The 57,671-nt window shown below is 32.2% G+C and carries 53 protein-coding genes and 2 tRNA genes (2 of these 55 cut by a window edge); 32 read left to right on the forward strand and 23 right to left on the reverse strand.

What is annotated here, in order from left to right; genetic code table 11:
- Positions 1–1,144, forward strand: the 3' portion of a protein-coding gene (locus tag ASC44_RS06295) for an ATP-binding protein (protein ID WP_055446768.1). The gene continues 1,049 nt to the left of window position 1, outside the view; only the last 1,144 of its 2,193 coding nucleotides appear in the window; its start codon lies beyond the left edge, outside the window; it ends in the stop codon at positions 1,142–1,144.
- Here ASC44_RS06295 and lpxK read toward each other — a convergent pair.
- Positions 1,141–2,145, reverse strand: coding sequence for a tetraacyldisaccharide 4'-kinase (gene lpxK / locus ASC44_RS06300; RefSeq protein ID WP_055446769.1), 1,005 nt, complete (start codon positions 2,143–2,145; stop codon positions 1,141–1,143). The two genes, ASC44_RS06295 and lpxK, sit on opposite strands and share 4 nt — an antisense overlap.
- Positions 2,146–2,224: 79 nt before the next feature.
- Here lpxK and ASC44_RS06305 point away from each other — a divergent pair, with 79 nt between their 5' ends.
- From ASC44_RS06305 to ASC44_RS06320, 4 genes are all read left to right on the forward strand, one after another.
- Positions 2,225–3,319, forward strand: a complete 1,095-nt coding sequence (locus ASC44_RS06305; RefSeq protein WP_055446770.1) for a Nif3-like dinuclear metal center hexameric protein — start codon at positions 2,225–2,227, stop codon at positions 3,317–3,319.
- 3 nt (positions 3,320–3,322) lie between these two features.
- Complete coding sequence (locus tag ASC44_RS06310) at positions 3,323–4,102, forward strand: zinc ribbon domain-containing protein (protein WP_055446771.1); 780 nt, start codon at positions 3,323–3,325, stop codon at positions 4,100–4,102.
- A gap of 123 nt (positions 4,103–4,225) precedes the next feature.
- On the forward strand, positions 4,226–4,891 hold the full coding sequence (msrA, locus tag ASC44_RS06315) for a peptide-methionine (S)-S-oxide reductase MsrA (protein WP_055446772.1): 666 nt from the start codon (positions 4,226–4,228) through the stop codon (positions 4,889–4,891).
- A gap of 125 nt (positions 4,892–5,016) precedes the next feature.
- Complete coding sequence (locus ASC44_RS06320; RefSeq protein ID WP_055446773.1) at positions 5,017–6,945, forward strand: T9SS type A sorting domain-containing protein; 1,929 nt, start codon at positions 5,017–5,019, stop codon at positions 6,943–6,945.
- On the opposite strand, the gene ASC44_RS06325 is transcribed toward ASC44_RS06320, so the two are convergent.
- On the reverse strand, positions 6,942–7,742 hold the full coding sequence (locus ASC44_RS06325; RefSeq protein ID WP_055446774.1) for a class I SAM-dependent methyltransferase: 801 nt from the start codon (positions 7,740–7,742) through the stop codon (positions 6,942–6,944). The two genes, ASC44_RS06320 and ASC44_RS06325, sit on opposite strands and share 4 nt — an antisense overlap.
- 147 nt (positions 7,743–7,889) lie before the next feature.
- Between ASC44_RS06325 and ASC44_RS06330 the strand changes: the two genes are divergently transcribed.
- From ASC44_RS06330 to ASC44_RS06390, 13 genes are all read left to right on the forward strand, one after another.
- Positions 7,890–8,540, forward strand: coding sequence for a hypothetical protein (locus tag ASC44_RS06330; protein ID WP_055446775.1), 651 nt, complete (start codon positions 7,890–7,892; stop codon positions 8,538–8,540).
- 17 nt (positions 8,541–8,557) lie between these two features.
- On the forward strand, positions 8,558–9,829 hold the full coding sequence (gene kynU / locus ASC44_RS06335) for a kynureninase (protein ID WP_055446776.1): 1,272 nt from the start codon (positions 8,558–8,560) through the stop codon (positions 9,827–9,829).
- Entirely contained in the window at positions 9,822–11,219 is a 1,398-nt protein-coding gene (locus tag ASC44_RS06340; RefSeq protein WP_055446777.1) for an FAD-dependent oxidoreductase, read from the forward strand. The genes kynU and ASC44_RS06340 overlap by 8 nt, the downstream gene beginning before the upstream one ends.
- Before the next feature lie 392 nt (positions 11,220–11,611).
- Positions 11,612–12,016, forward strand: a complete 405-nt coding sequence (locus tag ASC44_RS06345) for a RidA family protein (protein ID WP_055446832.1) — start codon at positions 11,612–11,614, stop codon at positions 12,014–12,016.
- A 53-nt stretch (positions 12,017–12,069) separates the two neighbouring features.
- The gene (locus ASC44_RS06350) at positions 12,070–12,711 is read left to right on the forward strand and encodes a hypothetical protein (protein ID WP_152973285.1); all 642 of its coding nucleotides are present in this window, start codon (positions 12,070–12,072) and stop codon (positions 12,709–12,711) included.
- A 10-nt stretch (positions 12,712–12,721) separates the two neighbouring features.
- Positions 12,722–14,158, forward strand: a complete 1,437-nt coding sequence (locus ASC44_RS06355) for an aldehyde dehydrogenase (protein WP_055446833.1) — start codon at positions 12,722–12,724, stop codon at positions 14,156–14,158.
- A gap of 10 nt (positions 14,159–14,168) precedes the next feature.
- Positions 14,169–15,500 (forward strand): hypothetical protein, encoded by a 1,332-nt coding sequence (locus ASC44_RS06360; protein WP_055446779.1) that lies wholly within the window; start codon positions 14,169–14,171, stop codon positions 15,498–15,500.
- Positions 15,501–15,566: 66 nt separating this feature from the next.
- Complete coding sequence (locus tag ASC44_RS06365; protein ID WP_055446780.1) at positions 15,567–16,349, forward strand: SDR family oxidoreductase; 783 nt, start codon at positions 15,567–15,569, stop codon at positions 16,347–16,349.
- 185 nt (positions 16,350–16,534) lie between these two features.
- Positions 16,535–17,065: a 3-hydroxyanthranilate 3,4-dioxygenase gene (locus ASC44_RS06370; protein WP_055446781.1), complete on the forward strand. Its 531-nt coding sequence runs from the start codon at positions 16,535–16,537 to the stop codon at positions 17,063–17,065.
- Positions 17,066–17,113: 48 nt separating this feature from the next.
- Entirely contained in the window at positions 17,114–18,196 is a 1,083-nt protein-coding gene (locus tag ASC44_RS06375; RefSeq protein ID WP_193787262.1) for an amidohydrolase family protein, read from the forward strand.
- Positions 18,197–18,251: 55 nt separating this feature from the next.
- Positions 18,252–18,893: an O-methyltransferase gene (locus ASC44_RS06380; protein ID WP_055446783.1), complete on the forward strand. Its 642-nt coding sequence runs from the start codon at positions 18,252–18,254 to the stop codon at positions 18,891–18,893.
- Between the two features lie 8 nt (positions 18,894–18,901).
- Entirely contained in the window at positions 18,902–19,681 is a 780-nt protein-coding gene (locus ASC44_RS06385) for a HipA family kinase (protein ID WP_055435656.1), read from the forward strand.
- Positions 19,671–20,054 (forward strand): DUF3037 domain-containing protein, encoded by a 384-nt coding sequence (locus ASC44_RS06390; RefSeq protein ID WP_055446784.1) that lies wholly within the window; start codon positions 19,671–19,673, stop codon positions 20,052–20,054. Before ASC44_RS06385 ends, ASC44_RS06390 begins: the two co-directional genes overlap by 11 nt.
- An 85-nt stretch (positions 20,055–20,139) precedes the next feature.
- On the opposite strand, the gene ASC44_RS06395 is transcribed toward ASC44_RS06390, so the two are convergent.
- The 4 genes from ASC44_RS06395 to rsmG form a co-directional block, all read right to left on the reverse strand.
- Entirely contained in the window at positions 20,140–21,651 is a 1,512-nt protein-coding gene (locus ASC44_RS06395; RefSeq protein WP_055446785.1) for a S8 family peptidase, read from the reverse strand.
- Between the two features lie 103 nt (positions 21,652–21,754).
- Positions 21,755–22,042, reverse strand: a complete 288-nt coding sequence (locus ASC44_RS06400) for a twin-arginine translocase TatA/TatE family subunit (protein WP_241491414.1) — start codon at positions 22,040–22,042, stop codon at positions 21,755–21,757.
- A gap of 96 nt (positions 22,043–22,138) precedes the next feature.
- Positions 22,139–22,666 (reverse strand): inorganic diphosphatase, encoded by a 528-nt coding sequence (locus ASC44_RS06405; RefSeq protein ID WP_055446786.1) that lies wholly within the window; start codon positions 22,664–22,666, stop codon positions 22,139–22,141.
- Between the two features lie 193 nt (positions 22,667–22,859).
- Positions 22,860–23,489, reverse strand: a complete 630-nt coding sequence (gene rsmG, locus ASC44_RS06410) for a 16S rRNA (guanine(527)-N(7))-methyltransferase RsmG (RefSeq protein WP_055446787.1) — start codon at positions 23,487–23,489, stop codon at positions 22,860–22,862.
- A gap of 146 nt (positions 23,490–23,635) precedes the next feature.
- Between rsmG and ASC44_RS06415 the strand changes: the two genes are divergently transcribed.
- Both ASC44_RS06415 and ASC44_RS06420 read left to right on the forward strand, forming a co-directional pair.
- Complete coding sequence (locus ASC44_RS06415) at positions 23,636–24,730, forward strand: fatty acid desaturase family protein (protein WP_055446835.1); 1,095 nt, start codon at positions 23,636–23,638, stop codon at positions 24,728–24,730.
- Between the two features lie 32 nt (positions 24,731–24,762).
- A complete protein-coding gene (locus ASC44_RS06420; RefSeq protein WP_055446788.1) occupies positions 24,763–25,950 on the forward strand; it encodes a pyridoxal phosphate-dependent aminotransferase in 1,188 nt (395 codons plus the stop codon).
- Between the two features lie 55 nt (positions 25,951–26,005).
- Here ASC44_RS06420 and ASC44_RS06425 read toward each other — a convergent pair whose 3' ends face one another.
- The 3 genes from ASC44_RS06425 to trkA all read right to left on the reverse strand — a co-directional run bounded on the left by ASC44_RS06425 (position 26,006) and on the right by trkA (position 29,361).
- Positions 26,006–26,272 (reverse strand): hypothetical protein, encoded by a 267-nt coding sequence (locus ASC44_RS06425; RefSeq protein WP_055446789.1) that lies wholly within the window; start codon positions 26,270–26,272, stop codon positions 26,006–26,008.
- Positions 26,273–26,503: 231 nt separating this feature from the next.
- On the reverse strand, positions 26,504–28,009 hold the full coding sequence (locus ASC44_RS06430) for a TrkH family potassium uptake protein (protein ID WP_055446790.1): 1,506 nt from the start codon (positions 28,007–28,009) through the stop codon (positions 26,504–26,506).
- A gap of 2 nt (positions 28,010–28,011) precedes the next feature.
- On the reverse strand, positions 28,012–29,361 hold the full coding sequence (gene trkA / locus ASC44_RS06435) for a Trk system potassium transporter TrkA (protein ID WP_055446791.1): 1,350 nt from the start codon (positions 29,359–29,361) through the stop codon (positions 28,012–28,014).
- Between the two features lie 97 nt (positions 29,362–29,458).
- On the opposite strand from trkA, the gene ubiE reads away from it, so the two are divergent.
- Together ubiE and porT are read left to right on the forward strand one after the other, a co-directional pair.
- Positions 29,459–30,187, forward strand: coding sequence for a bifunctional demethylmenaquinone methyltransferase/2-methoxy-6-polyprenyl-1,4-benzoquinol methylase UbiE (ubiE, locus tag ASC44_RS06440; RefSeq protein WP_055446792.1), 729 nt, complete (start codon positions 29,459–29,461; stop codon positions 30,185–30,187).
- A 1-nt stretch (position 30,188) separates the two neighbouring features.
- On the forward strand, positions 30,189–30,911 hold the full coding sequence (porT, locus tag ASC44_RS06445; protein ID WP_055446793.1) for a type IX secretion/gliding motility protein PorT/SprT: 723 nt from the start codon (positions 30,189–30,191) through the stop codon (positions 30,909–30,911).
- Positions 30,912–30,945: 34 nt separating this feature from the next.
- Here the strand turns inward: porT and ASC44_RS06450 are convergent, their stop codons facing one another.
- Complete coding sequence (locus ASC44_RS06450) at positions 30,946–31,665, reverse strand: RNA methyltransferase (protein WP_055446794.1); 720 nt, start codon at positions 31,663–31,665, stop codon at positions 30,946–30,948.
- Positions 31,666–31,745: 80 nt separating this feature from the next.
- On the opposite strand from ASC44_RS06450, the gene tamL reads away from it, so the two are divergent.
- The 3 genes from tamL to accD all read left to right on the forward strand — a co-directional run bounded on the left by tamL (position 31,746) and on the right by accD (position 36,602).
- Positions 31,746–34,274: a translocation and assembly module lipoprotein TamL gene (gene tamL / locus ASC44_RS06455; RefSeq protein ID WP_055446795.1), complete on the forward strand. Its 2,529-nt coding sequence runs from the start codon at positions 31,746–31,748 to the stop codon at positions 34,272–34,274.
- Positions 34,275–34,458: 184 nt separating this feature from the next.
- Positions 34,459–35,526, forward strand: coding sequence for a class II fructose-bisphosphate aldolase (gene fbaA, locus ASC44_RS06460; protein WP_055446796.1), 1,068 nt, complete (start codon positions 34,459–34,461; stop codon positions 35,524–35,526).
- Positions 35,527–35,744: 218 nt separating this feature from the next.
- On the forward strand, positions 35,745–36,602 hold the full coding sequence (accD, locus tag ASC44_RS06465) for an acetyl-CoA carboxylase, carboxyltransferase subunit beta (protein ID WP_055446797.1): 858 nt from the start codon (positions 35,745–35,747) through the stop codon (positions 36,600–36,602).
- 59 nt (positions 36,603–36,661) lie between these two features.
- Here accD and ASC44_RS06470 read toward each other — a convergent pair whose 3' ends face one another.
- On the reverse strand, positions 36,662–37,762 hold the full coding sequence (locus ASC44_RS06470; protein WP_055446798.1) for a sensor histidine kinase: 1,101 nt from the start codon (positions 37,760–37,762) through the stop codon (positions 36,662–36,664).
- A 198-nt stretch (positions 37,763–37,960) separates the two neighbouring features.
- Between ASC44_RS06470 and rpsO the strand changes: the two genes are divergently transcribed.
- A complete protein-coding gene (rpsO, locus tag ASC44_RS06475) occupies positions 37,961–38,230 on the forward strand; it encodes a 30S ribosomal protein S15 (protein ID WP_055446799.1) in 270 nt (89 codons plus the stop codon).
- Positions 38,231–38,427: 197 nt separating this feature from the next.
- Positions 38,428–40,671 (forward strand): polyribonucleotide nucleotidyltransferase, encoded by a 2,244-nt coding sequence (locus ASC44_RS06480; protein WP_055446800.1) that lies wholly within the window; start codon positions 38,428–38,430, stop codon positions 40,669–40,671.
- A 270-nt stretch (positions 40,672–40,941) separates the two neighbouring features.
- Here the strand turns inward: ASC44_RS06480 and ASC44_RS17875 are convergent, their stop codons facing one another.
- The gene (locus tag ASC44_RS17875) at positions 40,942–41,151 is read right to left on the reverse strand and encodes a hypothetical protein (RefSeq protein WP_152973286.1); all 210 of its coding nucleotides are present in this window, start codon (positions 41,149–41,151) and stop codon (positions 40,942–40,944) included.
- Positions 41,152–41,467: 316 nt separating this feature from the next.
- On the opposite strand from ASC44_RS17875, the gene ASC44_RS06485 reads away from it, so the two are divergent.
- Positions 41,468–42,886 carry a glycosyltransferase family 2 protein gene (locus ASC44_RS06485; protein WP_055446801.1) on the forward strand — a complete coding sequence of 473 codons (1,419 nt, stop codon included), beginning with the start codon at positions 41,468–41,470 and terminating at the stop codon, positions 42,884–42,886.
- Positions 42,887–42,981: 95 nt separating this feature from the next.
- Here the strand turns inward: ASC44_RS06485 and ASC44_RS06490 are convergent, their stop codons facing one another.
- Complete coding sequence (locus tag ASC44_RS06490) at positions 42,982–43,644, reverse strand: hypothetical protein (protein WP_055446802.1); 663 nt, start codon at positions 43,642–43,644, stop codon at positions 42,982–42,984.
- A gap of 117 nt (positions 43,645–43,761) precedes the next feature.
- On the opposite strand from ASC44_RS06490, the gene ASC44_RS06495 reads away from it, so the two are divergent.
- From ASC44_RS06495 to rpe, 4 genes are all read left to right on the forward strand, one after another.
- Positions 43,762–44,730 carry a hypothetical protein gene (locus tag ASC44_RS06495; protein ID WP_055446803.1) on the forward strand — a complete coding sequence of 323 codons (969 nt, stop codon included), beginning with the start codon at positions 43,762–43,764 and terminating at the stop codon, positions 44,728–44,730.
- 232 nt (positions 44,731–44,962) lie between these two features.
- Positions 44,963–45,826: a sigma-70 family RNA polymerase sigma factor gene (locus tag ASC44_RS06500; RefSeq protein WP_055446804.1), complete on the forward strand. Its 864-nt coding sequence runs from the start codon at positions 44,963–44,965 to the stop codon at positions 45,824–45,826.
- A 258-nt stretch (positions 45,827–46,084) separates the two neighbouring features.
- Entirely contained in the window at positions 46,085–46,492 is a 408-nt protein-coding gene (locus tag ASC44_RS06505; protein WP_055446805.1) for a BLUF domain-containing protein, read from the forward strand.
- A gap of 41 nt (positions 46,493–46,533) precedes the next feature.
- A complete protein-coding gene (gene rpe / locus ASC44_RS06510) occupies positions 46,534–47,196 on the forward strand; it encodes a ribulose-phosphate 3-epimerase (RefSeq protein ID WP_055446806.1) in 663 nt (220 codons plus the stop codon).
- 53 nt (positions 47,197–47,249) lie between these two features.
- Here the strand turns inward: rpe and ASC44_RS06515 are convergent, their stop codons facing one another.
- From ASC44_RS06515 to murG, 10 genes are all read right to left on the reverse strand, one after another.
- Positions 47,250–48,140, reverse strand: a complete 891-nt coding sequence (locus ASC44_RS06515) for a zinc-dependent peptidase (RefSeq protein ID WP_055446807.1) — start codon at positions 48,138–48,140, stop codon at positions 47,250–47,252.
- 180 nt (positions 48,141–48,320) lie between these two features.
- Positions 48,321–48,394 (reverse strand) — tRNA-Arg (locus tag ASC44_RS06520).
- Positions 48,395–48,408: 14 nt separating this feature from the next.
- The gene (locus tag ASC44_RS06525) at positions 48,409–50,811 is read right to left on the reverse strand and encodes an O-antigen ligase family protein (protein ID WP_055446808.1); all 2,403 of its coding nucleotides are present in this window, start codon (positions 50,809–50,811) and stop codon (positions 48,409–48,411) included.
- Between the two features lie 58 nt (positions 50,812–50,869).
- Positions 50,870–50,943: transfer RNA gene (locus ASC44_RS06530), tRNA-Arg, on the reverse strand.
- A gap of 13 nt (positions 50,944–50,956) precedes the next feature.
- Positions 50,957–51,406, reverse strand: coding sequence for a GatB/YqeY domain-containing protein (locus tag ASC44_RS06535; protein ID WP_055446809.1), 450 nt, complete (start codon positions 51,404–51,406; stop codon positions 50,957–50,959).
- Positions 51,407–51,650: 244 nt separating this feature from the next.
- Positions 51,651–53,612, reverse strand: coding sequence for a cell division protein FtsZ (gene ftsZ, locus ASC44_RS06540; protein ID WP_055446810.1), 1,962 nt, complete (start codon positions 53,610–53,612; stop codon positions 51,651–51,653).
- Between the two features lie 49 nt (positions 53,613–53,661).
- Positions 53,662–54,996, reverse strand: a complete 1,335-nt coding sequence (ftsA, locus tag ASC44_RS06545; RefSeq protein WP_055446811.1) for a cell division protein FtsA — start codon at positions 54,994–54,996, stop codon at positions 53,662–53,664.
- A gap of 3 nt (positions 54,997–54,999) precedes the next feature.
- Complete coding sequence (locus tag ASC44_RS06550; protein WP_055446812.1) at positions 55,000–55,719, reverse strand: cell division protein FtsQ/DivIB; 720 nt, start codon at positions 55,717–55,719, stop codon at positions 55,000–55,002.
- Complete coding sequence (gene murC / locus ASC44_RS06555) at positions 55,709–57,061, reverse strand: UDP-N-acetylmuramate--L-alanine ligase (RefSeq protein ID WP_055446813.1); 1,353 nt, start codon at positions 57,059–57,061, stop codon at positions 55,709–55,711. Before murC ends, ASC44_RS06550 begins: the two co-directional genes overlap by 11 nt.
- A 1-nt stretch (position 57,062) precedes the next feature.
- Positions 57,063–57,671, reverse strand: the 3' portion of a protein-coding gene (murG, locus tag ASC44_RS06560; protein ID WP_055446814.1) for an undecaprenyldiphospho-muramoylpentapeptide beta-N-acetylglucosaminyltransferase. The gene runs 486 nt beyond the window's last position; only the last 609 of its 1,095 coding nucleotides appear in the window; its start codon lies off the right edge, out of view — the gene reads right to left on this strand; its stop codon occupies positions 57,063–57,065.

Below are 57,671 nucleotides of genomic sequence, written 5' to 3' on the forward strand. Positions count from 1 at the left end.
AGCCGAATTAGCTTCTAAAACAAAAGCCAACTTTTTATCTACTGTAACTCACGAATTACGAACACCTTTGTATGCTGTTACAGGATTAACAAACATGCTTTTAGACGAAAACCCAAAACCAGAACAAATACCGCATTTAAAGTCGTTAAAATTTTCTGGAGATTATTTATTAACTTTTATTAATGACATCCTTCAAATTAATAAAATTGAAGCAAATAAAGTAGAAGTTGAAAGTGAAGTTTTCAATTTAAAAAAGAAAATAGCTAATGTTATTTCTGCCTTAAACAACTCTGCTGTTGGAAATAATGTAAAAATGCATTTTGAATTTGATGAAAGTCTACCACACAATTACAATGCAGATCAACTTAAAATATCTCAAATATTAATTAACCTTATTGGTAATTCTATTAAATTTACCAAAAACGGAGATATTTGGGTTCGTGCTGTAAAAATTAATGAAAAGAACGGGCTTTATAATATTCGTTTCGAAGTTCAAGATAATGGGATTGGTATTAGCACAGAAAAACAAGAACATATGTTCGAAAGTTTTTCTCAAGGCTCAATTCAAATAAATAGAAAATATGGCGGTACCGGTTTAGGACTTTCAATAGTTAAAGGATTAATAGATATTTTAAAAGGTAAAATATATCTTAAAAGTATGCTAGGACAAGGCTCAACTTTCTTCTTTGAGCTACCTCTTGAATTTGCAGAAGAAGCGATAGAAAAAGAACAAATCAGTTATTTTAAAGATATAAGCGAAGTGGAATTAAGCGATATTAAGATTCTTATAGTAGAAGACAATAAGATCAACCAAATGATTACAAAAAAGATTCTAACCAAGATGAAACTTAACTGTGAAGTTGTAGAAAATGGAGAGGACGCTGTAGAAAAAGTAAAAGCCAACAAATACGATGTTGTCTTAATGGACATACATATGCCTGGAATTAGTGGTATTGAAGCCACTAAAATTATTAGAACTTTTAATAAGGATTTAACAATTTTTGCGCTTACAGCCGTAACCATAGAAGACAAAATGGTAGAGTTTGATGAAGCCGGTTTTACGGATATTATTAGTAAACCTTTTAAACAGGAAGATTTCGAGAAGAAATTATTCGATGCTTTAATACTTAAAGAAAAAAGTTAGTATTCAATTCTATTTTGCACTAAATCATTAAAAGCGTCTGGATTATCTATAGCTATCTCTATTGGTAAATAATATAGCTTAGAAGTTAAGTCATCCTCTGAAATTAATCTAACATAATCCTTTTCGGTAGTAATAACTAAATCACTTTTAGATATTGTTTCAATCTCCTTTTTAGTAAATTCGTGATGATCACTATACTCTAGATGATTAAAAGTTAATCCTTCATTTCTTAAAAATTCAACTAGTGGTTTCGCATTTGCAATTCCTGTAACAAGAGTAAATGCTTTTAAACTTTTTAAAGCAATAGTTTTATTCTTACCAATAACCTCACTTGCATAACTAATACTGCTAAAAAAAACACTTTGATATTCTTGCAGCTTTAAATTAGATTCAATGCTATTCTTTTTATCTCTAGATAGATTATTCGGGCATTTGGTAACTACAATAATTTGTGCTCGCTTTGCTCCCGCTCTAGGCTCACGCAAATTACCAGTTGGCAAAACAATATCCTTGTAATAGAGATTTGAGTACGTAGTCAATAAAATATTAAGTTTAGCTTTTACTTTTCTATGCTGAAAAGCATCATCCAAAATAATTAGATTAGGTTGGTTACTAAGTTTTCTTAAACTGGAAATTCCGTTTTGCCTATCCTCATCAACAGAAACTTGAATACGCTCTTTAAATTTATTATAAAATTGAAAAGGCTCATCACCTAGTGTTTCGGCAGAAGACGTTTTAGAAGCCAATACAAAACTTTTGGTCTTTCTGCCATAACCTCTACTCAGGGTTGCTAAATTATAGTCGTCTGTCAATAATCGAATTAAATATTCCACCATTGGTGTTTTTCCTGTGCCTCCTGCGCTTAGATTCCCAACGCAAATTGTAGGAAAGTCATAAGTTTTAGAAGTTTTTACGCCTAAGTCGTATAATGTATTGCGGCACCAAGTCACCATGTAATAAATGGGTACAATTGGAAATAATAAGAGTCTAATAAATTTCATTAATGTTGTTTCAATATAACGAAAGTAAAATTTTTATATTTGTTAAAGTATAATTCAAATAATCAATTACTGAAAACATATGATAATTCAAGATGTTATTAATCATTTAGAAGACTTTGCGCCTTTGGCTTATGCCGAAGATTTCGATAATGTAGGTTTGCTTGTAGGTGATAAAAACGCAAAGCTAACAGGTGTATTAGTAACTCTAGACACTTTGGAAGCCGTTGTAGACGAGGCGATAACTAATAACTGTAACCTTATTGTAAGTTTTCATCCTATAATTTTTAAAGGTTTAAAAAAGTTAACAGGTAAAACATATGTTGAGCGCACAGTTCAAAAAGCAATAAAAAATGACATTGCTATTTATGCTATTCATACAGCATTAGACAATCATGTAAATGGAGTAAATGATATGATTTGCGATCAATTAGGTCTTTTAAATCGTAAAATATTAATTCCTCAATCTGAAACTATAAAAAAACTAACCACTTACGTTCCAAAAGTTGAAGCTGAAAACTTAAGACAAGCTATTTTTAATATTGGTGCTGGAACCATTGGTAATTATAGCAATTGCAGTTTTAATATTGAAGGCGTTGGGACTTATATGGGTAACCAAAACTCTAATCCAACAAAAGGAATTAAAGGAAAAACTCATTTTGAAGAAGAAACACAGATTAGCGTTACTTTTACCAAACATTTAGAAGCGAGAGTTCTAGCCGCACTATTTGAAAATCATTCTTACGAAGAAGTTGCTTACGAAATAACAACCTTAGAAAATAACAACCAAAATATTGGAATGGGAATGGTTGGTGTTTTAGAAAAACCAATGTCTGAAACAGATTTTTTTAACTTCTTAAAAACTAAAATGAATACCGAATGCATTCGTCATTCTAAATTTATTAATAAACCCATTCAAAAAATTGCAGTTTTAGGTGGGTCTGGTAGTTTTGCTATTCAAGCTGCAAAGTCAGCAAATGCGGATGTTTATGTGACATCAGATTTAAAATATCATGACTTCTTTTCTGCAGAAAACAGTATTGTTCTGGCAGACATTGGACATTATGAAAGCGAACAATACACAAAAAACGGTTTAGTAGCACATCTTACAAAAAAAATTAGTAATTTTGCAATCGTTTTATCGACGACAAACACCAATCCAGTTAAGTATTTTTAAAATATGGCAAAGAGTAAAGAAATAAGTGTAGAACAACGTTTAAGAGCTTTATACGATTTACAACTAATCGATTCTAGAATAGATGAAATAAGAAGTGTTCGTGGAGAACTACCTTTAGAAGTTAGCGATCTAGAAGATGAAGTTACTGGGTTAAAAACTAGATTAGCGAAACTTGAAGACAATTTAGCGTCTACAGATTCTCAGATTAGTGATAAAAAGAACCTAATTGAAGAAGCAAAAACTTTAATAAAAAAGTATAGCGAGCAACAAAAAAATGTTAGAAATAACAGAGAATTTAACTCGATAACTAAAGAAGTAGAATTTCAAGAACTTGAAATAGAACTTGCTGAAAAACACATTAGAGAGTTTAAAGCGCAAATTGAGCAGAAAAAAGTAGTTGTTGACAAAACAAAAGCGCATGCTAAGGAACGTGAAACACACCTAAAGCATAAAAAGAATGAGTTAGATGCTATTTTAGCAGAAACTGAAAAAGAAGAAGAAGCGTTACTTAAAAAATCTGAAGATTACAAGAAAAAAATCGAAGAGCGTTTGGTAAAAGCTTACCACAGAATCCGTACTAATGTAAAGAATGGCTTAGCTGTTGTGCCAATTGAAAGAGGTGCTGCTGGAGGTTCTTACTTTACAATTCCACCACAGGTACAAATGGAAATTGCTGCACGTAAAAAAATTATTACAGATGAGCATTCAGGACGTATTTTAGTTGATGAAGTTTTAGCTGATGAACAAAAAGCAAAAATGGAAAAAATGTTTAAAAAACTATAATTCCATTCTGAATATTATAATTAGGCCTTCATATTTTTATGAAGGCTTTTTTTATTTAACAAAACTTTAGATTTTCCGTTGTAAAACCCTTTAACTTCTACCGACTAAAATTAAAACATCCTTATGAAAAAGATAATATTATTAGTTGCAATAGGTTTATTATTCAGTTGTAAAAATACTGCGCAGAATACAGAAAATAAAAAATCTAATGATTCTGTAAAAACAGGAGAGCCTAAAGAAGTAGCATTAGAAAACGGAATGGCAAAAGCATATTTTGCTAGCGGTTGCTTTTGGTGTGTAGAAGCTGTTTACGAAAGTGTAAATGGTGTTATAGAATCCATAAGCGGTTATGCTGGAGGTCATACTAAAAACCCAACCTACGCGGCTAGTAATACTGGCAGAACTGGACATGCTGAAGCTGTCGAAATTATTTACAACCCAGAAGTTGTGAGTTTCGAAACACTTGTAGATGTTTATTTTGCATCACAAAATCCAACACAAGTTAATGGTCAAGGTCCTGATAGAGGTTCTCAGTATCGTTCTATTATTTTCTATCAAAATGATATCCAGAAAAAAATTATTGAAACGAAAAAAAATACATTGGCTAAACAGTTAGGTAAAACAATTGCAGCAGAAGTGTATCCTTTTAAAAAGTTTTGGGTTGGTGAAGATTATCACCAAAATTACGAAAGATTGCATCCTGACAATTCTTACATTAGAAATGTTTCAATACCTAGATTGGAGAGTTTTCAAAGAAAAATGCCTGATGTCTTAAAAGAAAAACATTAATATTTTGCATTTTATCGGTTAAATGTGTTATTTTGTCGACGAAAATAATCTTGATTTGAACAAATAATCGTTTCGTTCTTACTAGATGTATTTTTGCTCCACTACGCATTTAAACCCAAATTAAAATGAGAAAAATATTACTATTAATCATTGCCTTAACTCTTAATTCTATTGTGTTTTCACAAAATGCAAACGTAATTATTACCGTAGAATGGCCGCAATGGTCTACAGAAAATAAGGTTGAACTATACAGTCCAGACAATACATTATTACAAACAATAGACAATGGGTATGATGGAAGTGGAGTCGCTGCAAATCCATATACCGAAACCACGTCGTCAGTAAGTTACCCTATCAACGCATCCACAACGGCCGGATATTATGTGATTGTTTACGATACTTATGGTGATGGATGGAATGGAAATGGAACATTAAATATCACAGCTGATGGTGTGAGTGCACTATCCTTTAATGGGAGTTTTAATACAAGTGCAACAAGTTCCGAAATAACTCAAACTATATATTTCGCCGTTGAAAACCCACCTGTTCCTGGACCAGGAGTTCCCGTTTTTTACGAGCAATTTGCTGGTGATACCAGAGAATACATAGAATATATTCCAGGCAATTTACCTATAATTATTTCAGCACCTCATGGTGGTGTAAAACAATCTGGATCTACTATTGGTGGAACAAATTATCCAGATAACGATTCTACGCTTCCAGACAGAAGCTGTGGAACTAATGAAAGAGATGATAATACAGATATTTTAATTAGAGAAATTCAAGAAGAAATATTCAACTTAACAGGCTGTTATGCACACATAATAATTAACAATTTACATAGATCAAAATTAGATCCAAACAGAGCACAAAGCGAAGCTACCTGTGGAGACGCTGATGCTATTGATCACTGGAATGCATGGCATAGTTTTATAGACCAAGCTAGTACTGCTGTTAATAATAATTGGGGAAAAGGATTATATATCGATTTACACGGTCAAAGTCATACTATTCCAAGAATAGAAATTGGATATAATATTACTGCTGGCGAGTTAAATGGTAGTACGATTAATACTACAACAATTATTAATAAGTCAACAATAAAAAACCTAGTAAGCAATAACATAAACAACCTAGGTATTGAAGATCTAGTAAGAGGAAATAATAGTTTAGGTGAATTATTTCAAACTGCACCAGGAACTTTTTATAACAATAATGTAGATCCTGGTTGTGGTGTCACGTCTGGTTATAGAGCTGTGCCAAGTAACTCAGATTATGGAAATACTAGTTGTGACGATACACAACCACATAGCAACGCCTATTTTGATGGTAATTTTTATAACAATAGAAGACATGGATCTGGTAGTGGAAGTGGAACAAATGCAGGTGCAGAAGATGGAGGAGGAACTATAGATGGTATTATGACCGAAGTAAATAGAAGAGTAAGAGATTTAGGAACATACAATGGAAATGTTTACGATACTAGACCTCAAACCTTAGTGCCTTTTGCTAAAGATTATGCTGCTGTTGTTTTAGATTATATTGATATTCATTATAATGACTTTTCTGATTTTGAATTCGATTCAATCTCATACAATACAACAGATTCCGATCCAACACCAACTATTAATGGCGTTCCAAATGGAATATTTTCAAGTACTAATGGATTAGCAATAGATAACTCTACAGGTCTTATAGACACCTCTGCTTCTACACCTGGAAATTACGTTGTTACCTTTGCAGCTGGATCTTGTGGTTACTATTCTTCGACAAGAAATATTGAAATAATAGATAATACTTTAAGCATAGACTCTTTCGAGAATGTTACTTTCAAATTATTTCCAAACCCAACAAAGAATACAATACAATACCAAGCCAATAGAGTAATCTCTAAAGTAAAAGTCTTTAATTTACTAGGTCAGGAAATGGACTCTGTTAATACTAATGCAAGACAAGCTACATTAGATTTATCAGATTTCGCTTCGGGTTCTTACCTGCTATCGTTCTATATACAGGACCAATTGGTAAATTCTAAACTGGTTATTAAAAACTAAAGTTTAGTTGCTTTAATTTCAAAGATAAGAGGATATAATTTATCCTTTGTTACATAATTGCCCGATTTGGTTTCGACTAATTCGGGCAATACGTTATAAGGGCTTTCGTTATATTCATTTAAGTATTCAATTTGTAAGCCTGCTTCAGTTAAAGCGTTTATTACTTCGCTTAAACCATGATTCCAGCCATACTCTTTGGTTATCATTTTAGATTCTTGGTTAGCATAAGTACCTTCATATTCTTCATAAATTACCTCATCTTGCATATAACCATATTTCATAATTGGCTTACCATCTAAATAATCGAACATCCAAACAATGGGATGAAACTCCGCCATATAAAATACACCACCTTTTTTAAGTTTTTCGGCAATCATTTTTCCCCAAGGTTTTAAATCTGGTAACCAACCTATAACACCATAACTAGTAAAAACAATATCAAAAGAGCCTTTAAAATGCTTTGCCGTATCTAAAACATTACAACAAATAAATTTTGCATCTAATTCTAATTCCTCATTAAGTTGTTGCGCTAATTTTATACCTGCATCGCTTAAGTCTACTCCTGTGCATTTAGCTCCTAATCTAGTCCAACTTAAGGTGTCTTGTCCAAAATGACATTGTAAATGCAGTAAAGACTTGCCGTTTACATCTCCTAAAGCATCCAACTCGTATTGCATTAAAGATGTTTTTCCTTTTTTAAAAGCATCCATTGCATACATATCGCTTTCTGAATGTACTTTTACTTTATCGTTCCACGTCGCTTTATTGGCGCTAAAATATTCTGAATTATTGTTCATAATTTCATTGTTGGTTTATTTCATGTGCCTGTAATTGTTGCTTTTTGTAGACACATGTTGTTCTCTTTTAATTTTGATAATTAAAAACGAACATGCTCGTTTCAAAACTAATTAATATTTCTTAGCTTTGAAAGAAAACCGAAATCCATGTACAGATTGTTAATTGTATGCTTACTTATTTTTACATCTTGTAAAAAAGAACAACCTCAAAAAGAATATACGCTTGCCGAAAAAATTGCGAATGCTCATGGTTTAGAAAACTGGGATAAAGTAAAAGAATTTCACTTTTCATTTAATGTAGATAAAGACAGTTCTCATTTTGGTCGCTCTTGGATCTGGAAACCCAAAGTTAACGAAGTGACAATGCTAACAGCAAAAGACACCATTACATACAAAACCTTTAAAATTGAACAAGAAAGCTTAGAAGCAGATCGCGCTTTTATAAACGATAAATATTGGGCATTATTCCCGTTTCAATTAATTTGGGATACTAGCGCTACTCTTGGAGTAACTTCTAAAGCTGAAGCGCCAATTAGTAAAAAAGAACTAAATAAAGTAACGTTAACATACCCTGCAAAAGGAGGTTATACTCCTGGAGATGCTTACGATATTTTTTATGATGATAATTACGTTATTCAAGAATGGGTTTTTAGAGAAGCTAATGCAGTCGAGCCATCGATGGTTAATACATTTGAAAACTACAAAGATTTTAATGGTATTAAAGTCGCTCAAGATCATAAAAAAGCCGAAGGTAATTGGAATCTTAATTTTACCAATATTAAAGTTATTACTGAATAATCCCTAAAATCAATCAAGTGTCAAACTATAAATTAGGCAGCGATTACGCTAAACAATTAGACAAAGAAGATAAAATTTCACATTATAGAGATCAATTCCATATTCCAAAAGATAAAGATGGAAATGATTGGTTGTACTTTACAGGAAACTCACTCGGTTTACAACCAAAAGCAACAAAAGACTACATAGCTCAAGAGCTTAAAGACTGGGCAAACCTTGGAGTAGAAGGTCATTTTGAAGCAAAAAACCCTTGGTTACCTTATCATGAATTCTTAACAGAATCTATGGCGAAAATTGTTGGAGCAAAGCCAATAGAAGTAGTTATCATGAATACGCTAACTACGAACTTGCATTTGCTAATGGTAAGTTTTTACCAACCCACAAAAACAAAATATAAAATTGTAATTGAAAGCGACGCTTTCCCTAGTGATCGTTACGCAGTGCAAACACAATTAGAGTTTCATGGTTTCGATGCCAATCAAGGTGTAATAGAATGGAAACCTAGAAAAGGAGAAGATCTTTTAAATATTGAAGATTTAGAAACCATTCTTGAAGAACAAGGAGACGAAATTGCACTACTACTTATTGGAGGTGTAAACTATTACACAGGACAATATTTAGATATAAAGAAGATAGCAGAACTAGGCCACGCAAAAGACTGTATGGTTGGTATTGATTTAGCACACGGAGCAGGAAACATTAAACCAGACTTTCATGATTCTGGAGTCGATTTTGCAGCTTGGTGTACTTATAAATATTTAAATTCTGGACCTGGAAGTTTAGGCGGACTCTTTGTACACGAAAAACATGCACATAATAAAGACTTAAAACGCTTTGCAGGTTGGTGGAGTCATAACAAGAAAACCCGCTTTAATATGCGACAACCATTAGACGTTATTCCGGGAGCCGAAGGTTGGCAATTAAGTAATCCTCCAATTTTATCTATGGCTGCAATTAAGGCTTCTTTAGATATGTTTAATGAAGTTGGAATGGATGCACTTCGAGAGAAGTCTAAAAAACTAACTGGTTATTTCGAATTTTTAATTAATGAATTAAATAACGATAAGATAAAAATCATCACACCTTCTAATCCTAAAGAAAGAGGTTGCCAGCTTTCTATACAAGTTAAGGATGCTGATAAAAATTTACACAAAAAATTAACCGAAGTACATATTATTACAGACTGGAGAGAGCCAGATGTTATACGCTGTGCTCCTGTTCCATTATATAATACGTTTGAGGATGTTTATAGAATGGTAGATAAATTAAAAAGGATTTTAAATGAGTAAAAAAGACAACATACTTATCATTGGAGCTGGACTTTGTGGTTCTCTCTTAGCCTTACGTTTAGCTCAAAGAGGCTATACAGTAAGCGTTTACGAAAGCAGACCCGATTTACGTACTACAGATATTTCTGCAGGACGCTCTATAAATTTAGCATTGTCAGACAGAGGCTTAAAAGCCATGCGTCTTGCAGGTGTAGAAGATAAAGTAAAACCACTTTGCATACCAATGCATGGTCGTTTGGTTCATGATACAGAAGGTAACACGTTTCCATCTAATTATTCAGGAAGAGATAACGAATATATTAACTCTATTTCTAGAGGAGATTTAAACGGTTTACTGCTTACTGAAGCCGATAAATATGATAATCTAACTATTCATTTTAATAAAAGATGTAATGGTATCGATATTGAAAACAACATTGCAAAACTATACGATTACGTAACTAAAACGGAATTTGAAGTTAAAGGCGATGTTCTTTTTGGTACAGACGGAGCAGGATCGTCACTTAGAAAAAGCTATTATTTAGAACGTAAATTTCTATTTAGCTACTCGCAAAACTACTTAACACATGGTTATAAAGAATTAGAAATCCCAGCTTCTAAAGAAGGCACACACTTAATAAGTAAAGATTATTTACACATTTGGCCAAGAGGAGAATACATGCTTATTGCATTACCAAATCTAGACGGAAGTTTTACAGTAACATTATTTTTAAGTTATGAAGAAGGAGAATACAACTTCAGCAACTTAACAACAGAAGATACTATAAAGGAATTCTTTAAAACACAGTTCCCTGACGCTTTAACATTAATACCTAATATAGCCGAAGAATTTTCTAATAACCCAACAGGAGCTTTAGGTACAGTAAAATGTTCACCTTGGCATTACAAAAACAAAAATGTACTATTAGGAGATTCAGCACATGCTATTGTTCCTTTTTACGGACAAGGTATGAATGCCTCTTTTGAAGACGTAACCGTTTTTGATGCTATTTTAGAACAACACGAAGGCGATTGGGAATCCATTTTTAAAGTCTACGAAAAAACTAGAAAAGCAGATACAGATGCTATTGCAGATTTAGCAATAGACAACTATTACGAAATGCGTGACCACGTTGCTAATCCTATTTTTAAAGAAAAACGTACTATTGAAATGGCTCTAGAAAAAGAATTTCCAAACGCTTATTTTTCAAAATACTCTATGGTGACTTTTAAAGAAGACATTCCGTATTATGAAGCTATGACAAAAGGAAGAGCACAAGATAAAGCAATTTTAAACTTATTAGTAAATAAAGAAATTACTACAACCGAAGATTTAAATAGTATCTTAAAAAAAGTACAACAAGAAACCGAAACGATTTTGCAAGACGATAAGATTGCAGGATTGAAATAGTGAGCAGTAAGCAGTAAGCAGTAAGCAGTAAGCAGTAAGCTAAAATGAAAATAATTTGGACAAAACAAAAACGCAGTAAAAATTAAAGTCCTAAATCAATTCGGAAGAATTGAACGTCAAGGCGAAGAATAGATTTAGAAAAGCTTCGAGAACAGGAGAACGCAGTTCGACGCGAAGTTTTCAAATCGGTTTCAGTTTATAAAACTGAAAATTCCTTGACTTGATCGTGATTTTTTGGTTCGTTTTGCATCAAGGCAAAATGAATAAGAGAAAATAAAGATGAAATTGCCACGATTTAAAAAATCTCGTCATGACACAAACGAGAAAAAAAATATAAAAACAGAAGTAAAACTAACATTAAAAAGATTCCTGCCTTCGCAGGAATGACAAATATGGAAGGAACTAAAGTAACACCAAGAGGAGCATATCCACACGTAAAACAAGTTGGCGATTTCATTTTCGTTTCAGGAACAAGTTCTCGTAGAGCAGACAACACCATTGCTGGAGTAGATATTATAGACGAAATGGGAACTAAAAAACTAAACTCCTACACACAAACGCAAGAGGTTTTAAAAAACATAGACACCAATCTTAAAAAAGTTGGAGCCAGTTTAAAAGACATTGTAGATGTTACTTCATTTTTAGTAAACATGAATGATTTTGCCGATTACAACAAAGCTTACGCTGAATTTTTTGATAAGGAAACAGGACCAACAAGAACAACTGTAGCAGTACACCAATTACCACATCCCGATTTGGTGGTGGAGATTAAGGTTATGGCTTATAAGAAACAATAACTGTCATTCCTGCAAGAGCAGGAATTGTATAAATAAAATCCAAAAACTCTAGTTTGAAATTAGCTTTTAAATATTTATATATAGTGATTTTACTAATTTCTTCTTGTAAAGAAGAAAAACAACAAACTGTTGAAGAAGTTGAAAGGCCAATAATTACTGATAAATTTAAACTAGAGTTTTTAAATGATATTTTAAGTAATAAAGAAGATGAATATTTATATCCTTATGATTATAAAAAGCCATATTTAATGTTTAATTCCATTGAATATAAAGGAAATAAAGATGTCGCATATATCGCTGCTTTAGGAAAACCGTCAACTTTACCAGAATATGTTAATCATTTTTTTAAAGAGAACGATACTGTATATATAATTAATCAAATAAAAGATAATTACAATCTAAATGTGTTTCAACTTTCAAAATATGGACATAACATTATTGATTGGTCTAAAGTCAGATATACAGACAAGAATAGTAAAGAAGTCAGATTAATCTCTGAAGATTCAATTCAAAAATTAATTACAGACAATGAAAAAGAAGGGCAGCTAATGTTAAGCAAACCTATTTTTAACAAAAAACTAAATAAAGCATACGTATCTGTAGGCTATTTTATGTCACATGGATATGATTTATTATATGTTAAAGAAAATTCCAATTGGAAATTCGTTAAGATTCTAAATCAGTATGTCAATTAAAAGTATTGCTATGAACATCAAAAACTACATCAACGGCACATTCCAAAACCCAATTAAAGACAATTGGATAGACAACTACAATCCTAGTAACGGCGAAGTATATGGTCAAATTCCAAACTCCAGTAAAGAGGATGTAGAAAATGCATACAAAGCTGCCAAATCTGCTTTTCCAAATTGGTCACAAACAAGTATAGAAGAACGCAGCAGAATATTAATAAAGATTTCAGAATTATTAGAAGCCAACTTACAACGTTTCGCAGAAGCAGAAAGTAAAGACAACGGGAAACCTATTAGCTTAGCAAAAGCAGTAGACATACCAAGAGCTGCAAGTAACTTTCGTTTTTTTGGAAATGCAATAACACAGTTTGCAAGCGAAAGTCACGAAAGTATTGGGCAAGCCATAAATTATACTTTGCGCCAACCCATTGGTGTTGTAGCTTGTATTTCGCCTTGGAACTTGCCACTCTATTTATTTACATGGAAAATCGCTCCAGCCATTGCAGCAGGAAACTGTGTCGTTGCCAAACCAAGCGAAGTCACACCAATGACTGCTTATTTATTAGGTGAGATTTGTAACGAAGCAGGTTTACCTAAAGGCGTTTTAAATATTGTACACGGACTTGGTGGCTCTACAGGACAAGCCATTATAGAACATGAAGACATAAAAGCAATAAGCTTTACAGGAGGAACAGCAACAGGAGCACATATTGCAAAAGTAGCAGCTCCACTATTTAAAAAATTATCTTTAGAATTAGGAGGAAAAAATCCAAATATCATTTTTGCAGATTGCGATTATGATGCTATGTTAGACACAACAGTGCGTTCATCATTTGCTAATCAAGGTCAGATTTGTTTATGCGGAAGTAGAATCTTTGTAGAAGCTTCTATTTATGAAAAGTTCAAGAAAGATTTTGTTGCCAAAGTGAAGGCTTTAAAAGTTGGTCATCCAGCGGAAGCATCAACTAATATTGGAGCATTAGTATCCAAACCGCATATAGAAAAAGTAAAAGAATATATCAATATCGCTAAAGCGGAAAACGGAACAATACTCTGTGGAGGAAATGAAGTGATTGTAAAAGGTTATGAAAATGGTTACTATTTAGAACCTACAGTTATCGAAGTCCCAAACGATGAATGCAGAGTCAACCAAGAAGAAATTTTTGGACCTGTAGTTACAATTATGCCTTTTAATACAGAAGACGAAGTCTTAAAAATGGCAAATAAAGTAAAGTATGGATTGTCTGCAACATTATGGACAAATAACCTAAAGCGTACCATGAAAATGAGTAACGAATTACAGGCAGGAATTGTTTGGGTTAACACTTGGATGATGCGTGATTTAAGAACACCTTTTGGAGGTGTAAAAGCTTCTGGAGTTGGACGCGAAGGCGGTTTTGAAGCTTTACGCTTCTTCACAGAAACTAAGAATGTTTGTATAAAATATTAGTAGATTAAAAATGAGAAAAGTAATATTTGTATTCATATTAATTTTATGTAGTTGCTCTACAGAAGATAAAACAGATGAGGCACTTTTAGAAAAAGACAAACAGACACTTATTGAAAATTTAGATGCCGGAAAAGTAGCAGGTTATAAGTTTGGTAAAATATTAATTAGAGCATCTGCAAAGAGAGATTCTACGTTTTATTCGCAAGACGGAACTGAGATTGATGCAGAAGGCTTTCTAAAATTTAAAAGTAATTTAGATAATACCTTTAAAAAACTAGAGAAGCTAAGTGAAAATGAAGAACTCTCTATTTTAGAGTATATTTCTATATATCGTGATTATAAAAAGATGCAAGATTTTATAATGGAAACAGATGAAGATTTATTTCCAACACTAATCGAAGCATTAAACAACACGTATGGAGAAGTATCTAAAAACGAACCTTATTTAGCAGGTGTTAAAAAGAAAGAAGCTGAAGCTTTTGAGCATGCTATTTTAAGTGCAATTGTATTATTAAGTAAAGATTTGGGTAAGGAAGTTGCTTTGTACGAATGCTCAAAAACACAACCTGAATTTTTAACAGATTCAGAGCTTAAAACACTCATTCAATATTATAGAGGTTTTGTTTTTTTTGAAAAAGGCTTACACTACCTTTCTGAAGATGAGATTACCAGGAATATAAATTGGCTCGACAAGCATCAAGATGTAGATTTACCTTTAACTAGATCGATGTTTAAATGGGGAAATTTAGATAACAAACAAACACATATTGGTTTTCATTCTTTAAATCATTTATTTAGAGGTTTCGATAGACTCATGATGGATAGAGAAATTGATGAAGAACGAGCACTTGAGGACTTTGAAGTGTTTTTATCCGATTCAAAAAAATTAGGAGTAGATAATGAAGTTGTTTGGTCAATTGAAACTTATTTATATCTTAAGAATGAAGACAATGAAAAAGCAATAATATCTCTACAAAAATTAAAAACAAGTGCATTTGTTTCTAGTGGTGATAAAGCCAATATTGATGAGTCGATAACGTATTTAAAAAACAGAGAACCAGACAAAGTATTAAACGGTTTTTACGATAAATACTTTTTAAGTAAAATAGCAACAAAATATATCTTTTCAATACTATCTGCTATTGATTGGGAAAAAGTATTAATTGAAAATGATGTTTCGCATACCAAAGAAATTTTTGAGATGATAGAGACTTTAAAAACACTATCGCAAAAAATAGACGATCAATTAAGCGGAAAAGCCTTAGAAGAAGCTGGTCAATCGTTAAAAGAGAAAAGTAACAGCCTTTTTAATAAAGCAAAAGGACTATTTGACGATCAATAGCTTATTTGTTAAATGAAAAAATAATTAAATTAAATAGATTCTTGTCTACGCAGGAATAATAAAAATATGGATTTACAACTTAACAGCAAATACGCATTGGTTTGCGGAAGCACAGCAGGAATAGGAAAAGCAACAGCTATGGCTTTAGCCGAAGAAGGTGTGCAAATAACACTTATTGCTAGAAACGAAGATAAATTGAAAGCAACTTTAAAAGAGTTGCCTCAACATAGAGACCATAATTATATAGTTGCAGATTTCTCTAATCCTTCGGAATTAAAATATAAAGTGTCAGAATATGCATCTAACCATCATGGCTTTCATATTCTGGTAAATAATACTGGAGGACCAAAAGGAGGTCCAGTTTTTTCTGCTCATGTAGATGAATTTGAAGCAGCATTTACACAGCATTTAAAATGCAACCATGTATTAGCACAAGCGGTTGTTCCGTTTATGAAAAGTGAAGGATTTGGTAGAATTATAAACGTAATCTCTACATCTGTTAAACAGCCTTTAGATGGTTTAGGCGTAAGTAATACTATTCGTGGAGCCGTTGCTAACTGGAGTAAAACGTTGGCTAACGAACTTGGACAATTTGGTATTACGGTAAACAATGTGTTGCCTGGAGCAACAGGAACAGATCGTTTGGCTGAAATTATTAAAAACAAGTCGGCTAAATCTGGAAACACAGAAGAAGAATCTGCTAATGCCATGAAAAGTGCAGTGCCTGCAAAACGTTTCGCTAAGCCAGAAGAGTTAGCAGATGCTATTACTTTTCTAGCAAGTGCACGTGCGGCATATATTAACGGAATTAATCTTCCGGTTGATGGTGGAAGAACGAAGAGTTTATAATGCTGTATTCCGTTTTTTATCACTAATTTTATTGAATTGATGAATTTGCGTTAAGGATTGAAAGGTTTGTTTGAGCTCCTCGCAGAGAGCGAGCCTTGAAAGCCTGACCCTTTTTAGGGTAACGCCCAAAAATATATTAAGATCTTGAATTTAATTCAGGATGATAAAAATTAAAAATTTGTATCATGAGTAAATTATTTCCGCCTATAAATTTTAAAGCTTGGATTGAAGAAAATAGACATCTTTTAAAGCCACCTGTTGGTAATAAAGTGGTATGGAAAAATGGCGATTTTATTGTTATGGTTGTTGGTGGGCCAAATAATAGAAAGGATTACCATTATAACGAAACACCTGAGTTTTTTCATCAGATTGAAGGAGATATTATCTTAAAAGTAATTGATGAAGGTATGCCTAAAGACATACATATAAAAGAAGGTGAAATCTTTTTATTGCCTCCTAAAGTACCGCACTCACCGCAACGTGGTGTAAATACCGTAGGATTAGTAATTGAATATCCTAGAGATAAAGGCGTGCAAGATGCATTGCTTTGGTTCTGTGAAAATTGCACAACCAAATTATATGAAGAAGATTTTACGGTGAAAAATATTGAAACAGATATGCCTAAAATATTCGATAAATATTATGGAGATTTAGACAAGCGTACGTGCCCAAATTGTAGTGCAATTATGGAAGCGCCTTCGAAAGTAAAAATATAGTAAATAAAAACCAACCTTTAAAGATTCCTGACCTCTCAGGACATAATTATGAAACGTAAACTTAGAATTAACGGTCACTCACATCTATTGCCATATCCAGAGGAAATTCCTCAGTTTATGCAAGACAAAGAAATTTTTTGGGTGGATAAGGATCGAAAATTCATGCTTCAAAAAGATTGGAACAGACCAATTACAGATTCTAGTTTTTTCTTAGATGAAAAGCTAGCTTGGATGGAGCGTTTTAAAATCGATCATGCCGTAGTTTTAAACTTATCGCAATTGTACGGTAACGGTTTGCGTGTGGAAGAAATGAAGCAAGCGCTTAAATTTCAAAACGATTTTAATGCTAAAGTACAGCGCGAAAACCCAAGTAAATTTACCTGTGGTTTTGTGGTGCATCCTGGTTTTGTAAGAGGTGCTTGTTGGGAAATTGAACGTTGTGTAGAGGAGTTAGGTATGCAATTACTTTGTTTGCCTACACACTATATGGATACTATTGGCACTTGGCGTTGTATTTTTGATGAGGAAAACGAGCCAATTTTTGAAATGGCTAACAAGTATAATTTAGCCGTAGAAATCCATCCTTACGATGGTGAGAAATTTATAAAATTAGAGAACACGTCTTGGCGTTTTCATTTAATATGGATGTTAGCACAATGTGCAGATGCATACCACTTTTTAACTTTAAACGGTTATCAAGATAAATACCCAAATATGCGAACTTGCTTTGCTCATGGCGGACAATTAGCACAAATAAATTTAGGACGACGTATTCAAGGTTTTGATGGTAGACCAGATTTATTTGAAGGCAAAAGTCACCCAAGAAAAGCAGTTGGACATAAAAACATCTTTTTTGATACTTTAGTACACGACACTGGTGGATTAGATTTGTTATTAAAAAACCAAGGTTCTAAACAAGTTTTAATGGGACTTGACGATCCATATCCTTTAGGAGAAATGGAAAGTGAGAAACAAAGTTCTTATCCTGGAAAAATTTTAGATTTAGCGATAGATAGAAAGATTATTACAGAACCAGAACGTGATGCTATTTGGGAAGATAACGTAATCCAATGGCTATGTGGAGACGATCAAGCAGCTAAAGATAAATTGGTTAAACGAATTTTAGGTTAATTAAAAAAAGTAGAAGTTATAAGGTTTTTACACCTTTAATATCTAGTAAATATACATGCATTTTATACCAGAAAAATTAGACGATTACGTAGTAGCGCATTCTGAAAACGAACCCGAATTACTACAGCACTTAACACGAGATACTTTTAGGAAAATATTACAACCACGCATGTCTAGCGGACCATACCAAGGTCGTGTTTTGAGTATGATTTCTAAATTAATTAATCCGAAATACATTCTAGAAATAGGAACTTTTACGGGTTATTCAACTTTGTGTTTGGCTGAAGGTTTACAACCTAGCGGAACTCTTGATACAATAGATATAAATGAAGAGCTCTTCGATTTTCAACGTGAGTTTTTCGATAAATCTGAATATGGATCGCAAATCAATCAACATTTAGGAAATGCTTTAGAGGTAATTCCGCAGCTTAATAAAACTTTTGATTTGGTTTTTATAGATGCCGATAAGGATAACTATGTTAACTATTTCAACTTAATTATTGATAGAATGAATCCTGGTGGAATTATATTATCTGATAATGTTTTATGGAGTGGAAAAGTAATTGAAACACTTAATCCTAAAGATAAAATGACAAAAGCGGTTTTAGAATACAATACACTTTTAAAAGAAGACAAAAGAGTAGAAACGGTGGTTTTACCAATTCGAGATGGCTTAACTATTAGTAGAAAATTATAATATACATTATGAGTAAACTAAACATAAGAACCGTTGATGTTACACAATACATTACGCCTTTAAGAGAAGGTGGTTCTTTACCTGCTATTGTTAAAGCTAGCGACGATTTTCTATATGTCTTAAAATTTAGAGGTGCTGGCCAAGGTAAAAAAGCTTTGATTGCCGAGTTTATTGGTGGTGAATTAGCACGAGCTATTGGTTTAAAAGTACCTGAGTTGGTATTTATGAATTTAGACGATTCCTTTAGTAAAACCGAACCAGACGAAGAAATACAAGATTTACTTAAATTTAGCGTAGGCTTAAATTTAGGTTTACATTATTTAAGTGGCTCTATAACCTTTGATCCATTAGCGTCTGTTGCAGATGCTAAAACGGCATCTAAGGTTGTATTGTTAGATAGTATTATTAGCAATATCGACCGAACTGCTAAAAATCCAAATGTATTAAACTGGAATAAAGAATTATGGGTTATAGATAATGGCGCGAGTTTCTATTTTCACCATAATTGGGAAACATGGAGAAATCATTTAACAAGAACGTTTCCTTTAATAAAAGACCATGTGCTATTAAGTCGTGCTACAGATCTAGAAAATGCATCTAAAGACATAATAAAGGCTTTAGATAAGAATACTATTGAAGAAATTATAAACACGATTCCTGAGGATTGGTTATTAAACGAATCTGACACCTTAAAACCAAACGAAATAAGAGCTGCTTATATTGAGTATTTAAATGCTAAGCTATCCATGATTGATTCACTAGTTAAAGAAGCTCAAGATGCAAGATAAAGTAACTTTTGAATACGCCATTATTAGATTGGCACCTAGAGTAGAACGCGAGGAGTTTTTTAATATTGGAGTGATTTTATTTTCTAAAAGAAAAAAATTTCTTGATGTTAAATACAGCATTGACAATGCAAAATTAAATGCTTTTTCATGCGAATTAGATTTAGAAGCTTTAAATAGCTACCTAAAATCTTGGGACTTAATTTGCAAAGGAGACAAATCGGCTGGAGTTATTGGTGCGTTTGAATTATCCGATAGATTTCGATGGTTAGCAGCATCGAGAAGTACTGTTATACAAAGTTCTAAAACGCATTCAGGAATTACAGATAATCCAGAAAAAGAACTAGAAGATATTTTTGAAAAATATGTTTTGTAAAAACGTTACGACAATAATTATAATAAAAGAAAAAGCCTCTTCACTATTGAAGAGGCTTTTTTAGTTTTAAATATTAAGTGAAATTTTATTGTACTGCTTGTAAAGCATCAATATTTCCATAACCAAAACTCGAGTTTTTGTTAGGGTAGAATTCTGCAGATTGTTTTAATTTATTTAAAACTTGCGTTCTACTCCAACTTGGATGTTTTGCCCAAACTAAAGCTGCAATACCAGCCGTAGTTGCTGTTGCTACAGATGATCCTCCTGTGTAACTTCTTTGGTTATTATAGAAACCTAAAACAGGTGGATGCTTACTTGTGTTATTATTTCCTTCCATGATAATGGTAAAATCTATTTTACTTCCACTATGGCAAACTTCGCATCTTTCGTAGTTAGATCCATCGTCTACTCCAGTAACAGCAACCGTCTCACTCATGCTCGCTGGAAAGATTACACCATAACCATTGGTAAAACTTGTAGAAGTTCCTCCTGCTGCAAATATTAATTTTCCTTTACTGTAAGCATATTTAACAGCATCCTTTACATTACCAATAGACCAAACATAACCAATAGACATTGATATAATTTTTACATCACTTCTATTTGCTAATTCTGTTAAGGCTTTAGAAACGCCTTTACGCTCGTGGTAGTCGTTTAATAAGACATCTTCTGTAGCTCTATAAGCTACTAAATTGGCATTATAAGCAACACCAACTGGCATTCCATTATCATTACGTGGTGCAGCAATTGTAGAAGCCATTTCTGTACCATGACCACATTTATCATGAATACCATCATAATTACTAGACCACCACCAATTAGAATCTATAAACGTTCCATATTTTTGAATGTATCTTGAATTAGAAGAATAACCATCTTTAAATCCATTACCGTTTAAAAGTGATTGTGATTGCGAAACTCCTGTGTCTATTAAACCAATAGTTATACCAGCTCCCGTACTATAATTCCATGCTTGCGGAATGTTATGCTCATTAAAATGCCAGGACACTTGTGCATTATTAGGATTAACTGTTGTGTAATGTGCGCTATTAATAGACTCTCCACTTTTATTACAACCAGAGCTTGAACGCATAGCATTATCTGTTCCATAATGATTGTAACCATTAGGCTCCAAATAACGAATTCCGCCACTTTTTCTAAGCGCTTTTATAGTTTCAATATTTTCAACTTTTACATCGAAAACATTTATTATTTCATGTTCAACGACAGTTTTTTCACTTCGTTTATAATTCTCTAAACCTTCAACAATTTTTAAAAGGTCGTCTTTAGTTTTTAGAAGTTCTTGCGAGCGGTTTTCGCTAAAACTTTCATTTTCTTCGCCATAACCTATAGTTAAAATATTATTTCCGTGAGTTACAGCACTCCAAAGAAAATGATCCGATTCGTTTTTCCAGTCAAATTCTTCTCCTTTATTGATTTGTGTTTCAATTTCGGCATTAATTTCTTGGATAGTTAATGGTTTAGATTCGTCTGCAAGTTGTTGAGCTTCTTCTTGAAAATCACTTGTTGTGTCTTTAGCACAAGAAGACATAATGATGAGTGCTACTAAAAGCAGCTTGAAAGCGTTGGTTTTCATTTAATATGTTTTAATGGATTAGACCATCAATATATTAAATAATTAACACTTAATTAGTAAATAAAATACGAAATAAATGAAATTCGGTTAAAAATAATAAGAATTACATTTTTCTACTAATGGAACCGGTAAAATCTTCGAATTCATCTTTCACCTTTTTTAGTTCATCCTGAACATCTTTGGTGATGCTGGTATCTAAACCTTGTTTTTCTGCAGTCTTGGTGATTTCGGTCTTAATATCGTTACTTGCATCTTTGAGCATGCGCATACCTTTTCCTAAACCACGAGCTATTTCAGGAATATTTTTGGCCCCAAAAATCATAATTATTGCTAGAATAATTAAAATCATCTCTGGTCCTCCTATAAATAAAAATGTTGCTAATTGTATCACGTTACAAATATAGTAAGTAAAAACTTTTTAAATGTTAAAAGCCTTTCAAAATTAAATTCTGAAAGGCTTTTATTTTATAATATATAATGGTAAAAATTATATTTTAAAATTCCCATTAGTTTTATGTTCGCTATTCTCGTAACGCTCAACACATTTTTCTAAAATCTCGTAAGCTTCTTTTGCATCTCCCCAAGCACCAATATCAACCTTCTTCTCTTCTAAATCTTTGTAAACCTGGAAGAAATGAGTAATCTCCTTTACTCTGTGTGGGTTTAAATCTCCTATGTCTTTATAACTATTCCAAATAGGATCTGTAACTGGTACACAAATGATTTTTTCATCTGGTCCTTTTTCATCTGCCATATGGAAAACTCCAATTGGCTTTACCTCTACAACACACATTGGAAATGTAGGCTCAGTTCCCATTACTAAAACATCTAATGGATCTCCATCTAATGCTAAAGTTTCTGGAATAAAACCATAATCTCCCGGATACATCATTGAAGAAAATAACATACGGTCGAAACGAATTTTATTTAATTCGAAATCGTACTCATACTTATTTCTACTTCCTTTTGGTATTTCTATTAAAACGTCAAACGTTAATTTTCCTGCTGGACTCATATTCTATTTTTTTTATTTCCTGAATTATTTAAAGATTATAAAAAAGGAAAACGTGTTTCTTTTATTTTCTTTCGAAAAACCATTCGTTTTTCGGGGTGCAAAAGTACAAGATTATTTAGCTTTCTACAACTAAAATACAGTTAGATAACAATTTAATGAAACTAAAACGTTTTAGATAGAACAATTAATTTAACTAACCTTTATATTTTACAGGTAAGTGCACAACCTTTTTTGTTTCGTAAAAATCTTCAGAATAAAAATCTGAAATATTATATATGGTTGCAGTTTTATAATCCTGAAGTTCTTCGTCTAGATCTCCTCCTTTAAGATATAGAATACCATTTTTAATGTCATTATCTTGATGTTTAGATACTTTTCCTTTAATCCAATGTACAAAAGTTGGCATTGCTGCTACTGCTCTACTTATAATAAAATCGTAAGTATCCTTAATTTCTTCTACTCTAGAATGTGTTGTTTTGACATTTTCAAGACCTAATCCTTCAACAACATCATTAACAACTTTTAATTTTTTCGCAATACTATCTACTAAATGAAAATTGCATTCTGGATATAATATCGCTAGTGGAATTCCAGGAAAGCCACCACCTGTGCCAACATCCATAATTTTTGTTTCATCTTTAAAATCTATAACTTTAGCAATAGCAAGAGAGTGTAGTACATGTCTTAAGTACAATTCGTCTATATCTTTTCTAGATACTACGTTTATTTTTAAGTTCCAATCTTGATACAAGGCTTCCAGCTTTGTAAACTTTTCAATTTGATCTTGAGTTAGATTTGGGAAGTATTTTAATATGAGTTCCATAGGCTTTTATTATTGTGCAAAAATAGAAATTAATAGCTCATATTTTTATGAAATTCTCTATTACTTCACTCATAATTATTAATTATCTTTGTAGCATAAATATGGATGGTACATTTTTTGCACTTGTAGTATTCAAAAAAAAAATTATGTCAAAACAAACAATAACATTTTCAAGAACTGACCCTGCTAAGTTTTTTAAAACACTAAACAAACGTGTAAATAATTACTTTAAGGAGAATGAAATTAAAAAAACTGGTAATTGGAGATTATACATTAAAGCCATAGTAATGTTTACATTATTACTTGGACCTCTAGTACTATTACTAACAGTCGATATGTCTGCATGGCTTCAATTACTATCTGTAATGGTTATAGGTGTTGGAATGGCTGGAGTAGGAATGAACGTTATGCATGATGCAAATCATGGTTCTTTTTCTAGCAAAAAATGGGTTAATAGATTAATGGGTAGCAGCATACACATATTAGCTGGTAACGATTATAACTGGAAAGTACAACACAATGTATTACACCACACTTACACAAACATTGAAGGCCATGATGAGGACATTGATGCTGGTAGAATTATTCGTTTTTCTAAACATTCTGAATGGTTAAAAATCCACAAGTATCAAAAGTATTATGCTTTTTTACTATATGGCTTATTAACAGTAAACTGGGCGATTACTACCGATTTTAAGCAAACTTATATTTACTTAAAACGCAAACTGTCTTATGGTGAATTTCCAAAACCAGCAACACAGTGGACAAAGTTAATTATTGGTAAAATATTATATTACTCTATTTGGGTAGCCTTGCCTTTAGTTATTGGTTTTGCTTGGTGGCAAGTATTAATAGGCTTTTTAATTATGCATTATACTGCTGGCATTATTTTAAGTGTCGTTTTTCAATTAGCACACGTTATGCCTAATACAGATATGCCTATTCCTGATGAAGCTGGAAACATGAAAAACACATGGGCTATACACCAGTTATTTACGACTTCTAATTTTTCACCTAAAAACTGGTTAGTAGAATTTTATACAGGTGGCTTAAATAGACAAGTAGAGCACCACTTGTTTGCACACATTAGTCATGTGCATTACAAAAATATCGCAAAAATTGTAAAAGATACTGCACACGAATTCAGCTTACCATATAACGAATACAAAACGATGTGGAAAGCAATAGGTGAGCATTACCAACAACTAAAAGTATTAGGTCAGAATCCTAACATAGCTTAATTAATTCTTGTATTACAAAATAACAATTCACAATGAATCAACTTTCAGATAGAATAACTAACATGGCTACATCTGCTACTTTAGCAATGGCGGCAAAAGCAAGAGAACTTAGAGCAGAAGGTAAAGATATTATAGGTTTAAGTTTGGGAGAACCAGATTTTAACACTCCTGACTTTATTAAGGATGCGGCTATTCAAGCAGTAAATGATAATTACAATTCTTACTCACCTGTAGATGGTTATGTAGAGTTAAAAGAAGCTGTAATTACAAAATTTAAACGCGATAACAACTTAACATATACATTACCGCAAGTTGTAGTTTCTACAGGAGCAAAACAATCTTTATATAACATTGCACAAGTAATGTTAAATAAAGGAGACGAGGTTATTTTACCTTGTCCATATTGGGTGAGTTATAGCGATATTGTTAAGGTTGCTGAAGGTATCCCAGTAGAAGTAAAAACGTCTATTGATACAGATTTTAAAATTACTCCGGCTCAACTTGAAGCTGCCATTACACCAAAAACAAAAATGCTTTGGTTTAGTTCTCCATGTAACCCTAGTGGTTCTTTATATAGTAAAGAGGAATTAGAAGCATTAGCTACTGTATTAATAAAACATCCAAATATTTATGTAGTTTCAGATGAAATTTACGAACACATAAACTATACAGGAAAGCCACATGCAAGTATGGCTGGAATTGATGGTATGTTTAATAATACCATAACAGTAAACGGTGTATCTAAAGCTTTTGCCATGACAGGTTGGAGAGTTGGATTTATTGGTGCTCCAGATTGGATTGCACGTGCTTGTAATAAAATGCAAGGACAAGTAACTAGTGGAACAAACTGTATAGCACAACGTGCTGTTATTACGGCTTTAAATGCAGACCCAAGTGTTGTAAACTATATGGTTGACGAATTTAAAGTACGTCGTGATATGGTTTTAGAATTACTTGGTAGTATCGAAGGTTTTAAAACAAACACTCCAGAAGGAGCATTTTATGTATTTCCAGATGTTACTTTTTTCTTCGGAAAAACGTTACGAGGAAAAACAATAAATAACGCTACAGACTTTTCTCTATACTTATTAGAAGAAGCACTTGTTGCGACAGTAACAGGTGATGCCTTTGGAAACCCAGATTGCATTAGAATTAGTTACGCTGCAAGTCAAGAGCAAATTAAAGAAGCTGTAGAAAGAATTAAAGCTGCTTTGGTTTAAAATAACACTATTATAGAATATTTAAAAAGCCTCTGATGTATTTCTGAGGCTTTTTTTATAACATAATATACACAAAAGTCGAAACTAGTATTATTGAAAATATCACAATTAATAGTATTCGCTTTTGCTTTCTTAATTTATCCTCACGTATAATTTTTTCCTTGATCCTTTTTATAGTTTCAGGTGTCGATTTTGGCAAATTATATTCTGGCTTTTTTATTTCTGAACCACTTAACGTTTTCTTCAATCTATCGCGTTTAGATAATAAATTTCTATTATTCTTCATAGAAGTAATAGCAGATTGTACAGCTCCAAAACTCATAAGTTCTAAGTATTATTCCGAAGTCATTTCGGAAGGTTAATAAATAAGTTAAATGAATAGATATGCTAACTTAGAACTTGCAAATTCTAAATATCTATTTGGTTTTAGCTGAAGTATGAATACTTCAAATAAAAAAAGAAAAGCTGCTTTATATATAAGTAGCAATTGTATTAAAAATGTTACACTTTTGGGTTATAAAACTTCATACTTCCGAAGAAAAAAGAAAAAAAATCACCTATTCCTCCAAAAGAAAGGCGTCAACAATATCAATACAGTAAATAACTCTAAACGACCAATAAGCATTAAAAAAGAAGACCACCATTTACCAATAGCTGGTAAAGCCGAATAATTATTTACTGGTCCAAAATCTCCTAAAGCAGGCCCAACGTTTCCTAAACTAGATGCAGCTAAACCAATAGCAGATTCAAAGTCAATTTTCATCATGGAGAATCCCAGCGTCCCAACAATAAATGCTAATAAATAAAGTATAAAGAAACCAAGAACGTTAAATACAATCTCTCCAGAAACAGAACGCTTATTATAACGAACAGGTAATATTGCATTAGGATGTAATGTACGTTTAAACTCTAAAAAACCATTTTTAATGGTTATTAAATGACGTACTATTTTTATTCCTCCAGAGGTACTACCTGCCGATCCTCCAAGAAACATCATTCCAAAGAAAAAGATAGTTAAAAACGGTGTCCATAGAGTGTAATCTGCAGACACAAATCCTGTTGTGGTAATGATAGCCAATACTTGAAACAAACTATGTCTAAAGGCGCTTTCTGCTACTCCTAATACTTGCGGATGATCTATAGTAGAAATACTCATATCTGCGTTAAAATAAATAATAACAGCAGCAACTATGGTAAAAATAGCAACAAACTTAAAGTAAAGTTTAAATTCTTCGTCACGCAATGCTTTCGAAAACTTTCCTTTGAAAGCAAAATAACTTAATACAAAATTTGTTCCTGCAAGAAACATGAAAACAATAATAATGTACTGTATTAAAGGCACATCATTCCAATAGGCAACACTAGCATTTTTAGTAGAAAATCCACCTGTAGACAGTGTACTCATAGAGTGATTAATAGCATCGAAAAAAGACATTCCAGCTGCCTTTAACAAAATAGTTTCTGCCGCTGTATATCCAAAATAGATTAACCATAATCGTTTTGCTGTATCTGTAATTCGTGGGTGCAATTTATCTGCACTCGGCCCAGGAGCTTCAGCTGCAAAAAGCTGCATACCTCCAATTCCTAATAATGGTAAAATGGCCACTGCAAGCACAATAATTCCCATTCCACCAATCCAATGGGTTAAACTCCTCCAAAATAGTATACCTTCAGGCACCACTTCAATATCATTTAAAATTGAAGCTCCGGTGGTTGTAAAACCAGACATCGTTTCGAAAAAGGCATCTGTAAAACTTGGAATAGCTTCTGTAAAAACATAAGGTAAAGAACCAGATAATGCCATAACAATCCACCCAAACGAGACGACTATATAACCTTCCCGCTTATTCATTTCTTTTTTATGGTTTCTAGTATAAACCATTGCAAAAACACCAATTAAGACTGTAACTAAACCAGACAAAAATAGTTTTAAAGTAACACCATCTTTATAAATTAGACTAACCAATGCAGATATAAGCATGAAGCCTCCATTAAAAAGAAATAGTAGACCAAAGAAATGGAAGATAATTTTATAATTGAGTTTTAGACCTTTACCCATAATTATAAAAACAATTTTTCTACTTGTTTAATAGACCTTGGTAAGCAACAAACTACAATATAATCACCTTCTTCAATTTTAAAACCTCCTAAAGCTATTAACCCTTTACCATCCCTAATAACTCCTCCAATAATTGCGGAACGAGGGAACGCTACATCTTTAATTTGTTGATTGCATATTTTAGAATCGCGCTTTACTCTAAACTCTAACAACTCTGCATTCATGTTGTTAAGCTTTGTCATGGCTACAACCTCTCCTTTTCGTATGTATCTAAAAATATTATTAGCTGCAAGTAACTTTTTATTTACTAGAGTATCAATACCTATAGATTGAGACAACTCGAAATAATCCATATTCTCAACTAAAGCAATGGTCTTTTTTACACCTTTAGATTTTGCAACTAAACAAGACATAATATTGGTTTCAGAATTTCCTGTTACAGAAATAAAAGCGTCCATATCTCCAATATTTTCCTCTTCTAAAAGCTCTACATTTCTACCGTCTCCATTAATGACCAATACTTTTTCAAGTTCATCGGCTAAATCTATTGCGATATCTCTATTTTTTTCAATTAATTTTACTTTAAACTGCTTAGCACTTAAATCGCGAGCTGCTTTATATCCAATTTTACTACCACCAAGAATCATAACATCCTTAATTGTAGAATTTGCTTTCCCTGTCATTTTACATAACTCCTCTCCTCCTCCTGCACATGTAATAAATACAACAGTATCACCTTCTTTAAATAATGTATCTCCTCTTGGTATTATTGTGTACTGTGTACCAAAACGTTGGATAGCGATAGGCACAAAATGAATTTCTGGAAAATATTTAGCAGCTTCTTTTACAGATTTACCTACAAAAGATGCAGTTCTGGCTAAGTTTAAACTCACCATTGCTAATGCACCATCTTCAAACTCGTAACTTTCATTAAAAGCAGAGCGGCTAAGAAGCAATTGAATTTCTGAAGCTGCAAGCGCTTCTGGAGAAATTAACTCATCTATTCCTAAACGTGTAAAACCAACCTCATCTTTGTGCGTTATAAATTCTGTATTAGAAATACGTGCAATGGTACGTTTAGAACCTAACTGCTTAGCCAAAACACAAACTGTAATGTTTGTGGTTTCAGACGCTGTAACCGCAATTACAAGATCGCTATTCTCAACTCTTGCATCTTTTAAAATGGCAATTGAGGTCGCGTCTCCTTTTAACACTTTTATATCTAAATGATTGTCTGCGTAAGAAAGACTTTCTTTATTGGTATCTATTAACGTAATCTCTTGCGATTCATAGGACAATAATTTTGCTAAATGAAATCCAACTTCACCAGCTCCAGCAATAATTATTTTCATTATTTATTTTATATAAAGGAAATGCAAAGATAATTAATTAATTCTTTGCATGTTTTTTAATGCTTGTTCATTGTATTATCTTTGAAAAAAAAATATTTTGACAAAAGTAAACCCTTACAAAGACAGTAATCTAGGTAAAAAGGAACAGGTTACAAAAATGTTCGATACCATTTCTGGAGAGTACGATGGCCTAAATCGTGTTATTTCTTTTGGTATAGATATTAAATGGAGAAAAAAAGTAGTAGAAATTATAAAGGCTACAAATCCTGAAATTGTTTTAGATATTGCTACTGGAACTGGTGATCTAGCCATAAATCTTGCTGAAACTAGCGCTACAAAAATTGTAGGTTTAGATATTAGTAGTGGTATGCTTGAAGTTGGAAAAACAAAAATTGCCGCTAAAAATCTGGACACTAAAATTGAAATGATTATTGGAGACAGTGAAAATATGCCTTTTCAAGACAACACCTTCGATGCTATCACTGTTGCCTTTGGTGTTCGTAATTTTGAAACATTAGAAAAAGGATTAAAAGATATTTTACGTGTTTTAAAACCAGGTGGAACTTTTGTTATTCTTGAAACTTCTGTACCAACAAAATTCCCTTTTAAACAAGGTTATAAATTTCACTCTAAAGTGATACTACCAACTGTTGGTCGTTTGTTTTCTAAAGACAAAACTGCATACAAATATTTAAGTGATAGTGCTTCTGTTTTTCCTTACGGTGAAGCTCTAAACAATATTTTACGTAATATTGGGTTTATAAATGTGAAAGATTTACCACAAACTTTTGGAGTGGCCACAATTTATACAGCATCAAAACAGTAACATGAGGAAACTAATTGCCCTATTTATATGTATTACAGCAAGCACTATGTGTTCTGCTCAACTTTTTACTAGAGAAAAAGTCCAGAATAATCAAAACATGGACAAACAATCCCTAAGTTGGGGCTATTACTTTGGTACTAACAATCTAGATTATAAAATAGACTATAACGATAATAAAGGCGATATAGAAACAATAAAAGCCTTTGGTTTTAACGTTGGTTTAGTTGGAGATATTCGTATTAACGATTATATTAACTTTAGACTCGAGCCCGGTTTAGTTATTTCTGCTAGAACGCTAAATTATCCCGAAACTTTTTTTGAAGGTATTCCTGCAGACGATTTAAACAAATCGGATTTTTTACGTGAAGTAAAATCTACTTACATCTATATTCCTTTATTAATGAGACTTTCTACAAAGCGCGTTAATAATATTAAACCTTATATTACTTTTGGTATTGCAACGTCTTTAAATTTATCTAGTAATGAAGAAAATCCTGAAGATAATAGTGGAGGTGAATTTAGAACAACTAAAAGTACACAGTTTTACGATATTGGTTTTGGTATCGACTTTTACTTAGAATGGTTTAAATTCACACCTTCTATTCGTGGTATTTTTGCTTTAAACGATGAGTTAGTAAAAGATGTCGACCCTAATAGTCCATGGACAGGAAATATTAATTCTATGAAAACGCGTGGGATTTTTATTAATTTTACGTTTAGGTAGATAAGAACAAACCCATCTACTTGAAATATTAAAATTAACCACGCCTAAACTCACTCAACAATACAGCAGTAGCTGTAGCAACATTTAAACTTTCAGTAGCCTGTAAATCGCCAAAACGAGGTATTGCAATGCGCTCTGTCACTTGTTTTTCTATAGCTTCAGAAATTCCATTCGCTTCATTTCCTAAAATTATAATGCCTGCTTTAGGCAATTCCCTTTTATATACATTTTTACCATCCATAAAAGCACCAAAGATTGGCATTTCAGCTTCAGCTAAAAAAGTATTTAAATCTAAATAATTAATGTTTACTCTAGTAATAGATCCCATTGTGGCTTGCACAACTTTTGGATTATAACAATCTACCGTTTCTTTACTACACACCAATTCTTTTATACCAAACCAATCGCATAATCTAATAATTGTACCTAAGTTTCCCGGATCACGGATGCTATCTAAAGCAACTATTAAACCTAAATATTTACTGTTTTTTGGTGTTGGTATTTTAAAAACTGCCAACGCCTTATTTGGTGTGGTAAGAAAACTAATTTTCTTTAGTTCGTTTTCGGTAATTAATGTTTCATTTTTAATATCACTTTTAAAAGACTCTGTTGTAAATAATAAATGTAACTCTAAAGAAGATTCTAAAAGTTCATTAATCACTTTTATACCTTCGGCAACAAAAAAACCATCAGCGATTCTATATTTTTTTTGTTTGAGACGCGTTATTAATTTTATTTGGCTTTTTGATAGCATTTAAAAAATGTATTTTTGAATCTTAAGTGATTCAAATTAAAAGTTTAGAGTCGAAACAAATCCTTTAAAAGACTGTTTAGTTGAAAATACAAGATTCAAAAATACTACTTATTATTTTAATTTTTGGTTTTCTAACCGCGTGTAACTCTGTTAGACGCGTACCTAGTAATGCACATTTATTAACTAAGACTTCTATTAAGGTAAACGGTAATAATGAGGAAAAAGAAGCTATAACTAATCTAATATACCAAAAACCAAACAGTAGCATTCCTTATACAAATATTAAAACTAGGCTTTATATTCATAATTTAGCAAGACCTAATTTAGATTCTGTTCTAAAAGCCAGAATTGCAAACAATCCTAAACGCACTGCAAGACAAATTAAATTTCTATCTAAAAAGCAATTTGATCAACGTTTACAAAACAAACTTAATTTTAATAATTGGCTAAAAAAAACTGGTGAAGCGGCCGTTATTGTAAACGACACCCTATCTAAAAAATCCATAAAAAGATTAGAGGACTATTATTATAACAATGGTTGGTTTGAGGTAAAAGCAGAATTTGAAACTATTAGAAACGATAACAAAAGAGCATCTGTTAATTACAAGGTTTCTACAGGTGAACCTTATATAATTGACTCTTTATCTACAAGCATCAAGACTCCAGTAATAGACTCGCTATACCAAAGTACATTAAGCAAATCTTTAATAAAAACTAAAACACAATACCGCACCAATAATTTTATAGATGAGCGCGACCGTATAACAGAGACACTAAGAAATTCTGGAGTTTATCACTTCTCCCAAGACAACATTTATATTGAAATAGATACTATTGGTAAAACTAAAAAAGTTAATATCGATTTACAGATAAGTGAAAAAGCAATAAGACTCCAAGACACAATATTATACGAGCCTTTTAAAATATATAAAGTAAAAGATGTAAATATTTACACTAACAGCGCTTTTGAAGATAAAGACAAGCCCGTTACAGATTCTACAACTTATAATGGCTATAACATATATAGCAAAGAAAAATTACGATACAGCTCTAAAATGCTAACTGATGCTATTTTTATTAAGCCAAATACTCTTTTTCGCGATAAAAATAAACCATTAACGTCAAGACGGATTAGTAATTTGAAGACTTTTAAATATCCTAAAATAGATTACATAGTAAATGATGCAGACACAACATTAACTGCTAATATCGCATTAACGCCATTAAAGAAATTTGGATTAGATTTTAGAGCAGAAGCATCGCAAAGTAACATACAAACTATTGGCTTCTCTTTAAACCCAAGTGTATTAATGCGTAATGTCTTTAAAGGAGCTGAAACACTTGAGTTATCTGGTATTGCCTCTATTGGAGCCTCTAAAGACGGATCGAACGAGCGCGATCAATTTTTTGACATTAATGAGATTGGTGCAAATTTAGGATTAACAATTCCGCGTATATTTTCTCCTTTTAATACTTCAAAAATAATTCCCAGTTCCATGTTTCCGTCTACAAAAATTAGTTTAGCAGCTACTAGCCAAACTAATGTAGGTTTAGACAAGCAAACAGCAACAGGAACTTTTAATTACAAATGGTTTCCAAATGATAAAGTAACAAACAAATTAGATATGCTTAATATTCAATTTGTAAAAAACTTAAATATTGACAACTATTTTAATGTCTACGAAAGCTCATTTAATACACTAAATGCTATTGCAGTAAACTCGGGATCTATTAGTGCCGGAGAACAGTTATCGCTTCCAGATGAAGCCAATCAGTTTATAGCAGATGTAATTAACGGAACAAATGCTATAAGTGCAGACGACTTACAAACTGTAAATTCTATAAATGAAAGAAAAGAAAGGTTAACAGAAGACAATCTTATACTAGCCACAAATTTTAGTTTTACTAAAGATAGGCGAGATAATTTATTCGATAATGATTTCTCAATTTTTAGATTAAAATTAGAGCTCGCGGGAAATGTTTTCTCAGCAGCTTCAAATATTCTAGGACTTCAAAAAAACAACAATAATAAATATGAGTTGTTTAATGTAGCATTTTCACAATATGTGAAAACAGAATTAGACTATGTTAAATATTGGGATTTAGGAGGGAAAAATGTGATAGCAATTCGCACCTTTTTCGGGATTGCAATTCCTTATGGAAACTCTACCAATATTCCGTTTTCTAAAAGTTTCTTTGGTGGTGGCGCAAACGATAATCGCGCATGGTCCGCTTATAATTTAGGCCCAGGAAGCACACAATCTGTAAACGAATTTAATGAAGCGAACATGAAAATTGCTTTAAGTGCCGAACAACGTTTTAATCTTTTTGGCGCCCTAAATGGTGCTTTATTTATAGATGCTGGGAACATATGGAACGTACTTGACGATGTTAATGATGATGCAGCAACGTTTAGCTCGCTTTCCTCGATAAAAGACATAGCTGTTGGCTCTGGATTTGGTTTTAGATACGACTTTAACTTCTTCGTATTAAGAGGAGATATAGGCTTTAAAACCTACGATCCATCTTATGGTGACGGCAACCGCTGGTTTAATGATTACAATTTCTCTAATGCAGCATACAACATAGGTATTAACTATCCTTTTTAGAGCCAAAAACACACCTTGATTATTTTAATATTGTTGGAATTGAAATTACTACTAATGCAAATTCGAGAATCAAACTACTCGTCTTTTACTACATCGTTTTCGCGGTTTTATAGATAAATTTCATAACAAATCTTCAAAATTTGTTTACTTTTGAATCTCAATTTTTAACTAAAACATTAGAAAAATGTCACATAATATTAAACCAGGAGTAGCTACTGGAAAGGAAGTTCAAGCAATCTTTAACTTAGCAAAAGAAAAAGGCTTTGCTTTACCAGCAGTAAACGTTATTGGCTCTAACACGATTAACAGTGTTTTAGAAACAGCTGCAGCTTTAAACGCTCCGGTAATTATTCAATTTTCTAATGGTGGTGCACAATTTAATGCAGGAAAAAGCCTAAGTAATGAAGGTGAAAAAGCAGCAATTGCTGGTTCTATTGCTGGTGCGAAACATGTACATTTAATGGCAGAGGCTTATGGAGTTCCTGTAATTTTACATACAGATCATTGTGCTAAAAAATTACTGCCTTGGATTGATGGTTTATTAGATGCAAGTGAACAATATTTTAAAGAGACTGGAAAGCCGCTTTATAGTTCTCATATGATTGATTTAAGTGAAGAACCTTTAGAAGAAAACATAGCTATTTGTAAAACATACCTTGAGCGCATGAGCAAAATGGGAATGACTTTAGAAATAGAATTAGGTATCACCGGTGGTGAAGAAGATGGTGTAGATAATAGTGATGTAGATGAGTCTAAACTCTACACGCAACCAGAAGAAGTTGCTTATGCTTACGAAGAATTAAGCAAAGTAAGCGACCAGTTTACAATTGCAGCTGCATTTGGGAATGTACACGGTGTTTACAAACCAGGAAACGTAAAATTAACTCCAAAAATATTAAAGAATTCTCAAGAGCACATTTCAAAAAAATATGGTGTTGAGCATAACCACATTGATTTTGTTTTTCATGGTGGATCTGGTTCTACTGAAGAAGAAATACAAGAAGCAATTGGCTACGGTGTTATTAAAATGAATATAGATACAGACATGCAATATGCCTTTATGACTGGTGTGCGTGATTATATGGGAGATAAAGTTGAATATTTAAAATCTCAAATTGGCTCTCCTGATGGTCCTGAATCACCAAACAAAAAATATTATGACCCTAGAAAATGGTTAAGAGAAGGTGAAGTTACTTTTGTTGAAAGATTAAAGAAAGCTTTCGAAGATTTAAATAATGTAAACACATTATAATATATAAAATATTATTTTTCAAATCCCATTCTAGCGCTGTTAGAATGGGATTTTTTATATAAAAAAACAAAGTCCTAAGATATAGCCACATCAAATGTTGAGTTGTATTGATAAAAATGGTAATTTTGCCATCTTGTGTTATCACAAAACCCGAAAACTAACTAATAGCAATTATTCTAGTTTACTCTAGAATTACAAACTAAAAACAGTAAATCAATATGGCTTGGTTTAAGAGAAAAGATAAAGGAATCCAAACTTCTACTGAAGACAAAAAAGACATCCCTAAAGGATTGTGGTATAAGTCTCCAACAGGTAAAGTTGTAGATTCTGAAGAATTAGCAAAAAATTTCTACGTAAGTCCAGAAGATGGCTATCACGTACGAATTGGAAGTAAAGAATATTTTGAAATATTATTTGATGATAATAAATTTAAAGAATTAGATAAAGATTTATCTTCTAAGGATCCTTTAAAGTTTGTAGACACCAAAAAATATCCAGACCGTTTAAAAGCTGCCCAAGAGAAAACCCAATTAACTGACGCTGTAAGATGTGCTGTCGGCAAGTCTAAAGGTAAAGACTTAGTTATTGCTGCAATGGATTTTGCTTTTATTGGTGGTTCTATGGGTTCTGTAGTTGGAGAAAAAATTGCTCGTGCCGCAGATTATGCTCTAAAAAACAAACTACCATTCATGATTATTTCAAAATCTGGAGGAGCAAGAATGATGGAAGCAGCGTTATCTTTAATGCAATTAGCTAAAACATCTGTTAAACTAGCTCAGCTTGCTGATGCTGGATTACCATATATATCGCTTTGTACAGATCCTACAACTGGAGGAACAACAGCTTCTTTTGCTATGTTAGGAGATATTAATATTGCTGAACCAGGTGCACTAATTGGTTTTGCAGGACCTAGAATTGTAAGAGATACTACTGGAAAAGAATTACCAGAAGGATTCCAAACGTCTGAATTTTTATTAGATCATGGATTCCTTGATTTTATTACATTACGTAGAGACTTAAAAAATAGAGTTAATCAATATATAGATTTGATTACCAATGCACCATTAAGAGCATAACATTTATTTAAATGGTATCACAGACCTCATTAGTTTCAAAAAAAACTGTGAGGTTTTTTTTATGCCTTTTTTAAATAAACAGTAAAAGATGTACCTTCATTAATAACACTTTTTACTGTCACTTTACCTCCTAAAGACTCAATTTGACTTTTTGTAACAAATAAACCTAGACCTTTAGAATCTATATTAGTATGAAACGTTTGGTATAAAGAAAACATTTTATCTCCATATAATTCTAAATCGATACCTAAGCCGTTATCTGTAATACTTATTAATACAAATTCATTTTCAACCTTTGTACTTAAAGTGATTTTACACTGCCTATCATCAGATTTATATTTTATCCCGTTTGATAAAAAATTAAGTAAAATACTATCCAAATAAGCCTCAATACCAATAACAAACAAAGAATTATCTACTTGGTTGTCAATAATACAATCGTGATATTTGGCTAAACCACTAACGTTATGCATAGCACTTGCAACAAACTTATTAAGGTTAATTGATTTTAGCTTAGACTCATCATATCTAGTCTCGCTCGCTATTTCATTTAAATGACTAACAGTGTTTTCTAAGTCATTAAAAGCTTCGTATAACATTGGTACATTTTCATAAGCCTTAAAATCTTCAATATCCTCTTCAACGAAATCTAATAAAGCCTTTAAATTACCCGCATGCGTTCTTAAGTTATGAGTAACGATATCAGAAAAATTAACTAATCGTTTATTTCTCTCTTTTATTATTTCCAATAATACTTTTTGCTCTTCCCTTGCGATAACCCTATCCGAAATATCACGTAATTGAGAAATAAAATATTTAGGATTATTATAGTCATCTCTAACTAAAGAAACAGATAGTTGAGCCCAAACTACCGATCCGTCTTTTTTAAAATAACGTTTCTTTATTTCATAGTTATCAATCTCATTATTCATTATTTTTTTTAATTCGTATAAATCATTTTCTAAATCTTCTTTAACAGTAATTTCTTGAAATGTCATACTCAATAATTCAGCTTCACTATACCCAAGCATCTCGCATATACTATTGCTAACCAATATCCACTCTCCTTCTAAACCAACAATCGCAATGCCATGATAACTATGGTCTAGGATATTAGTTAAAAAATTTACATCTAATGAGTTTATAATATTTTCCTTCATATAGCTATAAGCGGCTTATCATCGCTAAAAATAAAAAAAAACTATTACTTAGATTGATTAATTCCATGTTTTTGGGTCATCCTTTTTTTTAATATGTTATTCTTATAAAAAATATCTTGAAATAATTATTATTTACTATATTTGCGGCTCGAAAGACAAGCTTTCGTTTACATAACAATCATTTACAATAATATTAGAATGTATTTAACAAAAGAAGCTAAAGAGGAACTCTTTAAAAAACACGGTAAAAACGCAAAAGATACTGGTTCTGCAGAAGGACAGATTGCAATATTTACACAAAGAATTGAGCACTTAACACAACACTTAAAAAGTAATCGTAAAGATTATAATACAGAGCGTTCGTTAGTAATGTTAGTAGGAAAAAGAAGAAGCCTGCTAGATTACTTAACTAAGAAAGATGTCTTAAGATATCGTGCTATAGTAAAAGAATTAGGATTAAGAAAATAATCTCAATATAAAGACCACGCCAAACAGCGTGGTTTTTTAGTATATAATAACTCGATTTGGAAGAGTCTAAACACCAAAATTGAAGAAGCTAATTATAGTTTTTCATTGGACACTACTACTACACAACACAACTACCAATGTTTAACAAAATTCCGATTGAGAAACTAAATCGTCGGTATTAGAATTAAAACTTATTTATGATTCCAAAAGTATTTAAAGAGGTCATAGACCTTGGAGATGGTAGAGAAATCACTATCGAAACCGGAAAATTAGCAAAACAGGCACATGGTTCTGTTGTTGTAACATCGGGAAAATGTATGATGTTATGTACAGTTGTTTCCAATTACGAACAAAAAGATCTTGGTTTTTTACCGTTAACGGTAGATTATAGAGAGAAATTTGCAGCTGCAGGTCGTTATCCAGGTGGTTTCTTCAAGAGAGAAGCAAGACCAAGTGATGGCGAAGTGTTAACTATGCGTTTAGTGGATCGTGTTTTACGTCCATTATTCCCTAAAGATTACACAGCAGAAACGCAAGTAATGATACAGTTAATGTCTCATGACGAAAACGTTATGCCAGACGCTATGGCTGGATTAGCAGCATCAGCAGCTATTCAATTATCAGATTTCCCATTTGAATGTGCTATCTCTGAAGCAAGAGTTGGACGTATTAATGGAGAATTTATTATCAACCCAACGAGAGCACAATTAGCAGAGTCTGACATCGACATGATGATTGGAGCTTCTGCCGATTCTGTAATGATGGTTGAAGGTGAAATGGATGAAATTTCTGAAGACGAAATGGCTGACGCTATTAAGTTTGCACACGAAGCGATTAAAGTACAATGTGCTGCACAGTTAAGATTAGCTGAAGCATTCGGAAAAAAAGCCGTTCGTGAATACGAAGGTGAAAGAGTAGAAGCTGATTTATCTAAGAAAATTCATGACATGGCTTATGATAAGGTTTATGCAATTGCAAAAGCTGGATCTTCTAAGCATGAAAGAACTGCTGCTTTTAAAGAAATAAAAGAAGATATTAAAGCTTCTTTTTCTGAAGAAGAAACTGCGGATTATGGTGGATTAATTTCTGATTACTACCGTAAAGCTGAGAAAGCTGCAATTAGAGATTTAACTTTAGATGAAGGTTTACGTTTAGATGGTCGTAAGACTGACGAGATTAGACCAATCTGGTGTGAGGTTGATTACTTACCATCTACGCATGGTTCTTCAATCTTTACTCGTGGAGAAACTCAAGCATTAGCTACAGTAACTTTAGGAACATCTAGAGACGCAAACAAAATAGATATGCCATCTTACGAAGGTGAGGAGAATTTCTATTTACATTATAACTTCCCTCCTTTTTGTACAGGTGAAGCTAGACCAATTCGTGGAACTTCTCGTAGAGAAGTTGGACATGGTAATTTAGCACAACGTGGTTTAAAAGGAATGATTCCTGAAGATTGTCCTTACACAGTACGTGTTGTTTCTGAGGTTTTAGAATCTAACGGTTCTTCTTCTATGGCAACTGTATGTGCAGGAACTATGGCTTTAATGGATGCAGGTGTACAAATGATAAGACCAGTTTCTGGTATTGCAATGGGATTAATTTCTGATGCAGAATCTGGAAAATACGCTGTATTATCTGATATTTTAGGTGATGAAGATCACTTAGGAGATATGGATTTTAAAGTAACTGGTACTGCAGAAGGTATTACTGCTTGCCAAATGGATATTAAAGTAAAAGGATTAAGCTACGAGATTTTAGTGAATGCACTAAAACAAGCTAGAGATGGTCGTTTACATATCTTAGGTAAATTAACAGATACTATTTCTACTCCAAATGCAGACGTTAAAGAACATGCACCAACAATGGTAACAAGACGTGTTCCTAACGAATTCATTGGTGCTTTAATTGGACCTGGAGGAAAAGTAATCCAAGAGATGCAAAAAGAAACTGAGACAACTATCGTTATAAACGAAGATCCAGTGACTGAAGAAGGTATTGTAGAGATTTTAGGTGTTGGTAGAACAGGTATTGATGCTGTTATGGCAAAAATAGATGCTATCTTATTTAAACCTACAGTTGGCAACACATACGAAGTAAAAGTAATCAAGATGTTAGATTTTGGTGCTGTTGTTGAGTATATGGATGCTCCAGGAAACGAAGTGTTATTACACGTAAGTGAATTAGCATGGGAACGTACAGAAAATGTAACTGACGTTGTAAACATGGGTGACGTTTTTAATGTGAAGTATTTTGGACTTGATCCAAGAACTCGTAAAGAAAAAGTATCTCGTAAAGCATTATTAGAAAAACCTGAAGGTTATGTTGCAAGACCACCAAGAGATGATAAACGTTCTGGTGGACGTGATAACAGAGGTTCTCGTGACAATAGAGGTCGTGATGACAGAAAACCAAGAGAGCCAAGAAAAGAAGATTAATTCTTTTAAACACTCTTAATATATTAGAAAAGCCCAACAGAAATGTTGGGCTTTTTTTTATTGTCTTCTTTTATTCCATTGTAAAAGCAACCCAAAAGTGAAGGCGATATCGATAGAATTAATATTTGTTTGAAGTTGCAATCCAATTGAGAAGCTATCACCACTTTTAAATCTCAACTTTATCGCTAAAGGAACACCAAGATAAAAAACGACCTTTCTTCTGAAACTCCATTTGACTTAAAAGTAAAATAGCCTAAGCCCAAATGTGTATCAATATAGTGTTATATTCAGCATTAGTTCTCTACTACACATAACATTTAACTGCTTGGAACTATTGTTATTCCCTAAAACGGAAACTTCAGAACCAGTTGATGCAGACAAAGTGAAAATGTATTTCTCACGCCCTAAACATACATCTGCACCTAATGCTAGACCTCCTTCAGTATAGATTGCTAATGTTATAAACGAGAGGGATTTCATAAAAAACTAAAGGTTACCTAATAAGATCATCAAGAAGCTATAAAAATTTTAATGGACGGATAACAGAAGTTTTGGTAACGATAGAGGTAGTGATGATAGAAAACCAAAACAAGATAAAAAGAAGAGTAATTTCACATTTTATAAGAACCATAAATAGAAATCCCCCATTTAGACTTTTCTTTTAAAAACCAAAACAAACTAAGCATCAATCACTTAAAAAAAGCTATTCATAAATTAATATTAATTTAACTTTTACAAACATCTAGACTATAGCTTGACGCGTAAATCTTTTATAACCAATCGTCACAAAAGATTTATGAAAACAAAATCAACAATTTTAAGCAAACTTAAATCAAGCTGCAATAGTCTAAAGCATACTCTAATTAATTTTTTTCATATAAATGAAAAAACAGAAAGTTCGCAAAACAGAGTTGTGCTATTAAGTACTTTTATAATTATACTATTTGGTATCTATTTTTTCTCTGTATTCCATAATGATTTTGAAAAATTCAATAGTCTCGTAACAAATTCTACTCTCGGCTTTACATTTATAGTTATTGCTACAACTCTATTTATATACAAACTGTTATTTTTTATTTATACAACCTACCACTACATAAAATACAAACCTATTGCATCGGCAGAAGATAGTCTATTACCAACATGTACAGTAATAGTACCTGCTTATAATGAAGGTAAGCAAGTTTGGGACACACTTATGAGTCTTGCAAAAAGTAATTACCCAGATTCAAAGCTTCAGTTATTAGCTATAGACGATGGTAGTAAAGATGACACTTGGAAATGGATGCAAGATGCAAAAGAAGCACTTGGAGATCGATTAGAAATCTATAAACAACCACAAAATAAAGGAAAGCGTCATGCCTTATACAGAGGATTTAATATAGGAACCGGAGATATATTTGTAACAGTAGATAGTGATTCTATTGTAACGGAAGATACCATTAGAAACCTCGTGAGCCCATTTGTGGAGCATGAGCAATGTGGAGCTGTTGCTGGAAACATAAGAGTTCTAAATAATAAAAAGGAAATGCTTCCTAAAATGTTAGATGTAAGTTTTGTAATGAGTTTTGAATTTGTGCGTTCTGCAGAAAGTAACTTAAACTCTGTATTATGTACACCAGGCGCTTTAGCTGCTTATAGACGTGCTGCTGTATTTAAATGTTTGCCAGAGTGGATAGATCAAAAATTTAATGGAAAACCCTCAGACATTGGCGAAGATCGTGCACTAACAAACATGATACTAAAACAAGGAGAGCACGTTCTATTTCAAAAAAATGCAATTGCTTACACTAATGTACCTGAAGAATATTTAGGTTTGTATAAAATGTTTATTAGATGGGGACGAAGTAATGTTCGTGAAAGTATAGAAATGGCAAAGTACGTTTTTACAAATTTTAGAGAAGGAAAAAAAACAGGCACTCGATTATTATTTATCAATCATTCTACGCAATTAATCATGAGTTTTCCTGTAGTAATTTTTATGCTGTTTTTTGTTTCGGCACATCCATTACTTTTTATAGGCTCTACAATGGTTAGTATTTTAATTCTTTCTACTTTTTCATTAGCCTTTTTTACTAATCAACATAAATCTTCTCAAGGATTTTGGGCCTACCCGTATAGCATTCTATTTACTTTTGGTTTATTCTGGATTACTCCATATGCCATAGCGACTGCCGGTAGAAGTGGTTGGTTAACTAGAGAATTAACGGAGTAATAATATATTCTAACTTAACAAATAAAGCTCATCAAAATTTGATGAGCTTTATTTGTTAAGTTTATTTCTTGACGCTTAAATATTATAAAATACACCTAAAATCGATATGCAATTTTAGGTACATAAAATAAACCACCAATATCCTCTCTAACGGCTCCTTCTATTTTATATGGAGAATATTGAACACCAAAACCAATAGTAATCTCATCGTTATTTTTAAAAGTTTTAACTAGTTCTATTGCTGGAGAAGCTAAAAACGCAGTAATACTTTCGTACTTTTCTTCGTCCTCTTCTTTACCTTCGTAAAACGGGTTTCTAGCATTTGTAGTTACATGAGACATACCTACTCCCAAACCAACGTTAATAGTTGTTTTTTCAGTTTTAATAATGTCTTTTTTAAATTTCAAAAAAGCATTAAACATAAAAGTGCTTTTTACTTGAATGGTGTCTATGGTTCGTAAATAAGTGAACTCATCTTTTTGGTTTGGAATAGCAAATTGTAAGGTTAAATCTATAGATTTTCTATTTTTAATTGGAAAATTCACTGTTAAATCTAACATTGGACTTGCACCAAAATACTCCTTCAAACCTTCTTGTGGAATTAGCATTCCTACTCCTAATTTAAAGGAAACGTCTTGCATATAGTCTTGGTATTTATTAAAATATTGTTGACTATTATAAACTGAAATGGTGTCGTTTTGTGCTTTTGCAAAAATTGAAAAGCATAGCATTGTGATAATAAATATTGAATTTTTCATGAGTTTAGTTTTTAAATTCAGGTCAAAATTATTGCTATAAACGCACCTTAAATGTGGTTAATCACGAATTTGAAAACTAATATTTGCGATTATCGCAAATATTAGATACATTTGAGTATGTACCAAACTGCCTTTCTTACGTTTTTAAAGACTGAATTACCAGAAAACACATCTATAATAGAAGCTGTTGCTACGGCTTTAGATATTAGTTACGATGCTGCACATAGGCGTGTTAGTTTAAAAAGCAAATTTTCTTTAGATGAAACGATTGTGTTGTCCAAGTACTACAATCTCTCTTTAGATCGACTATTTGAAACCACCTCTGCAGAGTTTGTAACTATAGAAAAAACAAAACATATTGAGAACGAGGCTGAGCTGCAATACTATTTTGAAGACTCTTACAATTCGCTTGTTCCTTTATTAAAACAAAAGAATAGCTCTATATTATATTCAGCTAAGGATATTCCTTTATTTTACAACTTAAATGGAGATGCCTTAAGCAGGTTTAAATACTATGTATGGCTAAAACTTTTAAATCCAGAATTAGCGACTAAAAGTTTCGAAAACTTTGCTCCTAGCTCTGCTTTGATTGAAGCTGGCAAGAGATTAGGTAGTTTATATAGTAATTTAAATACTCAAGAGGTTTGGGATATAACATCTATTAATAGTACGCTAAAACAAATTCATTTTTATTTTGAAGCTGGGCAGGTTGCTACCGAAACCGCTTTACATTTTTGTGACTTATTAAAAAAACTAATTGAGACTATTGCTGCTAAATTGGTAAATACAGATTTAGAATTTAAAATGTATTACAACGAACTGCATTTAATGAATAATAATGTTTTAGTGAATACTCCAAATGCACAAATGCTCTATGTCCCTTTTACTTTATTGTCCTATTACAAAACAAGCGATAAACATACATGCAAAGAAGCCGAGGCCTTTTTAAGGAAGCAATTACAGAATTCTAAATTATTAAATACTACTGGAGAGAAAGAGCGCAATACTTTTTTTAATAAGATTTATGCTAAAATTAATGCATTAAAAAAATTAATTGAAGCAACACAGGTTTTAGATTTTGAGTAAGCCATAAGAGTAAGTGCGTTAAGGATTGCAACGGCATCCTTTTTTTGCTGCCATATATGGCAAAAAAAGATATAGTGTAAAGCCTGACTTTTTTAAGCTTTTTTCGGCTAAAAAAGGAACGCCAAAAAAATAATTAATTTTTTTTGTAACAAAATGTACTCTTTCTACGTATAACTAGTGAGAGTAAAATATTCACGTCCGTTTTTTAGGGCATAAATCACAACTTACATACATGAGACAACTTAAAATTACCAAGCAGGTAACCAACCGTGAGACCGCATCATTAGACAAATACTTACAAGAAATTGGAAAAGTTGACTTAATTACCGCAGATGAAGAAGTAGAATTAGCACAACGTATTAAGGCTGGCGACCAGATCGCACTTGAGAAATTGACAAAGGCTAACTTACGTTTCGTAGTATCGGTGGCTAAGCAATACCAAAATCAAGGTTTAACGTTACCAGATTTAATTAATGAAGGTAATTTAGGGTTAATTAAAGCTGCACAACGTTTTGATGAAACGCGTGGTTTTAAATTTATATCTTATGCTGTATGGTGGATTAGACAGTCTATTTTACAAGCCTTAGCAGAGCAATCTCGTATTGTACGTTTACCGTTAAACAAGATTGGTTCTATTAATAAAATAAACAAAACTTTTGCTTTCTTAGAGCAAGCACACGAGCGTCCGCCAAGTGCTGAAGAGATTGCAAAAGAATTAGACATGACTATTAACGATGTTAAGGAGTCTATGAAAAATTCTGGCCGTCACGTAAGTATGGATGCGCCTTTAGTTGAAGGTGAAGATTCTAACTTATATGATGTATTAAATTCTGGTGAGTCACCAAATCCAGACCGTAACCTTTTACACGAGTCTTTACGTACTGAGATTGAACGTGCTCTTGAAACTTTAACGCCTCGTGAAGCAGATGTTATTAGATTATACTTTGGACTAGGAAACCAACACCCAATGACTTTAGAGGAAATTGGTGAAACTTTTGACTTAACACGTGAGCGTGTTAGACAGATTAAAGAAAAAGCTATTCGTAGATTAAAACATACGTCTAGAAGTAAAATATTAAAAACTTACTTAGGATAATCTAAGTTATAGTAACAAACAGTTATTCATAACTGTTCGTTTTTTGATTGATGAAAGAACCCGAAGCTGATTACTTCGGGTTCACTCATTTTATAAACTTTCTAATAGTGTTTAAATTCAAACGCATTGCTTTTAATCACACTTAATCGTATTAATTTGCTTTTATTCGCGTTTAAGAGTATTTAGTTGAAGACCTTTTGAAATCTATTTTTAATTAATATTGTATGATATTTGTATTCCCAAACATCTTTCTTTACTATGTTAAAATCTATTTGTTATAAAAGCCAAGTAAAACCCACTTTAAGTATTTTAGAGTTTGAATCTTTGTTTAACCAAACACAAACAAGTAACGATAAGTCTAATATTACTGGCGTTTTAGTAAAAAGTAAAGATATTTTTTTTCAAATAATAGAAGGAGACGTAGCGACAATTGATTCTCTTTTTGAAAAAATAAAAAAAGATAATAGGCATTCTGATATTATCGAACTTTTAAACAAACCTATCTCACAATTAAGCTTTAAGGCTTTCGACACCGGTTATACTCTAATTGATGATATAGATGAACTTTATGGTCTACAAATTTATATTACCGATTTACAGAATAATCATTTTGAAAATAGCACTCTGTTTTTAAAAATTATTGAAGACCTATTAACTACCGACTAATAAAAAACCTTAGCTTTGTAAAAACAAAACTACTACATATAATGTCTACAAAGTTAATTGCTCCTTCAATGCTTGCTGCCGATTTTGGCAACTTACAACGCGATACAGAAATGGTTAATAATAGTGAAGCCGATTGGTTTCATATTGATGTTATGGATGGCCATTTTGTGCCAAACATTTCTTATGGAATGCCTGTAATTGCCGCTATTAAAAAGCATGCTACAAAACCATTAGATGTACATTTAATGATTGAAAAGCCTGAACGCTATATTGAAGAGTTTGCTAAAGTTGGAGCAGATATCATTACAGTGCACCACGAGTCTACAGTACACCTGCACAGAACGCTAAGACAAATTAAAGATGCTGGTTGTAAAGCTGGTATTGTTTTAAATTTAACGACTCCCGTTTCTGTTTTAGAAGATATATTACCAGAATGTTATATGGTATTATTAATGTCTATTAACCCAGGTTTTGGTGGTCAGAAATTTGAAGAGATTACTTACCAACGCGTAAAGAAATTACGAAAAATGATTACTGACCAAGGTTTAGACACCAAAATAGAAATTGATGGAGGCGTTACAGATAAAAATATTGAAAAGCTAGTTGAAGCCGGAGCAGATGTTTTTGTGGCTGGAAGTCATATTTTTAAAAGTGAAGACCAAATGGAAGCTACTGCCAATCTTAAACGATTAGCCAATAAGTAATACAATTTATTTCTCTTAGCTTCTAGAATAATTATTAGTAGAGATTATTGAGATTAATATCCAGCAAAATTAAAGTTGAGCATTTGCTTTACTTTAATGTAAATTTTTGGAAATTGAGATTGAAACTCTGAAGGCGTTTCGATAAAATTTTCTACTAAAACTGAAATAAATTCAAAATGATTTTCGAAGGCATATTCTCTAAAATATCCTGAAGTAAGAAGTTTTTGCTTTACAACAACATTCTCATCAATATCTGTAGTAAGCTCTTGAAATGAATCTAAAAATATAGCAGCACTCGTACTGTATTTTCTAGATTTTAAAAATGAAACATGTAAGGCATGAATACACTCATGTACTCCTAGGTTTAAATTATCGTCTTCTGTAGCGTAACCTTTTTCAAAATCTTCCCACGAAAAAACCAAAGCTTTGTAAGACATATTAAACTCTCCCTTATGAAATGTTTGGTTTATATTCGAGAAATAGGCTTTTGGATAAATAACAATTTTATCAAGAACACCTATTTTATAATCCCTAAAACCAAAGGTTAGCTTTGTTGCAGTTGCAGCAATCTTAACTTTCATGGTGATATTAACTTCAATATCTTTACCAATAAACTCCCAGTTTTTTATAAAATACTGAATACGATGCTCGAAATTTTTCTTCTCTTTAGTATTTAACTTATTATAAAAAGCAAACTCATTTTCTAAGATCGCTTTATGTGATTCTGGAAGTTTGTTTTTAAAAAAATGTAAATGAGTGAAAAACTGTTTCTTTTTAACATACTCTACAAAAGCCATTTCGAAGAAAAGAAACAGACCACGAAAAACTATAAAAGCCACTAATAATCCTGTAACAACCGCAAGAATAATAAGAATAATTTTAAATACTAAAGGTGGATCTTTTTCTTGTAATAGATAAGTAATCCTTAATAAAATATTAATCATTTATGCCAGTTATAAACTCTAAAGGATCAAAATATCCTAATAAGTTACGTTATAAAAATAAGCTATGCTCGATTTGAAAATATACTGAGAAATTAATTTGGATTTGCAAGGTTGATACTTAAAGCTCCGCTTACAAATTCAAGGGCGCTTGATTTGATACATAACTTTAACTTTTACTAGTGACCTCGAGAGGATTCGAACCTCCAACCCTCAGAGCCGAAATCTGATATTCTGTCCAGTTGAACTACGAGGCCTAATAAACTAATTACTATTTAAAGAAAGCATCGTTAAGTTTTAATGCAGCTGGCCAATTCTTATTTCTACTTATTATAAAATCTTTTTTAGCATTAGCGTTGTCCTTTAACTTTAAATAGGAAACACCTCTACTGTATTCTGGTCTTCCGTTATTTAAATACTTATCGTTGATTACTTTTGTAAAGTAAGGAATTGCGTCTTTATAGTTTTTTGTTAAGTTCTCAAGTAGGCCTAATTTAAAATGCGTCGGCAAATTATTTGGCTCTAATTCTAAAACCTTTAAAAATTGAATTCTAGCATTAGTATAATCCTTTTGATCGAAATAATTATTCGCTGTTTTAAAATGTTCTGTCATCTCATCAATAATATTCTTACCCAATTTACTTGCTGCAATATCAGATTTAGACTTATTAGACATTATTTTAACAAGTTCACTTTTAAAACTTATAAGTTCTTTATCGTAAGGATAACTTTCTAATGCATAATTAACTTTACTTAAGGATAGAGAATTGTCTCTATAATATTTTCTTATATCGTTACACATATTTAACCAAGCGACTGTGTGATCTGGCCTAACCATAAAATGTCTATCATACAAATCAAACAAAGCTATAGTATCGTTTTGTTTTTTATAGATTCCTTGTAAAATATAAAAGTTAGATTCTATACATGGCATTACATCAAAAACTTCTTTAGAATAAGCAAATGCACTATCTTCTTTCTTTATAAAATTAAACATCATGGCTTTTAATGTTTTTGGCCATAAATTATTTTCTACATTAGAAATAGAGTTATTTAAATGTAATAATGCTTTATCGTACTTTTTATTATTAATTGCAAATAATCCCTTAATATCATCATTTGTCATACCTATTTGATTTACATAAGGAAAACTAGGCAACATTTGAATAACTTGATTATATGAATATTTATATTTTAAAGTAAAAGCATCCTTACTCTTTACTTCTCTCATTAATTCATACTGTACTGTAGATGCTTTATAGTCTATATAATGAGTAATAACATTTAAGAGTAATAAAACAACAAAACTATAGCCTAATGCTTTTTGTACTTTATTAATTTTAAGCTTATCCGGAACTTGTTCATTATTGTTCGAAAAACCTAAAATAATTGCGAGAACTAACGCAAAAACTATTTGAATTGGTGCTCTGTGGTGAGGGAAATTAAAAAAAGCATCAATCATATAGCTTAACAAGGCTAAAGCGAGGCTAATAATTATAAATTTACTTGTATCCGTTTTTGCTTTATAATAATGTTTAATAAGTGTTATGAAACAAATAATATAAATACTTATATATAACAAAAAGCCTATTATTCCTGTTTCTGCTAATGATTGTAAATAATCATTATGAACATGTGTACTAAATACAACTCCTTTATTTCTTCTATTAAGATAAAGGCTTATTTTAGAGTTATGTCTCCAATTACCAACTCCAACACCAATAATTGGTGACTTTTTAAAGTCAGTAATTGCGGAATTCCAAATGTCTTTTCTACCAGAGCCATCAACCAAATTTGATTTCCCTTTTGGGTTATATAAATCCTTCTCTGCTTTAGTAAAAAACAACTCTACATAAGAATTTAATTTGTCTTTATAAATTCTATTTATTGATATAGAAAAACCATAAGCTATAAAAGCTACAATTACTAACGGCAAAATAGTATTAACACTTCTCTGGATAGAGTATTTTGAAATAACAAAATAAGCTATTGAAAAAACAACCAGAACAATAGCCATAATTACAGCTGCTGTTCTAGCTCCTATTAAAAATAGACTTGTAATTACAAATAACACAACTATTAAAGAAATATTTTTTCTAAAACCTTTAAGCTGCTGAAAAACAAACAATAAAAATGGTAATTTAATTACAATTGCAGTTGCTAGAATGTTTCGATTACCATATCGATGAGGAATACTCATCATTAGCTCATGTGTTCTTAACTCACTTGATTTGGAATAAAAATAAGAAACAACCTCAAAAGATTCAATAAATAAAATAACACTAATTATTAGGCTTAATCCAAAAAAACTAAAGAATTTTCTATCCCTAAAAACTATATATAAATTAAAAACACTAAATATAAAAGTGAATATTCTTGATAAATATAATATACTTTCATCAATAATAATTGATTGAGTCATAGACAAACAAGACACAATAAAAGTCATGATTTGAATTCCAAAAAATAATTTTACGTGTTTTGGAAAAGTAAAAGCCAAATATCCTGGTGCAAATAAATAATACAAAAAAACTACAACATTTAATGTCCCTATATAAAACCACTGAGTAGCAGCAAAATCAAAAGCACCTAGCGATGGTACAAATAGAGTCATTAAATACAAAAAAATAATTACATAATTTACATTACTTGTTTTTTTAAAAAGTGTATTCATTATATTTAATGTTGATTAAAAACAAAGCTTGAAATAAAACTACAACTTACTTTCTTCGTGACTGTGATAGGAGTCGAACCTACAACCGTTGGAGCCGAAATCCAATACTCTATCCAATTGAGCTACACAGCCTTTTTAATAATGTCTAAGACAATTTATTTTTTACAATTGTAGAAACAGTTTTCCCGTCTGCTCGTCCTGCAACTGCTTGATTAACTATGCCCATTACCTTTCCCATATCTTTCATGCCTTGTGCTCCTGTTTTAGCAATCGCATCCTCAACAAGCTTACCCACTTCTTCTTCGCTCATAGCTTCTGGTAAAAACTGAGAAATTACTTTAGCTTCTTCTAATTCTGGTGTTGCTAAATCTTCTCTACCTTGTTCCAAAAAAATTGCAGCACTATCCTTACGCTGTTTAACCTGCTTTTGAAGTATTTTAAGCTCCTGCTCTTCGGTTAATTCCTCTTTAGCTCCACTTTCAGTTTGCGCTAATAATATTGCAGATTTCACTGCTCTTAAAGCAGTTAATGCAACCGTATCTTTACTCTTCATAGCCGTTTTTAGGGCTGTCATTATATTTGTTGATAAACTCATAATATTATTGTTTTTGGATTACGAAGATAGGAAAAAGTAAGACGTTTGATAAGACCTCTAAGGATTAAAAAACAAAACCCAAAACGTTGAGGGACGTTTTGGGTTTAAATGGATTAATTATCTTGCTTACACTATTAATAAATACAATTTAACCTAAATTCATTTATAAGATTCCGTTCTGAAAACGAGATTAGTTCTATTAGCTGTTTTTATTTAGACTGCGTCTTGTAAAAACAGAATTTTATTAATCTACGTTATCGTGCAAGAATGAATTGTTATTTCTTAATTGAATATCATCATTATCATCTATGCTTAGTGTTGTTTTAGATACATTAGCTTCAGACGATGAATGTCGAGCTTCATCCAAACTTAAACCTTGACGTTTGTAAGCTGGAATTTTTTCGATATCATCAATTTTAGAAGCATTGAATTTATGATTAAAAGACTTCATTTTTGATCTTCTATCATTTGCTCTCTCTTTTAAAATATCTGAAATAGAACTGTTCATAGGATCTAAATCTTCTTCTCGAGTCGTAACAACTTCTTCTTGAGTAATTACTTTCTTCTCGAAAACAACTTCTCTATCAACAATTTCTTCAACTTTAACTTCTTCTTTTTTTGTATTTATACTAGAAGTCTCCTCTTCATAATCATCTAGAACGTAACGAACTTCTTCATTTTTTAGAACCTCGGCTACTGGAGTAAACTCAACCGGCTCGTTTACTTCAATTTCGTTTAAATTAAAAACAATATTCTCTTCTGTTTCTAATTCCACCTCTACACTTTCTTCATGTATTGGTAGATCGAAACTTAAAGTAATTTGTTTTTTCTCTTCCTCTTCTTCAATTTCATTAGATTGAAAAGTGTTAACACTGTTTTCTGTTGAAGTAATAACAAAATCTTCTTCTGTATCAAAATTAGCCAAAACTTCGTCGTAAACAACATCAATGTTTTTAATCACTTCAGAAGTTGGAATCAATCCCAATTCTTCTAAAGAAACACTTCTCTGCTTGTTTACAAAATTCATTTCCATTACACTTAAAGAATCTTCCGTATCTTCATCTAAATCTAAAGTATGCTTAACCACTTTTGGTGGTTCTGGTTTTTGTACAACTACTTCAGGAGTAATAATAACAGGAGGTGTTAAATCCTTTTCAATACTTTGTTCTTCCTCTAAAGCATGGATTACTTTCTTTGTTTCTGTATTAGAAATTTCGTCTTGCTGCTCTATATTAAAACCTGTTGCTATAATAGTTACAGCAATAGATTCTTCTAAAGACTCATCTTCACCAACACCCATGATAATGTTAGCTCCGTGGCCTGCTTCTACTTGAATATGATCGTTAATTTCACCAATTTCATCAATAGTAATTTCTTGAGAACCAGAAACGATTAGCAACAATACGTTTTTGGCACCAGTAATTTTATTATCGTTTAATAAAGGCGAATCTAAAGCTTTTGAAATCGCTTCGAATGCTCTGTTTTGCCCAGAAGATATAGAAGAACCCATAATAGCCGTTCCACTGTTACTTAATACTGTTTTAGCATCACGTAAATCAATGTTTTGCGTGTAATGGTGTGTAATTACTTCGGCAATACCACGAGACGCTGTAGCTAATACTTCATCGGCTTTCGAGAACCCGGCTTTAAAACCAAGATTACCATAGACCTCTCTTAATTTATTATTATTAATTACAATTAACGAATCTACTTCGCTACGTAATTTTTCTATACCAATTTGCGCTTGTTCATTACGCATTTTTCCTTCAAATTGAAAAGGCATAGTTACTATACCTACAGTTAAAATGTCCATTTCTTTGGCCATTTTAGCTATAATAGGTGCAGCTCCAGTTCCAGTTCCTCCACCCATTCCAGCAGTAATGAATACCATTTTAGTATTCGTTCCTAACATTTGTTGGATTTCTGAAAAACTCTCTACTGCAGATTGCATACCTACTTCTGGGTTTGCTCCTGCTCCTAATCCTTCTGTAAGGTTTAGGCCCAATTGTATTTTATTTGGTACACCACTGTTATGAAGTGCTTGTGCATCTGTATTACAGATTACAAAGTCTACTCCTTTAATTCCTTGTTGGAACATGTGGTTAATAGCGTTGCTACCACCTCCTCCAACACCAATAACCTTGATGACGTTAGATTGATTTTTAGGTAAATCAAAGGCGATACTTTCGAATTCTTTGTTGCTCATAAAATTCTGTTTATTTTAATCAATTAATTGCTTATTCTTTATTCTTAAATTATTCTGCGTTGTCTAAAAAATCTTTAACACGCTCTGTTAACGCATCTAAAAAAGAGCGTTTTTGTTTTATTACTGGCTGTACTACTTCATCTTCTTCTTCAATAGTCTCTTCTATTGTAGTTTCTATAACCTCTTCTACTATTTCCTCAATAACCTCTTCTGCTTTAACTCGCTCTTGACGTTTTAAACCATCCATTACTAAACCTACAGCCGTAGCAAACAATGGACTTGTAATAGCATCGTCGCTATCTCCCGCTAAATGCTCGTTTGGATAGCCAACTCTTGTATCCATACCTGTTATATATTCTACTAACTGTTTAAGATGTTTTAATTGTGCTCCTCCACCTGTTAATACAATACCGGCTATTAGTTTTTTCTTTTGTTCTTCGTGTCCGTAGTTTTTAATTTCAACATACACTTGTTCTATTATTTCAACTACTCTAGCATGAATAATTTTAGATAGATTTTTTAATGTAATTTCTTTTGGATCTCTACCTCTCAAGCCTGGAATAGAAACAATCTCGTTGTCTTTATTCTCTCCTGGCCATGCTGAACCAAATTTTATTTTTAATAACTCTGCTTGCTTTTCTATAATAGAACAGCCTTCTTTTATGTCTTCTGAAATAACATTTCCTCCAAATGGAATTACTGCGGTATGACGTATAATACCATCTCTAAAAATGGCTAAATCTGTTGTACCGCCTCCTATATCAATTAAAGCAACACCTGCTTCTTTTTCTTCTTGGCTTAACACTGCATTGGCAGATGCTAAAGGTTCAAGCGTAATACCTTCTAACTCTAAACCTGCACTTTTTACACAACGCCCAATATTTCTAATAGAAGACACTTGACCAACAACAACATGGAAATTAGCTTCTAATCGCCCTCCATACATTCCTATTGGCTCTTTAATCTCTGCTTGTCCATCAATTTTATATTCTTGTGGCAATACATGAATAATTTCTTCGCCAGGTAGCATTACTAATTTATGCACTTGGTTGATTAAACGATCGATATCGTCCTCATCAATTACAGTTTCAGAATCTGCTCTAGTAATATAATCACTGTGCTGTAAACTACGAATATGCTGTCCTGCAATACCCACAGTTACGCCAACTATTTTTGTCGCAGCGGCAGCTTCGGCCTCTTGAATAGCCAACTGAATGGATTGGATAGTTTGTGTAATATTATTTACCACACCGCGATGCACACCCAAACTTTTAGACTTACCAATGCCTAAAATTTCGACTTTACCATACTCATTTTTACGTCCAATCATTGCCACAATTTTTGTGGTTCCAATGTCTAATCCAACTGCTAAATTCTGTTCCATAATTTATACTTTAGTGCAAACAACTTGGTTTTCAAATTGCAAATTCACTTTGCTGTATTTATCCAAACTCTTATCTTTAATTGCTTTTTTTAAAAAAGCTTTAAGGTTGTTTACTTTCTTATCTAAATATTCAAGTTTTCCAATTTGCACTATAAAACTGCATTGTCTTAACTTTAAATCTATAGACATATTTTTATTCTGAATAATTTCTACAACATTCTTTTTCAAGAATTCATCATTCTCAATTCTGCTAGCTATAGCAAAAATATTGCTTAAATTTTTCTTTGACACTTCACCAGTTACCATCGGTACTCGTGCAGTGAAATTAGCTGATAATGGCATATAACCACCTTTATTATCTATGTAATAAGAGCTTTCATCCAAGACTCTCGCTATAGGTTCTTTCTGTTTTATTTTTGCTGAAAAATTTCCATTTACGTCTAAAAAAACTTCCGCTTTTTCAATCATGGCATTAGCATTTAGAGCAGATTCTAATACATTCAAATCTAAAGTTTCTTTAGGCACACTCGTAAGTGGTTCATGATTTTGTATTAACAATTTACTAACAGTCTCATGCGTTATAAATGGCTTCTTTTCTTCTACAAATTCAACAGTTGTTTTCACCACCTTTCTACCGCCATTTCTTGCCGAAGAAAACGCAAATAAAAATACGACCACACTAAGCAGCACTATACCTTTTATGTAGTTCCAATTAACCTTCATGAATCAACGCTTCTCTTATCTTATTTACCTCTACACCAATATCTCCCGCACCAATAGTGAGGATAATTTTAGCTTTACTTTCTTTTATTGTCTGAATGATTTCAGATTTACTAATTAATCCTTTATTAGGATTATCTATTTGACTTAATAACCATTGCGATGTTACACCTTCAATAGGTAATTCTCTTGCTGGATAAATATCCAACAGAAGCACCTCGTCGAACTGCGAAAGACTCTGTGCAAATTCCGCTCCAAAATCCTTAGTTCTAGAAAATAAATGTGGTTGAAAAATCGCTAACACTTTATCTTCAGGATACATTTCTCTAACCGCTTGATGTACAGCATTAATTTCTTCAGGATGATGCGCATAATCATCTATAAAAACAAGATCATCGGTTTTTATTTGATACGTAAAACGACGTTTTACACCTTTGTAAGACGCCAATGCCTTAACAAGATCCGGCGCAGAAACACCATATTCTAAAGCCATTGCTAAAGCAATTAAAGCATTAGATAAATTGTGCCTACCTGGCAGATTAAATTGAACTTGCTCAAGTACTGTATTTGGTGTTTTAACATCAAACACATAAGCGCCATTTTGTATTTTTATATTTTGAGCGCAATAATCAGAATCATCTTCTATTCCGTAAGTAATTCCTTTTAAAGGCAAACCATTTTTAACAAATAGCTTTCCGTTTGGCTTTAATTTTTTAGAAAAATCTTCAAACGTTCTTATCAATTCTGAAGCATCTCCGTAAATATCTAAATGATCTGCATCCATTGAAGTAATACATGCTAAATCTGGAGACAACGTTAAAAACGAACGATCAAATTCATCAGCCTCAACAACACTTACTTCATCTCCATTTAGTATTAAATTAGAATTATAATTCTCACTAATACCACCTAAAAAAGCAGTTAGCGGCACATTACATTCCATCATAATATGTCCTAATATACTTGTTGTCGTTGTTTTACCATGCGTTCCTGCAACAGCTAAACAAAAAGTGTTTTCTGTAATTAACCCTAATATTTCTGAACGTTTTAAAACCTCAAAACCATTCTCTTTAAAATAATTAAGCAACTTATTATCCTTCGGAATTGCAGGCGTGTATACGACAAGCGTATCGTTAGGATTTAAAAACGAACTCTCTATCGTTTCAACACTATCATTAAAAACTACATCAACTCCCAATGCTTCAAGTCCGTCAGTTATTACCGTCTTCGTTTTATCGTAGCCAGAAACATGCTTATTAGTTGCCTTGAAATAGCGTGCAATTGCACTCATTCCAATACCTCCAATACCCACAAAGTAGATGTTATGTATGTTGTTTAAATTCATATTAATTCTTCAAAAGTTTTTCAACTTCGTCTGCTATTTCTTTTGTAGCATTTACTAATGCTAATTTTTTAATATTATCACTTAGTTGTTTCTGTTTTTCCGCGGAAGCGATCAACTGAGAAAATTTATTTTTAAAATCAACTATCAAATCCTCTTGAGCAATCATTAAAGCCGCATTTTCATCTACAATTGCTTTTGCATTTTTAGTTTGATGGTCTTCTGCCACATATGGTGAAGGCACAAAAACTACAGGCTTCCCAACAATACACAACTCTGACACTGATCCTGCTCCTGCTCTTGAGATAATAATATCTGCAGCTGCATAAGCTAAATCCATATTATTTATATATTCATGCACCTGCACATGCTTTATATCTCCATTAATTTTATAATCTTTATAACACAATTTACCTGTCTGCCAGATAATTTGCACTTGTTGTGTTTGTAAAAAGTCTAACTCTCTTTTTAGTAATTCGTTTATTGCTTTCGCTCCCAAACTTCCGCCTAGAACTAAAAGTGTTTTTTTACCTTCAACTAAACCAAAATACTTTATTGCTTCCTCTCTTTTTGATGCAATATCTAATAAATCTTGACGAACAGGATTTCCTGT

Origin of the sequence: Lacinutrix mariniflava (assembly GCF_001418015.1) — a bacterium.
GTDB lineage: Bacteria > Bacteroidota > Bacteroidia > Flavobacteriales > Flavobacteriaceae > Lacinutrix > Lacinutrix mariniflava.

Coding starts and splice junctions, on each gene's coding strand:
- lpxK (WP_055446769.1), bottom strand. CDS start 2,145: ATGAAATTTATTAGACTCTTATTATTTCCAATTGTACCCATTTATTAC.
- ASC44_RS06305 (WP_055446770.1), top strand. CDS start 2,225: ATGATAATTCAAGATGTTATTAATCATTTAGAAGACTTTGCGCCTTTG.
- ASC44_RS06310 (WP_055446771.1), top strand. CDS start 3,323: ATGGCAAAGAGTAAAGAAATAAGTGTAGAACAACGTTTAAGAGCTTTA.
- msrA (WP_055446772.1), top strand. CDS start 4,226: ATGAAAAAGATAATATTATTAGTTGCAATAGGTTTATTATTCAGTTGT.
- ASC44_RS06320 (WP_055446773.1), top strand. CDS start 5,017: ATGAGAAAAATATTACTATTAATCATTGCCTTAACTCTTAATTCTATT.
- ASC44_RS06325 (WP_055446774.1), bottom strand. CDS start 7,742: ATGAACAATAATTCAGAATATTTTAGCGCCAATAAAGCGACGTGGAAC.
- ASC44_RS06330 (WP_055446775.1), top strand. CDS start 7,890: ATGTACAGATTGTTAATTGTATGCTTACTTATTTTTACATCTTGTAAA.
- ASC44_RS06340 (WP_055446777.1), top strand. CDS start 9,822: ATGAGTAAAAAAGACAACATACTTATCATTGGAGCTGGACTTTGTGGT.
- ASC44_RS06345 (WP_055446832.1), top strand. CDS start 11,612: ATGGAAGGAACTAAAGTAACACCAAGAGGAGCATATCCACACGTAAAA.
- ASC44_RS06355 (WP_055446833.1), top strand. CDS start 12,722: ATGAACATCAAAAACTACATCAACGGCACATTCCAAAACCCAATTAAA.
- ASC44_RS06360 (WP_055446779.1), top strand. CDS start 14,169: ATGAGAAAAGTAATATTTGTATTCATATTAATTTTATGTAGTTGCTCT.
- ASC44_RS06365 (WP_055446780.1), top strand. CDS start 15,567: ATGGATTTACAACTTAACAGCAAATACGCATTGGTTTGCGGAAGCACA.
- ASC44_RS06370 (WP_055446781.1), top strand. CDS start 16,535: ATGAGTAAATTATTTCCGCCTATAAATTTTAAAGCTTGGATTGAAGAA.
- ASC44_RS06375 (WP_193787262.1), top strand. CDS start 17,114: ATGAAACGTAAACTTAGAATTAACGGTCACTCACATCTATTGCCATAT.
- ASC44_RS06380 (WP_055446783.1), top strand. CDS start 18,252: ATGCATTTTATACCAGAAAAATTAGACGATTACGTAGTAGCGCATTCT.
- ASC44_RS06385 (WP_055435656.1), top strand. CDS start 18,902: ATGAGTAAACTAAACATAAGAACCGTTGATGTTACACAATACATTACG.
- ASC44_RS06390 (WP_055446784.1), top strand. CDS start 19,671: ATGCAAGATAAAGTAACTTTTGAATACGCCATTATTAGATTGGCACCT.
- ASC44_RS06395 (WP_055446785.1), bottom strand. CDS start 21,651: ATGAAAACCAACGCTTTCAAGCTGCTTTTAGTAGCACTCATCATTATG.
- ASC44_RS06405 (WP_055446786.1), bottom strand. CDS start 22,666: ATGAGTCCAGCAGGAAAATTAACGTTTGACGTTTTAATAGAAATACCA.
- rsmG (WP_055446787.1), bottom strand. CDS start 23,489: ATGGAACTCATATTAAAATACTTCCCAAATCTAACTCAAGATCAAATT.
- ASC44_RS06415 (WP_055446835.1), top strand. CDS start 23,636: ATGTCAAAACAAACAATAACATTTTCAAGAACTGACCCTGCTAAGTTT.
- ASC44_RS06420 (WP_055446788.1), top strand. CDS start 24,763: ATGAATCAACTTTCAGATAGAATAACTAACATGGCTACATCTGCTACT.
- ASC44_RS06425 (WP_055446789.1), bottom strand. CDS start 26,272: ATGAGTTTTGGAGCTGTACAATCTGCTATTACTTCTATGAAGAATAAT.
- ASC44_RS06430 (WP_055446790.1), bottom strand. CDS start 28,009: ATGGGTAAAGGTCTAAAACTCAATTATAAAATTATCTTCCATTTCTTT.
- trkA (WP_055446791.1), bottom strand. CDS start 29,361: ATGAAAATAATTATTGCTGGAGCTGGTGAAGTTGGATTTCATTTAGCA.
- porT (WP_055446793.1), top strand. CDS start 30,189: ATGAGGAAACTAATTGCCCTATTTATATGTATTACAGCAAGCACTATG.
- ASC44_RS06450 (WP_055446794.1), bottom strand. CDS start 31,665: ATGCTATCAAAAAGCCAAATAAAATTAATAACGCGTCTCAAACAAAAA.
- fbaA (WP_055446796.1), top strand. CDS start 34,459: ATGTCACATAATATTAAACCAGGAGTAGCTACTGGAAAGGAAGTTCAA.
- accD (WP_055446797.1), top strand. CDS start 35,745: ATGGCTTGGTTTAAGAGAAAAGATAAAGGAATCCAAACTTCTACTGAA.
- ASC44_RS06470 (WP_055446798.1), bottom strand. CDS start 37,762: ATGAAGGAAAATATTATAAACTCATTAGATGTAAATTTTTTAACTAAT.
- rpsO (WP_055446799.1), top strand. CDS start 37,961: ATGTATTTAACAAAAGAAGCTAAAGAGGAACTCTTTAAAAAACACGGT.
- ASC44_RS06480 (WP_055446800.1), top strand. CDS start 38,428: ATGATTCCAAAAGTATTTAAAGAGGTCATAGACCTTGGAGATGGTAGA.
- ASC44_RS17875 (WP_152973286.1), bottom strand. CDS start 41,151: ATGAAATCCCTCTCGTTTATAACATTAGCAATCTATACTGAAGGAGGT.
- ASC44_RS06485 (WP_055446801.1), top strand. CDS start 41,468: ATGAAAACAAAATCAACAATTTTAAGCAAACTTAAATCAAGCTGCAAT.
- ASC44_RS06490 (WP_055446802.1), bottom strand. CDS start 43,644: ATGAAAAATTCAATATTTATTATCACAATGCTATGCTTTTCAATTTTT.
- ASC44_RS06495 (WP_055446803.1), top strand. CDS start 43,762: ATGTACCAAACTGCCTTTCTTACGTTTTTAAAGACTGAATTACCAGAA.
- ASC44_RS06500 (WP_055446804.1), top strand. CDS start 44,963: ATGAGACAACTTAAAATTACCAAGCAGGTAACCAACCGTGAGACCGCA.
- ASC44_RS06505 (WP_055446805.1), top strand. CDS start 46,085: ATGTTAAAATCTATTTGTTATAAAAGCCAAGTAAAACCCACTTTAAGT.
- rpe (WP_055446806.1), top strand. CDS start 46,534: ATGTCTACAAAGTTAATTGCTCCTTCAATGCTTGCTGCCGATTTTGGC.
- ASC44_RS06515 (WP_055446807.1), bottom strand. CDS start 48,140: ATGATTAATATTTTATTAAGGATTACTTATCTATTACAAGAAAAAGAT.
- ASC44_RS06525 (WP_055446808.1), bottom strand. CDS start 50,811: ATGAATACACTTTTTAAAAAAACAAGTAATGTAAATTATGTAATTATT.
- ASC44_RS06535 (WP_055446809.1), bottom strand. CDS start 51,406: ATGAGTTTATCAACAAATATAATGACAGCCCTAAAAACGGCTATGAAG.
- ftsZ (WP_055446810.1), bottom strand. CDS start 53,612: ATGAGCAACAAAGAATTCGAAAGTATCGCCTTTGATTTACCTAAAAAT.
- ftsA (WP_055446811.1), bottom strand. CDS start 54,996: ATGGAACAGAATTTAGCAGTTGGATTAGACATTGGAACCACAAAAATT.
- ASC44_RS06550 (WP_055446812.1), bottom strand. CDS start 55,719: ATGAAGGTTAATTGGAACTACATAAAAGGTATAGTGCTGCTTAGTGTG.
- murC (WP_055446813.1), bottom strand. CDS start 57,061: ATGAATTTAAACAACATACATAACATCTACTTTGTGGGTATTGGAGGT.